We start from the raw sequence: 44,081 nt of genomic DNA, 5'->3' as shown, positions 1-44,081 counted from the left end.
CGGGCACTACATCAGCGTCGTCGGTTACCGGGACAACGGCACCACCGTCACGATCGCCGACTCCGCCGACCCCAACACCGCCTCCTACCAGATCAGCATCGACCACCTCGCCGACTGGATCGCCACCCGCGGCTACGCCACCAGCTGACCCCCGCACCCCCGCACCCGCACCGCACCGAAGGGCCGGACCCCACCACGGGGCCCGGCCCTTTCGGCCTGCCCGGGTCAGGTCCGACAGCCCCTCGCCGGCACAGCCCAGCCACTACACCCAGGTCACGTTCGGCGGCCCCTCGCCGGCCCCCGGCCCAGCCACTACGCCCAGGTCACGTTCGGCGGCCCCTCGCCGGCCCCCGGCCCAGCCACTACGCCCAGGTCACGTTCGGAGGCCCCTCGCCGGCCCCGGCCCAGCCTGGCCGCGTCCGGAGGCCCATCGCCGGCGCAGCCCAGCCTCCACCCCCAGGCCACGTTCGGAGTGATGCTCGCAGGGCAGCTCCGGCCGGCCAGCGGCTCAGCCAGCCCGCAAGCCCACGGAGTCCACCGGCTCAACGTCCACCGCCGGCTCGGCAGCCTCCATGCGGTGCGCGCGTCGGCGCAGCCACCAGGTGCTGCCGAGCCCGGCGAGCACCGCGAGGACCAGGCCGGCCCACGAGATGTCCTTCAGCCAGTGTTCGGCAGCCCGACCAACCGAGTAGAGCAGGTACGTCGTGCCGAAGGCCCAGACCAGCCCACCGGCGGCGTTGGCCACCAGGAACCGGCGGTACGGCACGCGCAGCGCCCCGGCGAGCGGGCCGGCCAGGATTCGCAGCAGCGCCACGAAGCGGCCGAAGAACACCGCCCAGACGCCGTGGCGGGCGAAGCTCTGCTCGGCGCGGACGAGTTGGGCGGGACCGAGATGACGGGGGAAGCGCCGGCCCAGTCGGACCAGCAGTGGTCGACCACCGCGCCGGCCTACCGCGTACCCGATGGAGTCGCCGACGATCGCACCGGTGGCCGCGGCGGTGGCCACCCACCCCGGTTCGACCACGCCGGTGGCGGCGAGCAGTGCGGAACTGACCAGGACGATCTCACCTGGCAGGGGGATGCCCATGCTCTCCACGCCGATAACCCCGCTGACCAGCAGGTACACCGCGATCGGTGGCAGCGACACGAGCCAGTGCTGGACGTCGAACACGTTGACCCCTTCTCCGATCGGGGCTCGAACCCTACCCGTGGCCGTTCGGCGCGTCGGGTCCCCCGACCCTGAGGTCAACGGCGAAGGCGACACCGTGAGTGCGCCACCGCACCACCCGCAAGGCGTCCTAGGAGGCTAGGGGTAAGGGTGGCGCCCGGGTTGCGCAACTAGCAAGACGGACGTACGGTTTTGTTGAGAGCGGAATCGGCGGTAAGTGTCACCTAACCTCGGCGGCGCCCCGACCGGTGCGACAGACTGCTCAGGACTACTCACGGTCGCTGGTGTGAAGGAGTACGACGTGGCGAGCCTCGACACCTTCGGTGCGAAGACCCAGCTACGCGTCGGAGACGCGAGCTACGAGATTTTCAAGATTGACAAGGTGGACGGCCACGCGCGGCTGCCGTACAGCCTGAAGATCCTGCTGGAGAACCTGCTGCGGACCGAGGACGGCGCGAACATCACCGCCGACCACATTCGCCAGCTCGGCGGGTGGGACTCCACCGCCGCCCCGAGCGTCGAAATCCAGTTCACCCCGGCGCGGGTGCTCATGCAGGACTTCACCGGCGTGCCCTGCGTGGTCGACCTGGCCACCATGCGCGAGGCCGTGCGTGACCTGGGCGGCGACGCCAGCAAGGTCAACCCCCTCGCGCCGGCCGAGTTGGTCATCGACCACTCGGTGATCGCCGACCTGTTCGGCCGCGAGGACGCGTTCGCCCGCAACGTCGAGCTGGAGTACGAGCGCAACAAGGAGCGCTACCAGTTCCTGCGCTGGGGCCAGACCGCGTTCAACGAGTTCAAGGTCGTCCCGCCGGGCACCGGCATCGTGCACCAGGTCAACATCGAGTACCTGGCCCGCACCATCATGGAGCGCGGCGGCCAGGCGTACCCGGACACCGTGGTCGGCACCGACTCGCACACCACGATGGTCAACGGCCTGGGCGTGCTGGGCTGGGGCGTCGGCGGCATCGAGGCCGAGGCCGCGATGCTCGGCCAGCCGGTCAGCATGCTGATCCCCCGGGTGGTGGGCTTCAAGCTCTCCGGCGAGATGCCGGCCGGCACCACCGCCACCGACCTGGTGCTGACCATCACCGAGATGCTGCGCAAGCACGGCGTGGTCGGCAAGTTCGTCGAGTTCTACGGCCCCGGCGTGAGCGCCGTGCCGCTTGCCAACCGGGCCACCATCGGCAACATGTCCCCGGAGTACGGCTCCACCGTGGCGATCTTCCCGATCGACGCGGAGACGATCCGCTACCTGGAGCTGACCGGCCGCGACGCCGCGCAGGTCGCGCTCGTCGAGGCGTACGCCAAGGAGCAGGGCCTCTGGCACGACCCGAACCACGAGCCGGAGTACTCGGAGCGCCTGGAGCTGGACCTCGGCACCATCGAGCCGTCGCTCGCCGGCCCGAAGCGCCCGCAGGACCGGGTGCCGCTGGGCAGCGCCAAGACGCTGTTCCGCTCCGCGCTTACCGACTACGTGGCCGACGACTCGGTCGGTGAGCGCGACCTCAAGCCGAGCGTGGCGCGCGAGGAGTTGCCGCGCGGCGCCAACGGCCCGGCCGACGAGGCCAGCGCCGAGTCCTTCCCGGCCAGCGACCCGCCCGCCAACGAGTTCAGTGACCCGGCCGACGAGCCGCGCGACCTGGACACCGCGGCGGCCGGCTCCGGCGGTCGGGCCAGCAACCCGGTCCGGGTCACCGGTGCCGACGGCGTCGAGTACGAGCTGGACCACGGCGCCGTGGTGATCGCCGCGATCACCTCCTGCACCAACACGTCCAACCCGCAGGTGATGATCGGTGCCGCGCTGCTGGCCCGGAACGCCGTCGACAAGGGCCTGAGCCGCAAGCCGTGGGTGAAGACCACCCTGGCGCCCGGCTCGAAGGTCGTCATGGACTACTACGAGCGGGCCGGCCTCACGCCGTATCTGGACAAGCTCGGCTTCAACCTGGTCGGCTACGGCTGCACCACCTGCATCGGCAACTCGGGCCCGCTGCCCGAGGAGGTGTCCGCCGCGGTCAACGAGCACGACCTGTCGGTCGTCTCGGTGCTGTCGGGCAACCGGAACTTCGAAGGCCGGATCAACCCGGACGTCAAGATGAACTACCTGGCGTCCCCGCCGCTGGTGGTCGCGTACGCACTCGCCGGCACGATGGACATCGACCTGGCCAACGAGCCGATCGGTGAGGACACCGAGGGCAACCCGGTCTACCTGCGCGAGATCTGGCCGAACAGCGCCGAGATCCAGGACGTCATCGCTCAGGCGATCGGCGCGACCGGGTTCAGTGCCGCGTACGCCGATGTCTTCACCGGCGACGAGCGGTGGCAGTCCCTGCCCACCCCGACCGGCGACACCTTCGCCTGGGAGAGCGACTCCACCTACGTGCGCAAGCCCCCGTACTTCGAGGGCATGCAGCAGGAGCCGAGCCCGGTCGTGGACATCGCCGGCGCCCGGGTGCTGGCCAAGCTGGGTGACTCGGTGACCACCGACCACATCTCGCCGGCCGGCGCGATCAAGGTCGACTCCCCGGCCGGCACGTACCTCGCCGAGCACGGCGTGCCGCGCCACGAGTTCAACTCGTACGGTTCCCGGCGGGGCAACCACGAGGTGATGATCCGGGGCACGTTCGCCAACATCCGGCTGCGCAACCAGCTGGTTCCCGGGGTGGAGGGTGGCTTCACCGTCAACCACCTCACCGGTGAGCAGACCTCGATCTACGACGCCTCCGTGGCCTACCAGGAGGCGGGCATTCCGCTGGTCGTGCTGGCCGGCAAGGAGTACGGTTCGGGCTCGTCGCGGGACTGGGCGGCCAAGGGCACGATGCTGCTGGGTGTGCGGGCGGTCATCGCCGAGTCGTACGAGCGGATCCACCGCTCCAACCTGATCGGCATGGGCGTGCTGCCGTTGCAGTTCCCGGTGGATGTCACCGCCGAGTCGCTCGGTCTCACCGGCACGGAGACGTTCACCGTCACCGGGGTGACCGCCCTCAACGACGGGGACACCCCGCGCACCGTGCGGGTCAGCACCGACACCGGCGTGGAGTTCGACGCGGTGGTGCGGATCGACACCCCGGGTGAGGCGGACTACTACCGGCACGGCGGCATCCTGCAGTACGTGCTGCGCCGCATGATCGCCAACTGACGTACCGACGTCACCAGGCTCCTTCCCGCCTCGGCGGGAGGGAGCCTGCGTCGTTTCCGGGTCGATTTCCCTGCCACGCCCCGGCCGAGATACAAGAACCGCGCCCCGGGGCGCCCATGCATCCACGGTCCGCCGACATCCAGCACTGCAAAAAAAACTGGGGCGAGCTGTCGAAGTGGGGTCCGGTCGTTCGAGGGAGTGGTGAAGGGCCGGACAAGCCGACCCACCGCGAAGGGCAACGACGATGACCAAGCAGATGACCACCACCACGTCGGCCGCGACGACCTGCGACCCGGCGGTCCGGGTCACGAAATCCCTGCTGGCCTACGGCGTCATCGCCGGCCCACTGTATGTCGCGGTGTCTCTGATCGAGGTGTTCACCCGGGCTGGTTTCGACCCGACGCGGCACGCGTGGAGCATGCTCAGCAACGGCGACCGCGGTTGGATTCACATCACGAACTTCCTGGTGAGCGGCCTGATGACCATCGCGTTCGCGGCCGGGCTGCGTCGGGTGCTGGGGACCGGGGCCGGGGCGCGCTGGGCACCGAGGCTCATCGGCGGGTACGGCGTGAGCCTGATCGCCGCCGGTCTGCTGCGCGCGGACCCGGGGTTGGGTTTCCCGGTCGGCACCCCGGACGGCCCTGGCACGATCAGCTGGCACGGCTACGGTCACTTCGCTGCCGGTGCCATCGGGTTCAGTTGCCTGATCGCTGCGTGTTTCGTGCTGGCCCGCCGCTTCACGGCCGAAGGCGCTGCCGGTTGCGCCTGGTCCTCGCGGGTCGTCGGCGTGGTGTTCGCCGCCAGCTTCCTGGGTTTGACCGCCGGTGCTGGCGCGTCCTGGAGCCTGCTCGCCTTCACTGGCGCGGTGCTGCTGGTTTCCGGTTGGCAGGCGGCCGTCGCGGTCAATCGCTACCGGCGCGCGTCGCACTGATTCAGCTCATCCGATGGACACTCGTTCCGATCCCACCCGCACTGAATACGACCAAGAGGAGAAGGCAATGCGTTATCTGGTGATTCTCAAGGCAGCCCAGCCCGACAGCCCGCCGCCCGCAGAGCTGATGGAGGCCATCGCGAAGCTCGGCATGGACGCGACGAACGCCGGCGTGATGCTCGACATGGGCGGTCTGGCTCCCACCGTGAACAGCGCCCGGATCGACGTCACCGCCGGCGGGCTCAGCGTCGTTGACGGTCCTTTCGCCGAAGCCAAGGAGCTGATCAGCTACGTGGTGTACGACGTCCGCTCCAAGGCGGAGGCTGTCGAGTGGGCCGGCCGGTTCATGCGCCTGCACCGGGACCTGTGGCAGGGCTGGGAAGGCGAGGCTGAAGTCTCCCGGGTCTTCGGGCCGGAGGACTTCGCACCCCAGGGATGAGCAGGCGAGGACCTCGATGGTGGTTGGATCGGTAGCCATGGCGGCTACCGATCCACATCGCGTTGTCGAGGCGGTCTGGCGGATCGAGGCGGCTCAACTCATCGCGAGTCTGACCCGGATCGTGCGCGACGTCGGCCTGGCCGAGGAGATCGCCCAGGACACCCTCGTCATCGCGCTGGAGCAGTGGCCGACGCAGGGCGTACCGCGAGATCCAGGGCCGTGGCTGATGGCCACCGCCAAGCATCGGGCGATCGACCTGGTCCGGCGCAGAGTCCGGTACGGCGAGAAGCTCGCGGAGATCGGCCGGGACCTGGAGATCGCCCCGGTCGACGAGCAGGAGGCCGTGGACGACGCGTTGGACGATCACGTCGGCGACGACCTGCTGCGGCTGATCTTCATTTCCTGCCACCCGGTGCTGTCGACGGAGGCGCGTACCGCGCTCGCCCTGCGGGTGCTCGGTGGCCTGACCACCGAGGAGATCGCCAGGGCCTTCCTCGTCGCCGAGCCGACTGTTGGGCAACGGATCGTGCGGGCCAAACGCACCCTGGCCGCCAAACGGGTGCCGTTCGAGCTCCCGCCACCGGGTCAGCTCGCCCAGCGGCTGACCTCGGTCCTGGAAGTTCTCTACCTGGTCTTCAACGAGGGATACTCGGCGACCGCCGGCGAGGACTGGATGCGACCGGACCTCTGCCGGGAGGCGTTGCGGCTGGGCCGAGTCCTGGCCGGGCTGATGCCGGATCAGGCCGAGGTGCACGGGCTGGTGGCGCTGATGGAAATCCAGTCGTCGCGAACGTGGGCGCGCACCGACGAGGCCGGAGCGGCAATTCTGCTCGGCGACCAGGACCGGGCCCGCTGGGACCGACTGCTGATCCGGCGTGGCCTCGCGGCACTGGCCCGGGCCCAGGAGATCGGCGGCGCGCTCGGACCGTTCGTGTTGCAGGCCGAGATCGCCGCCTGTCACGCTCGGGCCCGGTCGGCACAGGAGACCGACTGGTCGCGAATCGCGGCGCTCTACCTGGTGCTGTCCTACGTCTGGCCGTCGCCGGTCGCCGAGTTGAATCGGGCGGTCGCGGTGGGAATGGCCCAGGGAGCGGCCGAGGGTTTGGACATTGCCGACAAGGTGCAGACGAGTGGCGCGCTGGATCAGTACCCGCTGCTCCCCGCCGTACGAGCTGATCTCCTGGCGAGGCTCGGCCGGACTGCCGAGTCCCGGCAGGAGTACGCGCGGGCCGCCGCGCTGACCCGCAACGCCAAAGAACGGGAGATCTTCCGGGCGAAGTCGGAGGGCTAACGAGTGCCGTTTTGCGGGCCGCGTCGTGCGCGGCGATGACGCTCGGCGGCAGTGACTTCTGGTGTTTGCGCGGCTTGGGCTTCGGTGTGATCACCACGCCGGCGGTGTCGGCGCCCAAGCCCTGGTAGCCGGCGTCGGCGAGGACCTGAACTAACGCAGCCGGAGTGCGACAGCGCGGGCCTCCTCGTCGGTCAGCGGCAGGAACCAGAGGAAGCGGCGGACGATGGCGACCGGATCGGGTCCGCCCGGCTGGCCGCGCAGGTCGCGGATCGCCCGCCGGGTGATCCGCGAGAACTCGGGAATCATGGTGGCGCGGCGGGCGGCGTCCGTCGGTGTCGCTCGCAGCACCGGGCAGGGCCAGTCCCGCCCGCAGGCGTCGCACGTCCACAGAGGTCCGGCGGCGGTGTGCGCGACCGGCGGGCCGCACCGGGGACGCCAGCGTGTTTCGGGTACGACGTTCGCCGCGCGACCGGGACCATGGTGTGGAGGAGCAGGTGGCGCGTTCGGGCGGCGCGCGCTCGGACGCGGCAGGTTCGGCCTGACCGGCGACGGGCCGACGGTCGGCTTCGGACGTTTCCGGGGCTTGTCCTCGCACATTCTGCGCTCCTCCTCGACGCTGCCCATCCCGCAGCCTGCCGAGGGTTGCCAAGCAATTACACCGCGTAGAAGTATTGCCTTCTGACGTCTGGAACGTTTTGGGAGGGCCGGAGATGAATCGAGCCGTACAGGCGGCGATGGTCGAGCGAGGCTACACAGCCGACACTCTCGCTGCTCAGATTGGTGTCGATCCGAAGACGGCGGCGAAGTGGGCGAGCCGGGATCGGATTCCCCAGACGCGGCATCGCGCGCGGGTCGCCGAACTGCTGGGCCGGGACGTCGACGAGCTGTGGCCGGAAGCGCTGAAGCGCCGGACGCCGGCCTGGTTCCGGCCCTGGGCCGAGATCGAGCGCGAGGCAGTCTCGCTGCGGTGGTTCGAGCTGGCGTGGATCCCTGGTCTCTTTCAGACCAAGGCGTACGCTCTGGCAACGCTGGTCGGTGAGGCGTTGACACCGGCCGAGGCCGACAATCTCGCCGAGGCGCGGCTGAGCCGGCAGGCCATCCTGCGGCGCGAACGCCCGCCGCTCATCGTCGCGGTCCTCGACGAGGGAATCCTCCGGCGGACCCTCGACGGCGACCGGGCCATGATGCGTGAGCAGTGCGAGCGGCTGGCCGAGCAGGCCGCGCTGCCCAACGTGTCAGTGTTCGTGGTGCCCGCCGACGTCGGCATGTACACGGGCCTGGGTGGGCCGTTCACCGTGGCGGAAATGCCGGACGGGGCGCGGGTCGCCCACGTCGACAGCCAGGCACAAGCGCAGCTCATCGACAAGACCGCCGGCCTTGCTACCCTGGACCGACGGTGGGAACGCATTCGCGACGGAGCCCTGTCCCGTGCGCAGTCCCTCAATCTCATCAGAGAAGCGGCAGCATCATGGACCTGACCGGCGCTCGGTGGCGCAAGAGCAGCAAGAGTGGCAACAATGGCGGAAACTGCGTCGAGGTGGCCGACAACCTTGCCGGCGTCATCGGCGTACGTGACTCCAAGGACCCGGCCGGTCCGGCGCTCGCCTTCGACCCGGCGGCCTGGACCCGATTCCTGGCGTCGGTCAAGCGCGGCTGAGTCTCTGAGAGGTTTCCGGCGCGGCCCAGGCCGCGTCACGCTCCGAAGTTGAAATCTTGGACACTTTCCGTTTTCAGCTAACGGAAAGTGTCCAAGATTCACCCTGCCAGCTCTCCGACCGGCGTCGCCGGCACGGCCGGACCATGACGCACAAGAGCCACCCCTACCTGGCGAGTTCGGCCGCCCGGTCGAGTAACGCGCGACGTTCCGCGGCCGAGCCGACCGCCGCCGCAGCCTCCCGGAACAGGGTGGCGGCTCGCAGCCGGTCGCCCTGGCGGGCAACCAGATCGGCCCGCACGGCCACGGCGAGCGGGTTACCGGCCAACCCTCCCCCGGCGTGTGCCGCGTCGAGCAGGCCCAACCCGGCGGCCGGGCCGTACGCGTAGCCGTGCGCGACAGCGCGGTTGAGCGCGACCACCGGTGAGGGTCGGATGCCGACCAGCGCGTCGTAGGCCCGCGCGATCGCCAGCCAGTCGGTCGATTCGGCAGACGTCGCGGTGGCGTGGCAGGCGGCGATCCGGGCCTGCCAGGCGTACGGCCCGTCGTGGCGTACCCGGTCGAGGGCGGCCAGGCCCTCGGCGATGCCGGCGCGGTCCCACCGGCGGCGGTCCTGCCGCTCCAGGGTGAGCAGGTTGCCGGCGGCGTCGCGGCGGGCGTCGCGACGGGAGTGCTGGAACAGGAACAGCGCGAGCAGCGCTGTCACCTCGGACTGCCCCGGCATCAGCCGGTCGAGCAACCCAGCCAGCCGGACCGCCTCGTCGGCGAAGGCCGGCTCACCGTCGGCGACGTAGCCCCTGGTGAACAGCAGGTACAGCACGGCGAGGACGCCGGGTAGCCGCTCGGTCAGCGCCGGCCCGGCCGGCACCCGGTACGGGATGCCGGCCTGCGCGATGCGGGTCCGGGCCCGGGTCAGCCGTCGGGTCATCGTCGACTCGCTGACCAGCAGGAGTCGGGCGATGTCTGCGGTCGGCACACCGCAGACGGTTCGCAACGTCAACGCCACCCGGGCGTCGAGAGCCAGCGCCGGGTGGCAGCAGGTGAAAATCAGGCGCAGTCGGTCGTCCACCACGTCCTGCCGCACCTCGGGCTGCGCCGGGGCCGGCGTGAGGACCGCCAGGTCGTGCAGCTTACGGCGCTCCACTGTGGCCCGACGCAGCACGTCGAGCGCCCGGTTACGGGCCACTGTCATCAGCCAGCCACCCGGGTTGACCGGCACACCGTCACCGGGCCAGCGCTCCAGAGCGACGGCCAACGCCTCCTGAGCGCAGTCCTCGGCCAACGCCCAGTCCCCGGTCACCCGGATCAGGGTCGCGACGATCCGGGGGTACGCCTCGACGCTGGCGGCGGCGACGGCCTCCGCCGCCGCCGCGCCGGCCGGTGCCGGGGTACGCATCGGCCGGCGCCGCGGTGTGGGCAACTCCGTCAGTCGGGCAGGTTCGCGAACGGGCGCAGTTCCAGTCGCCCTTCGCGGGCCATCGGGTGGGCACGCGCCACCTCGATCGCCTCGTCCAGGTCGGCGCAGTCGAGCAGGTCGAAGCCCACGATCACCTCGGTGGTTTCCGCGAACGGGCCCTCGGAGACGAGCAGCTCACCCTCGCGGACACGGACGGTGGTGGCCGCGCTGGTCGGCCCCAGCACGTTGCCGGTCAGGCGGCGGCCATGGGAGTCGTTCTCCGCCACCCACTTGTGGATGTCGGGTAGCTCGGTGGGGTCGGTGTCCGGCTCGGTGTCGCTGCACACGAACATCATGTACTTCATCTGGTCGCTCCCTGGTCTCTCGGGGTGTCGCCAGCATGACGATCGGCCGACAGCGTTCCGGACACCCTCCCCCGAAAAAACCCGATCAGTTTCCGTTGGCGGCGCGGCGGCGGGCCTCGCGGGTCTTCATAGCGTGCTCCATCAACGTGACGAGCACCTCCTTGCTCGACTCGCGCTGCCGGGCGTCGCAGAGCAGCACCGGCACCCCCGGGTCCAGGTTCAACGCGGCCTGCACCTCGTCGAGCCGGTAGTTTCGGGAACCCTCGAAACAGTTCACCGCGACCACGAAGGGCGTGCCCCGGCCCTCGAAGTAGTCGATCGACGGGAAGCAGTCGGCGAGGCGGCGGGTGTCGGCCAGCACGACCGCGCCGATGGCGCCCAACGCCAGCTCGTCCCAGACGAACCAGAACCGGTCCTGGCCGGGCGTACCGAACAGGTACAGCACCAGGTCGTCGCTGATGGTGATCCGGCCGAAGTCCATGGCCACGGTGGTGGTGGTCTTACCCTCCACCCCGGACAGGTCGTCGATGCCGACCCCCGACTCCGTCAGCACCTCCTCGGTGCGCAACGGCCGGGTCTCGCTGACCGCACCGACCATGGTCGTCTTGCCCACGCCGAAGCCGCCAGCGACCAGGATCTTGATCGCGGTGGGCAGTGGGGTCGCTCCCGCCGGCCGGTCAGAGTGCCCGTAGTCCATTGATTACCGCCTCGAAGATGCTGTTGTCGGGAAGGCCGGCCGTGGTCTGCGGCTCGCGTACCTGCACCAGGCTGCGAGCCGCCAAGTCACCGAGGAGCACCCGGATGGTGCCCACCGGCAGGTCGAGATGAGCGGCGATCTCGGCGACGGACTGTATGCGTTGGCACAGCCCGACGATCGCCAGGTGCTCCGGACCGAGACCAACCTCGGGCGTTACCTCGGCTCGGGTCGCGGTGACCAGGGAGATCAGGTCGAAGGTGCCGGTGATCGGTCGGGCCCGCCCGCGCGTCATCGCGTACGGGCGCACCACCGGACCCGCATGGTCATCCACCCACTGATGGTCTGCGGACTCCCCCTGGACCGTCATCACCGCTACCTCTCGCCGGCCGGCTGCTCGGTGCGGGACGGCGACGCGACGTACTTGCCGACGCGGGTGACAAGCATCGCCATCTCGTAGGCGATCAGCCCGACGTCGGCGTCCTCGCTGGCCAGCACCGCCAGGCAGGCGTTACGGCCGGCCGCGGTGACGAACAGGAACGACGACTGCATCTCGATGATGGTCTGCTGCACCTGCCCGCCACCGAAGCGCTTACCAGCGCCCCGGGCCAGGCTCTGGATGCCGGCCGCCATCGCGGCGAGATGCTCGCCGTCGTCCCGGCTCAACCCCTGGGAGGAAGCCATCAACAGACCGTCGGTGGAGAGCGCGACCGCGTGCTCGGCCTGCTTCACCCGGCCCACCAGGTCATCCAGCAACCACGTCAGGTCGGCACTCGAAGCCGTCTTCTGCGCCACTTCGTCGTCCTCTTCTCGCCCGGCTCATGCGCCGTACTCGTCTCGGGCTGACCGTCACTTCGTGCGAAGACCGCGTCCGCGGCGGCCGGTCAGGTAGCGGTGGGGTCCTCGTCAGTAGGCTCGGACGCTCCCGTCGGCGGAGCACCGGGCGCGCCGCCGAGCAGTCGCGCCGCGTCGGTACGACCTCGCCGGGTGCCGGTCTGGTACGAACTCATCATGCGGCGCACCTGCTCCGGCGGACGTACCACGTCGTCGTCGTCGTCGGTCTCGCTGGCCGCCGGGTCGTCGCGCAACTCGGGGACGATGTTCGCCTGCCGAACCCGGACCGGCAGGCCCGAGTCGGTCCGGTCGGCCTCGGCCCCGGCGGGCACCGGCCCGCCGTGGACAACGGGCTCGACGGCGCTGTCTGCTCGCTGGGAACGGTCGGTGGCGGGCTCGACGGCGCTGTCCGCCCGCCGGGAAGCGTCGACCGCGGGTAGGCCGGTGGGCACCGTGGGGGCCTCCAGGGCGGGTTGTCCCAGACCACGCCGGGCACGGATCGGCAACTCCGGCGTGTCGGTGGCCGGCGTCGTTCGCTGTCGGGTGGGCAGGCTGGCCTCCGCGAGGCTCCCGTCGCCCTGCTGCGTCGAGGTGCTGTCCGCGGCCAGCGGCGCCTGCTCCACCGGATCCATGCCCGGTGCCGACGAGCCCGGTACGTGCGGCGCGGTGGCCAGCGCGACCGGCGCGAGGATGGCCGGACGGCTGCTGTTGTCGGCGTCGAAGGCAGCAGTGCCGCTCGCCGTCGACGGCAGCGCGATGGCCGAGGATCCGGCCCGCATCTCGCCGGAGTTCTCCGAGCCCGCGCCCGTCTCGGCGACCAGCTCCCGCGGAATCAGCACGACCGCTGTCGTGCCGCCGTACGCCGATTCCTTGAGCCGGACCCGTACGCCGTGCCGCTCGGTCAGTCGGCTCACCACGTAGAGCCCGAGCCGGGCGGCGTTGGCGAGGTTCAGCTCGGACTGGTCGACGATGCGGTGGTTGGCCGCGGCCAGGTCCTCGTCGCTCATGCCGAGGCCCCGGTCCTCGATCTCCAGGGCGAACCCGTTGGCCACCAACTGACCGCGGATTTCCACAGTGGTGTGCGGTGGTGAGAACGACAGGCCGTTCTCGATCAGCTCGGCGAGCAGGTGGATGATGTCGCCGACCGCGCGACCGGCGAGCGAGACCGGCCCGAGTGGCAACACGTTGACCCGCGTGTAGTCCTCCACCTCGGCGACCGCGCCGCGCACCACGTCGACCATCGGCACGCTGCGCCGCCACGCCCGGCCCGGGGTGGAGCCGGAGAGCACGATCAGGTTCTCCGCGTTGCGCCGCATCCGGGTGGCCAGGTGGTCGACCCGGAACAGGTCCTCAAGTTCTTCCGCGTCGTGCTCGCGCCGCTCCATCGCGTCGAGCAGGGTGAGCTGGCGGTGCACCAACGCCTGGGTACGTCGGGCCAGGCTGAGGAAGACCTCGCGGACGTTGCGCCGCAGTTCGGCCTGCTCGACGGCGGTGCGGATCGCGGTCTCCTGGACCACGTTGAAGGCCTTGCCGACCTGGCCGATCTCGTCGGTGCCGAATTCCAGAGGTGGCGCCTCGGCGGCCACGTCGACCTCTTCGCCGCGACCGAGCCGCTCGACCACGCCGGGCAGCCGCTCGTTGGCGAGCAGGAAGGCGGCCCCGCGCAGCCGTTCCAGTTGCCGTACCAGGGCGCGGGCCGTGGTGATGGACACGATGATCGACGCGATGACGGCGAGCAGACCGAGGCCGGTGGCCAGCGCCAACCGGACGACGACGCCGACGGCGACCGGGGTGGCCCGGTCGACGACGCCGTCACCACCGGCGAGTACGACCGCACTGATCTCGGTCAGCGCCGGGCCGGTGGTGTCGCTCCACTCCGTCGGGGTGACCGAGGGGCGGCCGGCGCCGGCGCCCTGCATGACCTGGGTCTCCAGGACGCCCAGCCGGCTGAAGGTGGCGCCCGTCGACATCGTCTCGTAGCGGCCCTGGTCGCTGGCGGGGAGCCGGACCAGCGCCGAGGAGGCGGCGAACTGTCGGGCGCCGATGATCCGGGTGAACTCCGCCCGCTCGGGCGCGGTGATCCGCCCGGCGGCCAGCACACCGGCCAGCAGCGCGTCCTCCTGGGACAGCAGTTCCCGGGACCGGTTCAGGCCGATCAGCGCGGCGGTGTCCTCGGCGACCTGATCGTCGTCGAGGTTGCCGAGCGCGTCGTACACCCGGTAGATCGACTCGATCACCCCGGTGAAGGTCGCGATGGCCCCGGCTCGGTCGATGCTCCGCTCGTCGACAGCGGTGCGGGTCTTGTCCAGCTCGTCCAGGCCGGTGACGAGGGCCGTGATCCGCTGTTCGAGGGCGTCGCTGCCCAGCGTGCCGACCTGCCAGTCCTCTGTGGAGGCGGTGAACTTCGCGGCCAACTCGTCGGTGCGCTGCCGCAGTTGGGCCAGCGTGGCGCGCTGCGCCTCGTCGGGCCGCCCGAGGTAGGTCAGCGACGCCCGGCGCTCCGACTGCAACTGCAACAGCAGCGGCTCGGTGGGATCGAAGACCTTGCTGTCCAGCGTCTGCACACCGAGCAGGTTGACCCCGTCCCGGACGGTGACCCAGGCGGTGAAGCCCCAGAGCGCGACGAGCGAGACGAGTAGAGCAACGACCTTGGTACGCAGATTCGTACTGCGGGAACCCATTACACCGTCCCTGGCGCGGCCTGTGTGATTGATCAGTCAGAAATGCGTCGTGCACGCATCGACCCCGGCGCACGCTAGCAGCGTCCGGGGCCAATGCTCAAGCGCCGCGGATCATGTGACCGCCGTACGGGGTCGCAATTGTGGCCGGTCCAGGTCGCTGACCAGGTCGGATCTGGCAATTGCCAATTGCCGGACGGCGAGTATGGCCGCCCGGACGATCAGCAGGGGCGCGTAGAGATCCTTGTCGTGCCACAATGGAGGGTGCTCGTGCTGATCGTCCACTTCGGTGAGATGACGCAATCCCCTACCGATCGCCTCCGCCACCCCCGGTCGCGCCGGTCGACGCACCCCGAGCAGCACGTGCAGGGCGTACGCGGTCTCCTCCGCGGTGCCTGCCCAGCGCCCCCAGGCCCCGTCCGCCCGTTGGGTCGCGACCAACCAGTCGAAGGCGCGGTCCACCGCCGGTTCGGCGATGTCGGCCGGCGCGTACCGGTCGAGGGCTGTCACCGCGCACGAGGTGGCGTAGTACGGCGACGCGTGCCAGCGGTCGGCCCAGGATCCGTCGGGCTGTTGCTCGTCGCCCAGCCACCCGGCCAACGCGGCCACCCGGCCGGCGTAGCGGTTCGCCCCCGCCGACGTGTGCCGGGCATGCCAGCCGAGTGCCTCCAGCACGTGCGCGTTCGTGGTGACCGACCGACCGTCCTCCCCCCGCCAGGTGCAGAAGTGGGTGCCGAGGTCGTAGTGGAGCAGGCTCGCCGGGTCCACCGGGTGACCGAGGCGGGCGAGAACGTAGAGGGTGACCGAGGTGGTGTCCGCGTCGGCCGGCAGCCCCGGCCCGGTCGGCGCGCCCTGCGGCCCGAGCGCGGCGACCAGCTCGGCGATGAGCTTCGGCGCGGGCCGGACCGGCACCCCCGCTCGGGCCAGATTGCTCAGCGTCCAGGCCCGCTCGAAGACGGTGATCGGCGTACAGCAGGGCACCGGCCCGTCGAGCGGGCCGACAGCCGCCCGCAGGTAGGCCAGCGCCTCCGGGTCGGCGCCGGGCGCCGCCGGGTCACCGACCCAGGCGGCGGTGGCTGCCGGCGACGCGCCGATGGCCCCGGCGACCGGGGACACGCCGCCGTGCCGGTACGCGACCGGCCCGAGCACCTCGAAGGCGTGCACGAGTTTCTGCGGCACCGGACGTCCGCTGGCCATCAGTGCGTGTACCGCGTCGAGCCGTCGCGGGTCCACGCCGGGCAGGGCAGCGAGCCCGTCGGCGAACCGCCGATCGCCGCGTGCGGCGAAGAACGTGAGGTGGTCGTTGATCCGCCGCACCAGGGCCGGCACGATGAGGTCGGCCGCCGGTGTGTCCGGCAGCGGCGTGCCCCGGCCGAGCCAGTCGGTGAGCACACCCAACCCGCGGCCGGCCGCGGTGGCCAGCCCGTTCGGGCCGACGGCCGGACTGCCGCGCAGCGTGCCGAGCAGCGCCTCCACCGCGCTCACCGTCGGCACCACGGCATACCCGCCGGCGCCACCCCAACCGCCGTCGGAGCGCTGGGCGTCCAGCAGATACCGCAGCCGTCGGTCATGACCGGTGAGCCACGGGGCGTCGGCGACGACCCGGCCGGTCTCGTACACCGACGGGGTGACCCGGCCTGCCGGTTCGAGCACCATGGCGGCGAGCAGTTCCCGGGCCGACGCGGCCACCGCCGACTCGTTGCGGGCACTGGCGGCGGCCGGTACGGCGCTCACGACACGCCCCAGAAGTCGGTCGACCGGTAGAAGCCCGAGCTGAAGCCGATCTGACGGGCGAGGTAGTCGGCCTGCACCGGGCAGGTGGCGCGCAGCGGGTCGAGCAGCTCGCGGGCGTACGCCACCAGGTCGGTGATCCGGCGCTCCACGACGGCCCGCTCCGGCACCAACATCAACGCGTTGAGGTCCCCCCACCGCTTGTCGCGTTCGTAGCTGGCCAGGTCGTTGACGAGTCGGAGGATCCGCTGCACCTGGTCACTGGCCGCGACGAGCGCGTCGAGGTGGGCCAACGTGGCGGCGTCGTCGGAGTTGATCCAGTGCACGACGTTGACGACCGTGCAGGCGAGGTTCGCCGCATTGGCCAGGTACTCGTCGAGGGTGGGCAGCACGCCGGCGTCGGCGGCCTGCTTCCAGTCCCACTCCCGCGCCATGGCGTCGAACATCGTCCGCAACTCGGTGCGCCACACCACCCCGTGGGTCGCGTACGCCGGCACGGCGGCCAGTTCGTCCCGCAACTCGGCGAGGAAACGGCCCAGCGAGTCGTCGGCCGCCGGCCGCCCGCCCTCGGCCACCGCGAGGCAGCCCGCCGTCAACCCGTCGATCTCGGCACGGGTGCGCGCCTCGTGGTCGACGAGCCAGTCGACCGCGAAGCCCCAGAGCACGGCCCGGTTCGTGACGCGCAACTGGTCGAGGTCACACCAGGGCGCCCCGAACGCGATCGCCATCGCGACGTTGCCGAACAGCGCCGGGTCGAACGGTCGCGCCGGGAAGAGATCGGGGTACGCCGCCGCACGCTCGGCCAGGTCACGCTGGCCCTTCGCGGCGAGGGCACAGATCCGGCCCTGCTCGGCGGCCAGCGCCATCTGGTCGCCACCGGTTTCCGGCGGCGACGCGAGCCCGGTGGTCATGCGGAGACGCTCCGCACCGGCCGCAGGGTCACCTCGACACGCTCAAGGGGGCGCAGCGCGGCAGCCACCTTGATTCCGGGCAGAGCCTGCCGTTGCAGGCTGAACCGGAAGCGGCTCAGCACGGTGGCCACGATCAGCATCGCTTCCAGGTAGAACAGGTGCATGCCGATGCACTGGTGCGGGCCACCGCCGAAGGGGAAGTGCGCGTACCGGTGCCGGTCTCGAACCTGCTCCGGGTCGAAGCGGTCGGGGTCGAAGACCTCGGGCCGGTCCCAGAACGCGGACATCCGGTGGGTGATCAGCGGGCTGACCACCAGCGTGGCGCCGGCCTCGATCCGTACCCCGCCGATCACGTCGGCCTCCACCGCGCGGCGCGGGAAGAGCCAGCCGATGGGATAGAGCCGCAGCAGTTCGTCGAGCACCTGCCGGGTGTAGCGCAGCTCGCGCAGGTGCTCGCGTCGCACCGGCGCGTCACCGACCACCCGATCGATCTCCTCGTACAGTCGCTCGGCGATCTGCTCGTCCTGGGCGATGTGCGGCCAGAGCCAGGTCAGTACGCTGATCGTGGTCTCGGTCGTGGTGGCGACCATGGAGACGGTGTCGTTGCGGACCTGTCGCTCGTCGAGCCGCCCACCTGCCTCGGTGCGCCCCCGCCACAACGTGGAGATGATGTCGTCGCCGTCGGTCTCGGCCGTCTCCCGGGCTGCTCGGACGATCGGGAGCAGGGTGTCGTCGATGAGTTGGACGGCGTTACGGAACGCTTTGTCGCCGGGCATCGGCATGGCCAACGGCGCCCACGGCACCATCAGCCGCGGCATCACCGACCAGGCGATGGCGTCCTGCGCCTCCATGATGCGCATCGCCTGCGGCACCGAGATCTTGTCGGCGAAGAAGACCCGCATGATCGCCGAGCAGACGATCTGGGCCTGCACGGTGCCCATGTCGACGGGCTGGCCGGCGCGGGCCGGCTCGTCCAGGTCGTCGACGGCGTCTTCGATCGCCTCGGCCAGCCGGTCCACCAGGGAGTCGACCCGTCGAGCGGTGAACAGCGGCTGGAGGACGTGGCGGCTGTTCTTCCAGTAGTCGCCGTCGCTGAGGATGCCGTCGCCGAACAACCGCTTCAGGGGACGCCACTGGAGACCGTCGCCGGCGCGGACGTAGTTGTCGGACTTCTCGCGCAGAACCCGCTGCAGGTGCTCCGGCCGGGTGACCAGGTAGGGCCGAAACGCACCGAGGCTGAGTTTCACCACCTCGCCCTGCGACCGCTCGCCCATCTCGACCAGGGTGCGGGCCGGATCGCGGAACAGGTTGGGCACCACGTGGCGTAGCGGGATCGAGCCCGCTCGTCGTGGCTGAACCGGCACTGTGTGAGGCGCTACCACGGGAACCGACCCTCCCTTGTGAATACTCGGTGTCGCCGAACGATTATGCGGAGTTAGATATTCGTGGAGCATGCCACCGCTCGGCCGTCTTCATCTAGGCGCAGTACGTGAAATTTTCACGCGCAAGGATTACGCCACCGCAGGATCGAGGCGCTGGGAAGTGCGCATACCACGGATCCCGCAGGTGGCGGCAGTCTTGACCACCAGTCGGCATCTGGGATCTTCGATAGTGATGAACATCACTCATTGGCGACCCGTCGGTCCGCCCGACCGGTGGCCGGCTCCGCTTCGCCTGAGCGGCGCACTGCCGCGCCGACCCGGCGGAACGACCGAATCCGGGCGATGCCCGGCCCCCTGTGCCAGGCTCTTGTCATGGACGACAAGACCATCCTGAACCGGATCACCGAGCTGGTCGACGAGGAACACAAGCTGCGGGGGGATGCCCAGGCCCACGAGGCGGGCACCGAGGGTGAGGCCAGCGAGCGGCTACGCGCCCTGGAGGAGTCCCTCGACCAGTGTTGGGACCTGCTGCGCCGCAGGCGGGCCGCCCGGGACACCCACGGCGACCCGGACGCGCAGGGCGAACGACCCAAGCCCGAGGTGGAGCGCTACCTCCAGTAACCGCGGCGGGTCGGGCGGCCCGGCCGCCCGACCCGCTCCGATCAGCGCAGCCCCGCCTCGCGCAGCAGCTCTCCGGTCAACGTGCCGGGGTCGACCCGCTCGGCGGGCAGACCGCGGGCCGCGAACCAGCTGCCGACCACCCGCACGTCACGGGCCAGGAACTCCGGCCCCTGCGGGTTCGCCACCACGTCGACCACCTGCGGCAGGTCGATCACCACAAGTCGACCCTGGTGCACGAGCAGGTTGTACGGCGACAGGTCGCCGTGCGCGTAGCCGGCCCGGGCCAGCACCCGCAGCGCCTCCACCAGCTGGGACCACAGGTCGCGCAGCTCGGCCGGACCGGGTCGCAGCTGGGCCAGCCGCGGCGCCGCCTCCCCCGACTCGGCGTCACCGACGAACTCCAGCATCAGCTCGGTGCCCCGCAGCTGCACCGGGTACGGCACGGCGATCCGGTCGTGCCCGGCGCTGATCTCCCAGAGCCGGGCCAGGGCGGCGAACTCGGCCGCGGCCCACTGCCCGGCGATCATCTGCCGGCCGAACGCCGTCCGGCCCGCCATGGCCCGGTTCTCCCGGGAGCGGCGCACCCGGCGACCCTCCAGATAGCCGGCGTCCCGGTGGAAAAGGCGGTGCTCGGGGTCGCGGTAGCGCTTGACCGCCAGCAGACAGGACCGGTCGGTGTCGGGCACGGCCCGGCGGACCAGGTGGACGTCCGCCTCCTTGCCGGTCTTCAGCACACCCAACTCGGTGTCCTTGGCGGCCAACTCGGTGATCAGCCAGCCCGGGTGCGGCTGGGGACCGTGGACGGCGTCATCCCAGGACGACCAGCGTTCGCCGGTGTCCGGGTCACTGTCGCGGTCCGGGTCTGCGGGCGGCTCGGTGTGCCGCCCGCGCTTCAGAAACTGCGGTTCGTCGTCGTCGAAGCGACTCTTGCCGCGGCTCCGGTGCTCAAGCGCCGGAAGGTCGTGATCGCGCACTGTGGTGAGGTTCCCTTGGTCGAGGCTGAGAAGGGCAGCTGGAAGCGACCTGCGAAGACGGCCATGACCGACCCCCTTTTCCCTCGACCGGGCACACGCCCGGGATGCACCATGCGCCGACAATGCTCGCCGCAACGCGTCAGCCGGTCAACCGAATTACCGCAGCCCCACGCCGGCGCAGCGCAGGCGGCGCGGCGCGAAGGTCAGCGGGCGGCCCGGCGCGAAGGTCAGCGGGGTCTCGCGGCGCGAAGGTCAGCGGGCGAGGATGGTGGCGACGGCGGCGATCAGGCCGTCCGCGGTGCGGCTGGGCGCGAACCGGACGTCCGACCAGGTGCGCCCCCGGTGCAGCCAGACGCTGGGCAGCCCGACCGCGGCGGCGCCACCGATGTCCGCCTCCGGGCTGTCGCCGACCACCCAGGCGCCGCGCAGCGGCATCCGTACCCGCTGGGCGGCGAGCGCGAAGATCCTCGGGTTGGGCTTGCTGACCCCGGCTTCCTCGGAGATCACCCAGTCCGCGACGTAGCGGTCCAGGCCGGTCCTGCGAATCTTGGCGTCGTCGACCCGTACCGTGCCGTTGCAGACCACCACCGGCACCCAGCCGGCGTCGTCGGCGATCCGCAGCGCGCAGGCCGTCAGCGGGTCGAGCCGGGTCTGCGCCACCACCCCGTCGTGCAGCTCCTCCACCAGATCGATCGAGGGGATGCGCAGCTCGTAGCGGTCCCGGATGGCGTCGGCGAGATCCCAACGGTCGGTCAACCCGTCGGCGTCGATCGAGATCAGCCAGTCGATGTCGGTGGGGGGCGCGCCGATGCCGTCCAGGAAGCGCTCACCCCAGCGGCGGAACGGCCCGGCCCGGTCCAGCAGGGTGTTGTCCAGGTCCAGCAGGAGCAGTGGCACTCGGGCACCCTACGGGACCGACGTGTCCGCCAACAGGTGCAGCGGGTACCGACCTGACGATGTGCTCAGCCGGACATCGACGACCGAGGGCCGCCCTGGTCCGCAAGCCGATCGGCGAGCATCGAATGGGCCGACCGGGTGGCCGCGAGCACGCTCGGGTCCAGCGTCGCCACCAGCACCGCCGTGCCGTCGTCGGCACCCCGGTCCAGCACCCGTCCCTGCGGGTCGTAGATGGCCGCGCCGCCGTTGAACCGCCACGGGTCGACGCCGCCGACCGCGTTGGCGAAGACCACGAACATCGTGTTGTCCAGGGCTCGCGCGGCGTAGTAGAGGTCCCGGCGGTGCTCGGAGCCGGCCAGGTAACCGCTGGGGCACAGGTAACCGTGTGCGCCGTCGAGGGCGGCGGCCCGGCCGTGCTCGGGGAAACAACCGTCGTAGCAGATGCCGAGGCCGAGCCGCCAGTCGTCGACGAGCAGCGTGGCGCCCCGGTCGCCGGCGCTGAACAGCTCGCGCTCGTCGCCCCACAGCTGCTGCTTGTCGTAGCCGACCCGGACCGCGCCGGCCCGGTCGACCACCAGCGCGGCGATGGTCCGCCGGCCGTCCGGGTGCCGGACGGCGGCGCCGACCAGCACTGTGACGCCGGCCTCGCGCGCCGCGGCGCGCAGCGGGTCGAGCCGGGGATCCGCGACGCCACCGGCCGGATCGGCCGTGACGTCCGTGCCGGCCGGGTCGGCGGCGAGGGTCGGCGGGTGGTACGCGCAGAGGAACAGCTCCGGCAGGACGGCCACCCGCGCGCCCAGGTCGGCGGCCCGGCGAACCAGGTCGGCGGCGGCGACCGCGTTTCCGGCGACGTCTCCCGGCGTGGGCGTGGCCTGGATGGCGGCCACGGTCAGCGGGGCGGTGGGCACGGTGCGGGGCAGGGTCACCGGGCGATGGTAGTCGGCGACATTCCAAGCCGTACGTACGGTTTGCATGCCCCGAGGTGACCTGCGACGATCGTCGCGTGCCCAGAGTAAGCCAGGACCAGCTCGACGCGCGCCGGCAGGAGATCCTCACCGCCGCACGGGCGTGTTTCGCCCGGCTCGGCTACGAGGGAGCGACAGTACGCCGCCTTGAGGAGGCCACCGGCCTGTCCCGTGGTGCGATCTTCCACCACTTCCGCGACAAGGACTCACTCTTCCTGGCCGTCGCCGAGGACGATGCCGCGGCCATGGTGGAGACGGTGGCCCGAAACGGGCTGGTGCAGGTGATGCGCGACCTGCTCGCCCGCGCCGTCTCCCCCGACACCACCGGCTGGCTGGGCAGTCAGCTGGAGGTCTCCCGCCGGCTGCGCACGGACCCGGCGTTCGCCAAGCGCTGGGCCGAGCGGTCGGCCGCGATCGCCGAGGCGACCCGCGACCGGTTGGCCCGCCAGCGCGACGCCGGGGTGCTGCGCGAGGACGTCCCGATCGACGTGCTGGCCCAGTTCCTGGAGCTGGCCTACGACGGCCTGGTGCTGCACCTGGCGATGGGCCGACCGGCCGGAGACCTGGGCCCGGTGCTCGACCTGGTCGAGGAGGCCGTTCGCCGCCGTTGACCACCGGAGGCACCGGCTCGCCGACCGTGGCGAGGCTGCTCCACAATGGGGCCGCCGATCCCTCCGGCGACAGGAGCAGTCGATGATCGTCAACGCCGCGTCGGGCGACACCTGGGGCATCCCCGGCCCGACCTTCCTCCGGTTCTACCTGGTGGCGACAGCCGTGGTGGTGGCTGTCGCGGTGTACCACCGGGTCCGTCTGGCGGCCGGGTCGAGCGCTGCCATGACCATCGACCCCCTCGGGTCACAGCAGGTCGCGTACCTCAACGGCGGCCCCCAGCTCGCGGTGCACGCCGCGCTCGGCGGGCTGCGGGGCAGCGGCGCGGTCGGCGTACGACCGGACCGTCGGCTGACCACCGTCGGCGCCGCCCCGACCGGGCTCACCCCGCTGGACCAGGCCATCCACTGGGCCGCGCACCAGCACGCCCGGGTCGGGGACCTGGCGCAGGACGAGCGCGTACGCGTCGCGCTGCACCAGATCCGCAACGGCCTGGAGCAGCGCGGGCTGCTGACGAACGACGCGCAGCGAGCGCGTGCCCGCTTCTGGGCCACGATCCTGATCGCCCTGCTGGGCCTCGGCGTGCTCCGGTTGGTCTCCGGCCTGTTCAGCGGTCACCCGGTCGGTTACCTGCTGCTGACCCTGGTGGCGCTCCTGGTCGTCACGCTGGTGCTGCGCCGGGCGCCCGTGCTCACCCGGGCCGGTCGATCCGCGTTGCGCGACGTCCGCCGTCAGCACACCCACCTCGCCCCGGGCTCCGCGCCGGCCTACGCCACCTACGGAGCGGCCGGCGCGGCGATGGGCGTGGCCCTGTACGGCACCGCCACGCTCTGGGCGCTCGACCCGGGCTTCGCCGAGCAGGCCGAGATCCAGCGCCAGGCCGCCTCCGGCAGCGGCGGCTGGACGGGCGGCTCCGACGGATCGAGCGGCGGGGGCGGCGACAGCTCCGGCGGGGGCAGCTCCTGCGGCGGCGGTGGGGGCGGAGGGTGCGGAGGCGGCGGCGGGTGCGGCGGATGACCGGGCCGTCCGGGGTGGGCATCGGCTGGCGGCCGGAGATCGCCGGCTTCGTGGCCGACCTGCCCGGGCTGCGCTTCGTCGAGGTGGTGGCCGAGGCGGTGTCCGCGTCCGGGCCGCTCCCACCCGGCCTGGCACAGCTGCGGGAGCGCGCGGTCACCGTCGTACCGCACGGGGTGCGGCTCTCCCTCGGCGGCGCCGAGCCGGTCGACCCGGCCCGGGTCGCCCACCTGGCCGCGGTCGCGCACCGTGTCGACGCGCCGCTGGTCAGCGAGCACATCGCGTTCGTCCGAGCGGGCGGCCTGGAGGCCGGGCACCTGCTGCCGCTGCCGCGTAGCCGGGAGGCGGTCGCCGCGGTCTGCGCCAACGTGGCACGGGCACAGGCCGAGCTGCCGGTGCCGATCGCGCTGGAACCGATCGCCGCGCTTGTCGACTGGCCCGACGACGAGTTGGACGAGGCGGACTTCCTCACCGAGATCCTCGACCGGACGGGGGCGCTGTTGCTGCTGGACGTGGCGAACGTGTACGCCAACGCCCGTAACCGGGGCACCGACCCGCTGGCGTTGCTGGATCGGCTGCCGTTGGAGCGGGTCGCGTACGCCCACGTGGCCGGCGGCGCGGAGCACGGCGGGTTCTACCACGACACCCACACCGACCCGGTGCCGGCGGCGGTGCTGGAGCTGGTCGAGGCGCTCTGCGCCCGACGACGACCACCGGCGCTGCTGTTGGAACGCGACGGCCACTACCCGCCGGCCGCCGAGCTGCGCGCCGAACTGGACGCCCTGGCCGCGACCGCGGGCTTCCCGGTCGTGACGTGACGGGCACCGATCCCCGCGCCGGACTCGCCGAGCGACAGGCGGAGCTGGTCGCGACGCTGGTCGCCGGCGGACCCACACCACTGGGGTTCGCACCGGCCCCACTGGCCGCCGCCCGGGCGGCCCTGCTGCGCAAACGTGCCGGCGAGGTGGCCCGACACTGGCCGCTGCTCGCCGCCGGCCTCGGTGCCAGGTGGACGACGACCTTCGCCGACTGGGCCGCACGGCGACCGACCGCCGGGTCACTGCGCGACGGCTGGGACCTGGCCCGTGCGCTACACGGAGAACGGGCGCTGCCCCCGGTGGCCGCCGAGGAGTTGGCCGTCCGGGAGGCGCGCCTGCGCTACGACGGGCTGCGGGCGCCGCGTCCACGCCGGTTGCCGGCGGTGGGCCGCGCCGGCGGCGCCGTCGCGGTGCAGATCGCCGGTCGGGTACGCCTGCTGCGCCCCGCCCCGCGCCCACCCACCCTGGGTGTCGACGGGGTGCCGGATGCGGCAGGATCGGCGTTATGGATCTCGGACTGACCGACCGCGTGTACGTCCTCACCGGCGCCTCCCGGGGCCTGGGTTACGCGACCGCGCAGTGCCTGGTCGCGGACGGGGCGCGGGTGGTGCTCTCAGCCCGGGACCCGGATGCCGTGGCCGCCGCCGCGGAGCGGCTGGGTGGTCCCGCGCATGCCGTCGGGCTGACCGCCGACCTGGCCGACCCGGAGACCCCGGGGCAGCTCGTCGCCGCCGCCCAGGAGCACTTCGGTCGGCTCGACGGCGCGCTGATCTCGGTTGGCGGGCCACCGCCGGGCAACGCCGCGGCGATCACCGACGAGCAGTGGCGGCTCTCCTTCGAGACGGTCTTCCTGGGCACCATCCGCGCGGTCCGCACGGTGGCCGACGCGCTGCCCGAGGGCGGCGCGATCGGGCTGGTGCTCTCCACCTCGGCGCGTGGCCCGGTGCCCGGTCTCGGCATCTCCAACGGTCTACGGCCCGGCCTGGTCGGCGCCGCGAAGGACATCGCCGACGACTACGGCCCGCGCGGGGTCCGGGTCGTCGGCCTGTTGCCCGGCCGGATCATGACCGATCGCAACCGGGAACTCTTCGGGGCGACCGGCGACCCGGAGCGGGCCCGCGCCGAGGCGGAGGCCGTAATCCCGCTGCGTCGCGTCGGCGACCCCGCCGAGTTCGGCCGGGTGGCCGCGTTCGTGCTCTCCCCCGCCGCGAGCTACCTGACCGGGATCACCCTGCCGGTCGACGGCGGCGCGCTCCGCGGGCTGTGACGCCCGACCCGGTCCGCCCCTCCGGCTCGGTGACGCCGGCCCGGCCGACCCGAGCAGCGACGCCCAAGACGGCCCGGCCGACCCGCGCGGACCTGGCGGCGGCCGCGGACCGGACCATCCCCGACGTGCTCGCGCCGGGGCTGGCGGTGCTCTTCGTCGGGATCAACCCGGGCCTCTGGTCGGCCGCCACGGGCTGGCACTTCGCCCGCCCCGGCAACCGGTTCTGGCCGGCGCTGCACCGGGGCGGGTTCACCCCTCGGCTGCTGCACCCGAGCGAGCAGGACGAGCTGCCCGCCCTCGGCCTCGGCATCACCAACATGGCCGCCCGGGCCAGCGCCCGCGCGGACGAGCTGAGCAGCGCGGAACTCCTCGACGGGGCCGCGATCCTGACCGACAAGGTGGCCCGGTACCGGCCGCGCTGGGTGGCGGTGGTGGGCGTGACCGCGTACCGGATCGGTTTTCAACGGCCCAAGGCCGCCTTCGGGCCGCAACCGGAGTCGTTGGCCGGGGCGCGGCTGTGGGTGCTGCCCAACCCGAGCGGCCTGAACGCGCACTTCACGCCGGTCACGCTGGGCGCCGCGTTCGCCGAGTTGCGGGTGGCGACCCACCTACCGGCACGGCCCTGATCACCTCCGGCTCACGAAAGTCGGGCTGTCGACGCGACCCGGACACCCCGGCTTCCAGGAACCCGAGTCGATCAACGCGCGGCACAACTGACGGCCGGGACCCGGGGGTCGGACCGACGGTCAGTTGGCGGCGGCGGGCGGCATGGCCTCGTCGGCGATGTAGGTGCCCAGTGGCATGACCACCGGCTCGGGGCCGGTCGCGTCGACGAACGGGGTGGGCGAGTCGGCGACCGCGAACTGGGTGCGGTACAGCTCGGCGTAGAGCCCACCGACCGCGACCAGCTCGTCGTGGCGTCCACGCTCGACGATCCGCCCGCCGTCGAGCACGAGGATCTGGTCGGCGTCGCGGACGGTGGACAGCCGGTGCGCGATCACCAGGGCGGTACGCCCCGCCAGCGCCACCGACAGCGCCCGCTGCACCGCCGCCTCGCTCTCCGAATCCAGGTGTGCGGTCGCCTCGTCGAGGATCACGATCGACGGGGCCTTGAGCAGCAGTCGGGCGATGGCGATGCGCTGCTTCTCGCCACCGGAGAAGCGGTAGCCGCGCTCCCCCACAGTGGTGTCCAGCCCGTCGGGCAGCGACCGGACGAGGTCGGCGACCTGGGCGCCGGCGAGCGCCGCCCAGATGTCGTCGTCGGTGGCGTCCGGTTTGGCGTAGCGCAGGTTCTCGGCAATCGACTCGTGGAACAGGTGCGAATCCTGGGTGACGACGCCGATCTCGTCGCGCAGGGAGGCGAGGGTCGCGTCACGCACGTCGACCCCACCGACAAGCACCTGCCCGTCGCTGACGTCGTAGATCCGGGAGATGAGCATGGACAGCGTCGACTTGCCGGCGCCGGACGGGCCGACCAGGGCGACCATCTGCCCCGGCTCGACGCTGAACGAGACGCCCTTGAGCACCGGCTCGTTGACTGTGCGGTCCAGCGTGGCGACCTCCTCCAGGGAGGCGAGGGAGACCTCGGCGGCACTCGGGTAGCGGAACCGGACGTCGCGGAAGTCGACCCGGCCGGTGCCCCGGGGCACCGGCACCGCGTCCGGCTTCTCGACGATGCCGGGCTTGAGGTCGAGCACCTCGAAGACCCGGTCGAACGAGACAAGCGCGCTCATCACGTCCACGCGCACATTGGAGAGCGCGGTGAGCGGCCCGTACAGCCGCGTGAGCAGCAGCGCGAGGGTCACCACTGTGCCCGCGCTGACGCCGCCGGTGACGGCGAGCCAACCGCCGAGGCCGTAGGTGAGCGCCTGCGCCAGTGAGGCGACAAGCAGCATCGCCACGAAGAACGTGCGGGAGTACATGGCGGACTGGATGCCGATGTCGCGGACCCGCTCGGCCCGGCCGGCGAACCGGCTGGCCTCGATCTCGGGCTGGCCGAAGAGCTTCACCAGCAGCGCGCCGGCCACCCCGAACCGCTCGGTCATTGTCGCGTTCATCTTGGCGTCGAGGTTGTACGACTCGCGGGTGATGTCGGCCAGCCGCCGACCGACCCGGCGGGCCGGGATGATGAAGATCGGTAGCAGCACCAGCGAGAGCGCGGTGATCTGCCAGGAGAGGGTGAACATCACCGCCGCGGTGAGCACGAGTTGGATGACGTTGCTGACCACACCGGACAACGTCGAGGTGAACGCCCGCTGGGCGCCGAGCACGTCGTTGTTGAGCCGGCTGACCAGGGCGCCCGTCTGGGTGCGTGTGAAGAACTGCAACGGCATCCGCTGCACGTGGTCGTAGACCCGGGTGCGCAGGTTGAAGATGATGCCCTCGCCGATCCGGGCCGAATACCACCGTTGGGCCAGCGAGAGGAGCGCGTCGACGACCGCCAGCACGGCGATGAACAGGGCCAGCCGCACCACGAGTCGGCCGGCCTCGGTGCCGCCCCGGTTGATCGCGTTGATGACGTCGCCGGCGAGCACCGGTGTGGCCACGCCGATGACGGCGGCCAGGACCACGGTGACCAGGAAGACGACGATGTCGCGCCGGTAGGGCTGGGCGAAGGCCACGATGCGTCGGGCGACCCCGCGCTTGAGCCGGTGGGTGGACACCTCGTCGCTGTTGCGCATCGACCGGAGCATGCTCCACCCGACCATGCCACCGCCGGACATCGGGTTGGACATCGCTCACCTCCGGGTCGTCGGGCGGACTGCACCGTCAGGCCAATTCTCCCGACGACTGTGACAACCTCGGTCGTAACCCGGATCTTCCCGTCCGGTCCTTACCTATTCTCCCCGGCCAGCCAGATCGCGCAGTCGGCGGGTCTGTGCCTCCCGCTCGGCGCGCTGCTGGTCGGCGTGCGACCGGCCCGCCGCACCCGCCAGCAGGGCCTTGATCTCCACCACCGCGTCGCGGGCGCCGGCGAGCAGCCCCGCGGTCAGGTCCTGGACCGCGCCGTCCAGCTCGCCCGGTGGCACCACCAGGGTGGCCAGCCCGATCCGGTCCGCCTCGGCGGCGTCCAACCGGCGGCCGGTCGCGCAGATCTCCAGCGCCCGCGCGTAGCCGACCAACTCCACGAGGCGCTTCGTGCCGGCCAGGTCGGGCACCAGGCCGAGGGTCACCTCAGCCATCGACAGCTTCGCATCCGCGGCCAGCACTCGCAGATCGCAGGCGAGCGCGAGCTGAAAGCCGGCACCGATCGCGTGGCCCTGCACGGCCGCGATGGAGATGACGTCCGGCCGGTGCAGCCAGGTGAAGCCCGCCTGGAACTCCGCGATGTGCGCGGCGCACTCCTGCTCGGGCAGCGTGGCCAGCTCCGCGAAGGAGCCGGGGCCGGAAGCGCCAGCCACCGCGAGGTCGAGGCCGGCGGAGAACGCACGCCCCTCGCCCCGGACCACCACCACCCGCACGTCGCCGGGCAGCTCGCGGGAGAAGTCGCTCATCGCCCGCCACATGGCGGGCGTCTGAGCATTGAGCACGTCGGGCCGGCACAACGTCACCGTGGCGACCGGCCCGTCGCAGGTCAACCGAACCCCGGTCGCCTCGGTGGTCACCGGGCGGTCCGGGGCGTGGCGCTTGTCGACGACGCTGGGAGGCGGGTCACGCCTTCTTGCGGCGCCGGGCACCGCCGCGCTGACGCAGCTGCACCCCTGACTCGGTGAGCACTCGGTGGATGAACCCGTAGGAACGGCCGGTCGAGGCCGCCAACGCGCGGATGCTCTCCCCCGACGTGTACCGCTTTACCAGGTCCTTGGCGAGCGTCTGACGCTCGGCTCCGATGATCCGGCGACCCTTCTCAGTGCTGGTGGCTGTGCCAGTGGCTGCCATGCTGTGTCCTCACGTCCCAGACTGTGCGGTTCGGATACGGTCCCACCTATTAGACCGCCTCGAACGATCATGCGCCAGATATCAACTCTTCGCCAACCGACACGCTATGCAATGTCAGCTTCCCGATAGAGTGATCCTGGCAATCGACCCCGGCGTGGTGTCCAGGCGTACCACCGCCGCGTGCTGGCGGCTGGCGGCGACCCGTAGCCTTCGGTCGTGATCGACCTGTTGGGCACCGCGGCCGGAGCGGCAGTGGTCTTCGCCGCCACCGACATCGACGACATCGTCATCCTGACTCTGTTCTTCGTCGCGGCCCGCACCACCGGGCGGCCCCGACCCTGGCACATTGTCGCCGGCCAATACCTCGGCATCGGCGCGCTCGCGCTGGCCAGCACTGTGGTCGCGGCCGGCCTGCTGGTGGTGCCGGACCCGTGGACGGGGTTGCTCGGGCTGCTGCCGATCGCGCTGGGCGTACGCGCGCTACGGGGTACCGACGACGACGAGACCCCCACTGTCGTCACCGGCCTGCTCGGGGTGGCCGGGGTGACGATCGCCAACGGCGCCGACAACGTGGCCGTCTACGTACCCGTCTTCCGCGCCCTCGGCGCCGCCGACAGCGCGGTCTTCCTGCTGGTGTTCGTGCTGCTGATCGCCCTGTGGTGCGCCGCCGGCGCCTGGCTGGGCGGGCACCCCCGCGTGGTCCGGCTGGTCGAGCGCGCGGGCCACTGGCTGGTGCCGGCGATCTTCGTCGGCGTCGGGGTGGTGATCCTGGTCAGCTCCGGTGTGCTGGGTCGGCTCGTCGACCTGCTCGGCTGAGGACGGCCCGCCGGAGACGCCGGTCAGGCCAGCTCGACCAGCTCGAGCAGGTCGTCGCTCCAGGCGTCCTCGTCACCGTCGGGCAGCAGGATCGCGCGGTCCGGCTTGAGCGCGAGCACCGCCCCCGGGTCGTGGGTGACCAGGACGATCGCGCCCGGATAGTTGGCGATGGCGTCGAGCACCTGCTCCCGGCTGACCGGGTCGAGGTTGTTCGTCGGCTCGTCGAGCAGCAGCACGTTGGCACCGGAACAGACCAGGGTGGACAGGGCCAGCCGGGTCTTCTCACCACCGGAGAGCACCCCGGCCGGCTTGTTCACGTCGTCCCCGGAGAAGAGGAACGCGCCGAGGATCTTGCGCAGGTCGGTGTCGGACTGCTCGACGGCGGCGGCGCGCATGTTCTCCAGTACGGTCCGCTCCACGTCCAGCGTCTCGTGCTCCTGGGCGTAGTAGCCCAGCCGCAGGCCGTGACCCGCGTGCACCTCGCCGGTGTCCGGGGTGAGCAGCCCGCCGAGCATCCGCAGCAGGGTGGTCTTGCCGGCGCCGTTGAGCCCGAGGATGGCCACCCGAGAGCCCCGGTCCACCGCGACGTTGACGTCGGTGAAGATCTCCAGCGAGCCGTACGACTTGGACAGGCCGGTCGCGGTGAGCGGGGTCTTGCCGCACGACGCGGGGTTGGGGAAACGCACCTTGGCCACCCGGTCGGCGACCCGCACATCCTCCAGGCCCGAGATCAGCTTCTCGGCGCGGCGGGCCATGTTCTGGGCGGCCACGGTCTTGGTGGCCTTGGCCCGCATCTTGTCGGCCTGCGCCATCAACGCGCCGGCCTTCTTCTCCGCGTTGGCCCGCTCCCGACGGCGACGCCGCTCGTCGGTCTCGCGCGCCTCCAGGTACGCCTTCCAGCCCAGGTTGTACACGTCGACAACGGATCGGGTGGCGTCGAGGAACCAGACCTTGTTGACCACCGACTCCAGCAACGCGCCGTCGTGGGAGATCACGATCAGGCCGCCCTTGTGGTTGGCGAGGAAGCCGCGCAACCAGGTGATCGAGTCGGCGTCGAGGTGGTTTGTCGGCTCGTCGAGCAGCAGGATGCCGCCGCCGTTCTCGCCCGCGTCGCGGAACAGGATCCGGGCCAGCTCGATGCGCCGGCGCTGACCGCCGGAGAGGGTGCCGATGGTCTGCGCGAGCGCCCGGTCCGGCAGACCGAGGTTGGCGCAGATCCGGGCGGCCTCGGCCTCGGCCGCGTACCCGCCGAGCGCGGCGAACTGGTCCTCCAGCGCGCCGTAGCGGCGGACCAGCTTGTCGCTGGTGTCCTCGGCGAGGCGGGCCTCGATCTCCTGCATCTGGGACATCAGCACGTCCAGGCCGCGCGCCGAGAGCACCCGGTCGCGGCCGGTCACCTCCAGGTCGCCGGTGCGCGGGTCCTGCGGGAGGTAGCCGATGGCACTGCGCTTGTCGATCTGGCCGGCGTACGGCTGTCCCTCACCGGCGAGCACCTTCAGGGTGGTGGTCTTGCCGGCGCCGTTGCGACCGACCAGGCCGATCCGGTCACCCGGCTGCACGCGCAGGGTGGTGTCGGACAGCAGGATCCGGGAACCGGCACGCAGTTCCAGGCCGGTGGCTGTGATCATGTTTTCGGGCTCGCTCTCGGGGTCTGGAAGGCTGACTCGGGGCACGCGAAACGGCCGGCGGGCTCAAGGGGCCCGACGGCGCGGGGCGGTTCAGCCTTCGCAGCGCAGCACCCGACAAGTGTACCGGGCGCTCCCCAGCGCCCCGCTCGGATTACCAATCAAGATCATCGGGTACCGGAACGCCTGTCCGGACCCCGTCCGGCACCGAAGCGACGAACCGACACATAAAAGACATTCACTGGCATACGGCGATCGGGGTCAGCATGGAACTCAACGAGCGGGCCGAGCTCGACACCTCACAGGCCAACGACCTGGGTCGGGGTGGCGGCGGGTCGGGCGGCGGCCTCGGCATCCCCATCCCGGGCGGCGGCGGTCGGGGCGGCATCATCGGCATCGTGGTGGCCGTACTCGTCGCCCTGCTCGGCGGCGGGTTCGGTCTCAACGCCATGACCAACGGCGACGAGGGCGGCCAGGCCGGAGGTGGCGACCTGGAGCAGGCGTGCTCCACCGCGAACCCCGACCGTCTCGACGACGCGCGCTGCCGCAACCTGCTCTTCGTCAACAGCGTCCAGGACTACTGGCAGAAGGCGTACCCGGAGTTGGGCAACGGCAAGTACGAGCCCACCACCACCAACTTCTTCCAGGCCGCCGTGAACACCGGCTGTGGGCAGGCCGACTCGGGCGTCGGCCCGTTCTACTGCCCCGCCGACCGGAAGGTGTACATCGACCTGAGCTTCTACGACGAGCTGGCGTCCCGGTTCGGGGCGAAGGGTGAGTTCGCCCAGCCGTACGTGCTCGCCCACGAGTACGGCCACCACATCCAGAACCTGCTCGGCACCAACGCCAAGGCCGGCCAGGGCGACCAGAGCGGCCCCCGCTCCGCCTCCGTGCGACTGGAGTTGCAGGCCGACTGCTACGCCGGCGCCTGGGCCAAGCACGCCACCGAGAGCAAGGACAAGACCGGGCGGGAGCCGCTGTTCACGTCAATCACCGAGGCCGACATCAGCCAGGCCGTCGACACCGCCGAGGCGATCGGCGACGACAGCATCCAGGAGCGCTCCGGCGGGCGGGTCAACCCGGACCAGTTCACCCACGGCACGTCCGAGCAGCGCAAGCGCTGGTTCACCCGGGGCTACGACGGCGGCGACCCGAAGAACTGCGACACCTTCGGCACCGACCAGCTCTGATCCGACCTGCCCCGCCCCGTCAGCGCCGACCACGCTGGCGGGGCGGTTGTCGCTCTAGTCGAGCCTGGAGACCTGGTAGTGCTCGATCAGCCAGTCGTCGTCGATCCGCCGCACGACCACGCCGAGGTGCACGGTCAGGGTGGGGCGGTCGGTGAAGCCGAACCGCACCTCCAGATAGCCGAGGACCAGGTCGTCGGCGAGTCGGCGGGCCTCCCGGATGTCGTACGCGGCGGTCAGCCCGAGCGGCTGGGCGGCGTAGTACGCGGCGACCCCGGCCCGGCCGACGGTGTACGGGTGCAACCCCTGGAAGATCGCGTCCCCGGTGAAGTACGACGCGACACGCTCCGGCTCGTGGGCGTCGACAGCGGACTTCCACCGGTCGAGGACGGTACGCAGGATCTGGGCGTCGGACATGGTGATCTCCCTGCTGGCGGCGCGCCTCCACCTGCCCATACTCCGGCCGTCGGCACGGCGGCAGGTCAGGAACCCCGTTTTGCGTGGCGGTCGTCTCCTCAGCCGACCGGTGCCGGGTCGCGCAGTCGGATGTGCACCGCACGGGCTGCGGTCGCCGCCGCGACGAGCACGGCGTGCCGAGGCTCCGGCACGTCGAGCAGCCGCTCCGCGCGCAGCGGCACGAGCGGGGCCAACCGCCGGTCGGCCAGCACCGTGTCCACCGCCCGCCGGTCCCCGCCGCAGACCACAGCGGTCAGCGTCGCCACGGCCGGCAGGAGCAGGCGTACGGCCAGGTCCGCCGCATCACCCATCGCCGCCTTGGCCTGGTTGTCACGCCGCCGGGCGAACCGCTGCTGTGACCATCCGCCCGCGGCGGTGCGCCCCTGCACGTAGCGGCTGTCCACCTTGGAGACGACCAGGTCGCCGCCCTCGGCCACGCCGACGGCCACCGCGCCCTTGCGGGCCAGCAGCAGGCCGATCCGGCGGGGCGCGACGGCGGCGGCCACGAACCCGGCGACGTCGTCGCTGGCCGGCGCCCCGGGTGGGGCGTACAGCTCGGCGGTTGCCCCGTCGTCGGCGGTGAGCAGCAGCCCGTACTCCCGGGCGGTGGTGGTGTGCGGGCCGTGCCGGTCGGCGAAGCCCTCGACCCAGCGGCCGACGCGGGCCGGATCGACCTCCACCCACCGGCCGCCCCCGGCTGCGGGTCGACTGGTCACCGCCCGACCGTACGGCACGCCGGGCCCGGCCGGGCCCTCGGGCGGGGACCGCTCAGCCCGGCAGCAGCGCGGCCACCGCCAGCGCGGCGATCAGCGCGCTGGAGACCAGACCGGTGACCAGCCGCCCGCGCGGACTGCCCAACGCCCGACCGACCACTGTGCCGCCGCCGGCGATGAGCAGCTGCCAACTCGCCGACGCCAGGAACACGCCCGCCACGAAGAGCACCGCCGCGCCCGCGCCCGCGCTGGCGGTGTCCCGACGGCCGAGCACCAGCGCGGTGAAGTAGAGAACCGTCGCCGGGTTGAGCAGGGTCAGCCCGAGCAACGCCGCGTAGGCCCGCCCCGGAGTGCTCAGACCCCCACCGACGGGTGCCGCCGGCGTCTGCCGCGACCGGTGCGCGGACCAGGTCCGCCACAGGCCGTGCGCGGCCAGACCCAGCAGGACGACTGCCGCGACCACCCGCAGCGGCCCGGCGACCGGCGCGACGACCCCGGCCAGGCTGGCGCCACCGAGCGCGGCGATCGCCGCGTAGAGCCCGTCGGCCGTCGCCACCGCGAGCGCCGCCGCGGCACCGACCCGGAACGAGGTACGAGCACTCAGGCCCAGGATCAGGATCGCGATCGCGCCGACCGGGATGGCGACGCCGTACCCGGCCACCAGACCGGCGAGCAGCGCCTCGGTCACGGGAGTCGGTGGCGGGTCGAGGCTCGCCCCCGGACCGGCCGCTGTCGACGCACGGCAGTCGCCGCGCGGACAGGGACCTGCATCGGGTACGCCTCAATCACACAGGCATCCTGCGCGCCGACGCCACGCCCGCGCCACCGCATTTCCCCGCCGCCGCATCCCGCGCCCCGCGCCCCGCGCCCCACGCCCCGCGCCCCGCGCCCCGCGCCAAGATCTACGCAACTTCCCCGATGTTGCTGCCTCCGCCGCGCCAGAGACAGCAACATCCCTGATATCGCGCGGATCTTGCGACGAGCAGCGTGCTCGGCCGGTCGGGAGCGGGGGTTCGGGACGCCAGCGGCAAGGTCTGCTCGAACCAGGATGGAGTGGCCACGAAGCGCCAGGACGCCACTACATCCTGGACAACGCCCTTGCGTTAGGGCAGAGGGTTCCCTGGCAACTCAGGTGGCGCCCCCTGTCGTCGACCTGCCGCCGGTCGGGGCGGCGCCGCCGCGGTCAGCGATATACCTCTGAGGTATGAATATGACTCCTTGCTATACGGCTAACCAGCAGTTTCCCGTCCGAAAGCAGCACGCGACGCCCCCGCGCGCCGACCTAGCCGTCACGGTTGTCGACATGAGCGCGATGCCCCTGCGGTCGGACAAGCGCAAGATCCCACAGCGGAGACAGTCCGGCCCAGCCTTGTCACCCCCACAGCTCGCTGATCGACGAGGCGGGGTGGGCTGACGAACAACCGCTCCGCCAAACGCAACGGCGTTGACAGGAAGTAGTGGCCTCCCGGCTCGCCGACACCACTCGATCCTGGGTCTAACTAGCACGATCTTGGATCGAGGGGGCACGGTCCGCAGGGCGCGAGAGGCGGGAAAAGGGTCGAGCGCGACGCCCCCGGTCGGGGGTGTCGCGCTCGACGGGCAGAACCGACCAGGTCGGCTCAGACGTTGAAGCCGAGGGATCGGAGCTGGTCCCGGCCCTCGTCGGTGATCTTGTCCGGGCCCCACGGCGGGAGCCACACCCAGTTGATCCGGATGTCGTTGACCAGGCCGCCGCCGGGGCCGGTGGTCAGCGCCTGCCGGGTCTGGTCCTCGATCACGTCGGTCAGCGGACAGGCCGCCGAGGTGAGCGTCATGTCGAGAGTGGCGACGTTCTCGTCGTCGACGTGCACGCCGTACACCAGGCCCAGGTCGACCACGTTGATGCCCAGCTCCGGGTCGACGACGTCCTTCATCGCCTCCTCAATGTCGGCGATCATGGCCTTACTGACGCCGCCCGCCGGGGCGACGGAGTCGCCGGCACCATCTGTCGTGACGGCACCATCGGTCGTGACGGCACCATCGGTCGTCACGGCACCATCGGTCGTCACGGCGCCATCGGTCGTGACGGCGTCGGTTTGCGACGCCGCAACGGCGTCACCGGCCTCCGGCGTCGCTGCGGTAGCGGTGTTCTCGCTGCTCATGCCTTCACCTCCGGGCTCACGCCCACACCGGCGCGTGCCGCGGCGTCCTTGAACGCCATCCACGGCAGCAGCGCGCACTTGACCCGGGCGGGGTAGCGGGCCACACCCGCGAAAGCAACCCCGTCACCGAGCACGTCCTCGTCCGGCGTGACCTGACCACGCCCGGACATCAACTCCACGAACGCCTCGTGCACCTCGAAAGCTTCCCCGGCGCCCCGACCGCGCAGCAACTCGTGCAGCACGCTCGCCGACGCCTGGCTGATCGAGCAGCCCATGCCGTCGTACGAGATGTCGTGCAGCACGTCGCCGTCGGTGGCCACCCGCACGGTGACCTCGTCGCCGCAGGTGGGGTTGACGTGGTGGGCTTCCGCGACCTGGTCACTCGGGTCGTCGGCGTCCCGCAGGCCACGCCCGTGCGGGCGCTTGTAGTGGTCCAGGATGATCTCCTGGTAGAGCTGGTCGAGTTGCATCAGTCGAACACCTTCCGCACCTGCTCCAGACCGGCCACCAGAGCGTCGATCTCCTCGGTGGTGGTGTAGAGGTAGAACGAGGCCCGGGTCATCGCCGGGACACCGAACCGGCTGCACACCGGCTTGGCGCAGTGGTGGCCCACCCGCACCTGCACGCCGAGCGAGTCCAGCACCTGACCCACGTCGTGCGGGTGCACGTCACCCAGCGCGAACGAGATGGTGCCGCCCCGGCCGACCGGCACGGTCGGACCGAAGATCCGCAGGTCGGGCACCGCGCCGAGGGCGTCCAGCGCGTACGCCGTCAGCTCCTTCTCGTGCCACTGGATGGCCGGCATGCCGATCCCGGTGAGGTAGTCCACCGCCGCGCCGAGCGCGACCGCCTCGGCGATCGGCGGCGTGCCCGCCTCGAACCGGGTCGGCGGCGCGGCGAACGTCGAGCGGGCCATGGTGACCGTCTCGATCATCGAACCACCACCGAACACCGGCGGCATGGCCGCCAGCAGCTCGGCCCGGCCCCAGAGCACGCCGATACCGGTCGGGCCGAGCATCTTGTGGCCGGTGAAGACGATGTAGTCGGCGTCCAGGTCGACCACGTCGATCGGCAGGTGCGGCACCGACTGCGAGCAGTCCAGCAGCAGCAGCGCGCCCACCTCACGGACCCGCGCGGTGATGCGGGAGGTGGCGTTGACAGTGCCCAGGATGTTCGACATGTGCACCAACGAGACGATCTTCGTCCGTTCGGTGACCAGGTCCTCCAGGCCGGACTCGTCCAGTCGGCCCTGGTCGGTGACGGGGAACCAGCGCAGGGTCGCGCCGGTGCGTTCGCAGAGCAGCTGCCACGGGACGATGTTCGAGTGGTGCTCCATCTCGGAGATCACCACCTCGTCGCCCGGCCCCAGCCGGAACCGCGGGTCGCCGTCCGCGCGCAGTGAGGCGTTCGAGAAGGCGTACGCCACGATGTTGATCGCCTCGGTGGAGTTCTTTGTGAACACCACCTCGTCGGTGCTCGGCGCGGAAATGAACGCGGCGACCTTGGCCCGCGCCCCCTCGTACGCCTCGGTGGCCTCGGTGCCCAGCGTGTGCACCGAACGCGACACGTTGGCGTTGTGCCGCGCGTAGTGCTCGTCGAGCACGTCGAGCACCTGGCGGGGCTTGTGCGAGGTGTTGGCGCTGTCGAGGTAGACCAGCGGGTGCCCGTTGATCTCCCGGCTCAGGATCGGGAAGTCGGCGCGCACCCGGGCCACGTCGAAACGTGGCACGTCGTCGTACTGCGGCATCCCCGCGGGGATCGCGATGCTGGTCATCTCGGCAGCGCCTCTCTCGCTCAGGCCTTGGCCGTGCCGGCCCCGGCGGCGTACCGCTCGTAGCCCTCGGCCTCGAGCTTGTCGGCCAGCTCCGGGCCGCCCTGCTCGACGATCCGGCCGGCCACGAAGACGTGCACGAAGTCCGGCTTGATGTAGCGCAGGATCCGCGTGTAGTGGGTGATCAGCAGCACGCCGGTGTCGCCGGTGTCGCGGACCCGGTTGACGCCCTCGCTGACCACACGCAGCGCGTCCACGTCGAGGCCCGAGTCGGTCTCGTCGAGGATGGCGATCTTCGGCTTGAGCAGCTCCAGCTGGACGATCTCGTGCCGCTTCTTCTCACCGCCGGAGAAGCCCTCGTTGACGTTGCGCTGGGCGAACGCCGGGTCCATCTGGAGGCGCTCCATCGCGCCGCGCAGCTCGCCGCCCCAGGTCCGCAGCTTCGGGGCCTCGCCGTCGATGGCGGTCTTGGCGGTCCGCAGGAAGTTGGCCACCGAGACGCCGGGCACCTCGACCGGGTACTGCATGGCCAGGAAGAGGCCGGCGCGGGCGCGCTCGTCGACCGTCATGGCGAGGACGTCCTCGCCGTCGAGGGTCACCGTGCCGCTGGTGATCTCGTACTTGGGGTGACCGGCGATCGAGTACGCCAGGGTGGACTTGCCGGAGCCGTTAGGCCCCATGATCGCGTGGGTCTCACCGGACCTCACGGTCAGGTCGACGCCGGCCAGGATCGGCTTGAGCTCACCCTCGGGCAGCTTGACCGACACCTTCAGGTCGCGGATCTCCAGGGTGCTCATTATCGGGTCACTCCATTACTCGGCGTCAGGCTGAGGTAGATGTCGCCGTCGCGGACTTCGACGGGGTAGACGGGGACGGGTTCGGTGGCCGGCAGACCGGAAGGCTGCCCGGTGCGCAGGTCGAAGCGCGAGCCGTGCAGCCAGCACTCCAGCGTGCAGCCGTCGACCTCGCCCTCGGAGAGGGCGACCGAGGCGTGCGAGCACTCGTCGTAGGCGGCGTAGAACCCGCCGTCCTCGCCGTGCACAAGCGCGATCGGGGTGCCGTCGACGTCCGCGCTGATCGCGGTGCCCTTTGGCACGTCCTCGGCGGAGCAGATCCGGATCATCAGGCGCCCGCCTTGGTGAGCCGGGCCTCGATCGCGTCGCCGAGGCGCTCGCGCAGCGACTCCACCGGGATCTTGTTGATCAGCTCGGCGAAGAAGCCGCGGACCACGAGGCGGCGGGCCTCGCTCTCCGGGATACCCCGGGCCATCAGGTAGAAAAGCTGCTCGTCGTCGAAGCGGCCGGTCGCGCTGGCGTGGCCGGCGCCGGCGATCTCGCCGGTCTCGATCTCCAGATTGGGTACGGAGTCCGCCCGCGCGCCGTCGGTGAGCAGCAGGTTCCGGTTGATCTCGTACGTGTCGGTGCCGGTCGCCTCGGCCCGGATCAGCACGTCGCCGACCCAGACGGTGTGCGCGTCCGCGCCCTGCAGAGCGCCCCGGTAGCCGACGTAGCTGCGGCAGTCCGACACGCTGTGGTCGACCAGTTGCCGGTGCTCCAGGTGCTGGCCGGAGTCGGCGAAGTAGACGCCGTACAGCTCTGCCTCGCCACCCCGGCCGGTGTATTCCACGCTGGTGAACTGCCGGACCAGGTCGCCGCCGAGGGTGACCTGGACGTGCACCACCCGGGCGTCCCGACCCAACGTGATGGTGACGTGCTGCGCCTGGACCGCGTCCTGGGCCCAGTCGGCGACAGTGACCAGGGTCAGCTTCGCGCCGTCGGCGACAAGCACCTCGACGTTGTCGGCCAGCGTGGCCGAACCCTCCTGGGAGAACACGACAGTGGCCTCCGCGAACCGACCCACCTGGACCTGGGTCCGGGCGAAGGCCAACTCCTCGGGGTACGCGCCCAGCAGGCGGACGACCACCGGCTCGGACACGACGGCCTCGGCCGCCACCTCGACCAGCGCGACGCGCGCCGCCCCGCCGTGGGCCAGCGCGCTGATCCGGTCGGTCGGCACCGACGCGGACGCGACGCTGGCGTCGGTCGGCTCGACGAGCCGCACCGACACCCCGGCCGGCAGGTCCGGGTGCTCGACGGTGACGCCCCGGCCGGTAGCGGCCGAGGTGTCCGCCGTGGCCAGACCGCGCAGGCGCTTGAGCGGGGTGAAACGCCACTCCTCCTCCAGGCCGGTGAGGGCCGGGAAGTCAGCGACGTCGTACGAGCGCAGCGCCTGCGACTTGGTGCTGGGCGGCGGCGCGGAAGCCTGGGTAGTCATTTCTTCCTTGGTCTGTTCTGTTCTGCGACGACGATGTCAGGTCGACGATGTCAGGTCGGCCGGCAGGGGGAACGGACGGCGTCAGCCGACCGCGCCCTCCATCTGAAGCTCGATCAGGCGGTTGAGCTCCAGCGCGTACTCCATCGGAAGCTCCTTGGCGATCGGCTCGATGAAGCCGCGCACGATCATGGCCATCGCCTCGTCCTCGCTCAGGCCCCGGCTCATCAGGTAGAAGAGCTGGTCGTCACTGATCTTGGAGACGGTCGCCTCGTGCCCCATCGACACGTCGTCCTCGCGGATGTCGACGTACGGGTAGGTGTCCGAGCGGGAGATGGTGTCGACCAGCAGCGCGTCGCACTTGACAGTGCTCCGGCTGTGGTGCGAACCCTCCAGCACCTGCACCAGACCCCGGTACGAGGTGCGGCCGCCGCCACGGGCGATCGACTTGGAAATGATGGTCGAGGAGGTGTGCGGGGCGGCGTGCACCATCTTGGCGCCGGCGTCCTGGTGCTGACCCTCGCCGGCCATCGCCACCGAGAGCACCTCGCCCTTGGCGTGCTCGCCGGTCATGTAGACCGCCGGGTACTTCATTGTCACCTTGGAGCCGATGTTGCCGTCGACCCACTCCATGGTCGCGCCCTCGTGGCAGACGGCGCGCTTGGTGACCAGGTTGTAGACGTTGTTCGACCAGTTCTGGATGGTCGTGTAACGGCAGCGCGCGTTCTTCTTGACGATGATCTCCACGACCGCGCTGTGCAGCGAGTCGGAGGAGTAGAGCGGCGCGGTGCAGCCCTCGACGTAGTGCACGTACGCACCCTCGTCGACGATGATCAGCGTCCGCTCGAACTGGCCCATGTTCTCCGTGTTGATCCGGAAGTAGGCCTGCAGCGGGATCTCCACCTGCACACCCTTCGGCACGTAGATGAACGAGCCACCGGACCACACGGAGGTGTTCAGAGCGGCGAACTTGTTGTCGCCGACCGGGATCACCGAGCCGAAGTACTCCTTGAAGACGTCCTCGTGCTCGCGCAGCGCCGTGTCGGTGTCCAGGAAGAGGACGCCCTGCTCCTCAAGGTCCTCACGGATCTTGTGGTAGACGACCTCGGACTCGTACTGCGCGGCGACACCGGCGACCAGGCGCTGCTTCTCCGCCTCCGGGATGCCCAGCCGGTCGTAGGTGTTCTTGATGTCCTCGGGCAGGTCCTCCCAGCTGGTGGCCTGCTTCTCGGTCGACCGCACGAAGTACTTGATGTTGTCGAAGTCGATCCCGCTGAGGTCCGCGCCCCAGGCCGGCATCGGCTTACGGCCGAACAGCCGCAGACCCTTCAGCCGCAGGTCGAGCATCCACTGCGGCTCGCTCTTCTTGGCCGAGATGTCCCGCACCACCGCCTCGTTGATGCCGCGCTGGGCGACCGCCCCGGCGGCGTCCGGGTCGGACCAGCCGTACTCGTACCGACCCAGGGCGGCAAGCTGCTCTTCCTGGGTCAGGGGCTGGACAATCTGCTCGGTCATCTATCTGTCCTCACAGTGGTGACGGGATTACCGGATTGAGCACGCCCCGGCTGGGTCGGAATGTGCGTGGTGCACACCCCGTCGCCGTGCGCGATGGTGGCAAGGCGCTGCACGTGGGTGCCGACCAGACGGGAGATCACCGCGGTCTCGGCCTCGCACAGCTGAGGGAACTCGGCGGCCACGTGCGCCACCGGGCAATGGTGCTGGCAGAGCTGACCGCCGGAGGCGATCGTGGTCGCGTTGGCAGCGTAACCCTCGGCGGTGAGCGCCGCGGCGAGTGCCTCGGCCCGCGCGAGAGGGTCGTTGCCGGCGTCCTCCATGGCCGTCCGACAGCGCGACTCCAGGGCGGACACCTGCTCGGTGGCGAACGCCTCGACCGCGTCCGACCCGCCGCTGCGGGCGATCCACCGCAGCGCGGCGGTGGCCATGTTGTCGTAGTGATGGGTGCCACAGCGGACCCGGCCGGCCTCGGTCAGCATGAACACCTTGGCCGGACGCCCCCGACCGCGGCTGCCCTGCACGACCTGCTCGCGGGCGTACACATCACCGTCGGCGAACATCGCGTCGAGGTGCCGGCGGATCGCCGCCGGGCTGAGCCCGAGGGCGACGCCGAGCTGCGCCGCGGTGGTGGCCCCCCGCTCCAGCAGCAGTTGGGTGACCCGGTCGCGGGTGGAGATCTCCGCCGCCGTGGCCGCACCGGGCGCCGCCGACGTGGTCACGACCGGGGCGGACGCGGACGCGCCGACAGCCGGGTCAGCCGTCGGCCGATGCCCAGGAAGCGCCGCCACGTTTTTCACAACGCCAACGTTACGTAATTACCCGGAGGGTCGCAAACCCGGGCCCCGGTGATCCGAACCACCGAGCCGACGGAGTCGGACGCACCTCGATCACTACGGTGCGTAGGATTTGCGCCGTGAACCGAATCGCCCGTCCGGTCCCCGGCATCCTGCTGCGCCGCCTCGCGCTCACCTCGATCATCGCGAACGTGGGCATCGTCGTCACCGGCGGGGCCGTCCGGTTGACCTCCTCGGGCCTCGGCTGCCCCACCTGGCCCCGGTGCACCGACGATTCGTACGTCACCACCCCCGAGATGGGTGTCTACGGGGTGATCGAGTTCAGCAACCGGATGCTGACCTTCGCGGTGGGCCTGATCGCGCTGGCCACCCTGCTGGCCGTACTGACGCTCCGGCAGCGCCGACCCGGGCTGCTGGCCCTCGCGGTCGCCGTGTTCCTGGGCATCCCCGCCCAGGCGGTGGTCGGTGGCATCACCGTGCTCACCAACCTCAACCCGTGGGTGGTCGGCCTACACTTCCTCGCCTCGATGGCGGTGATCGCCGCCGCGTACGCCCTCTGGCGGCGCATCGGCGACCCGGACGGCCCGACCGTGGCCGTGGTGCCCACGCCGCTGCGCGTACTGGCCCGGGTCACCACCGGCGTAGCGGTAGCGGTGCTGGTCATCGGCACCTGGGTCACCGGCAGCGGCCCGCACGCCGGCGACCACGGCGCCGCCCGCAACGGGCTCGACCCGGAGTCGATCTCGCAGGTGCACGCGGACGCGGTCTTCCTGCTGATCGGCCTCTCGGTGGCGCTGATCTTCGCGTTCCGCGCCGTCGGTGCGCGGCAGGCCACCCGTGCCGCGATCGTCCTGGTCGCCGTGGAGCTGGGTCAGGGCTTGATCGGCTTCGTGCAGTACTTCACCCACGTGCCGGCGCTGCTGGTCGGCGCGCACATGCTCGGCTCCTGCGTGGTGCTGCTGGCCACCCTGTCGGTGCAGTGGTCGACCCGCGAGCGCCGCCCGGTCACCCCGGCAGCCGAGACCACCCCGGCCGACACCGCCACCGCCGTCCCGGTCACCGCCTGACGCCCGGCGCGCCCCGCGCCCTACCGGCTGGCCCCGGCGCTGCGCACGGCTGGCCTGGACCGGGTGAA

At 71.4% G+C, this 44,081-nt stretch carries 45 protein-coding genes and 1 pseudogene; 17 read left to right on the top strand and 29 right to left on the bottom strand.

Going from position 1 to position 44,081, the window contains the following annotated elements:
- Positions 1-148: pseudogene (locus tag ABZU25_RS30570) on the top strand (phytochelatin synthase); the annotation flags it as partial.
- A gap of 360 nt (positions 149-508) precedes the next feature.
- On the opposite strand, the gene ABZU25_RS30565 reads toward ABZU25_RS30570, so the two are convergent.
- Complete coding sequence (locus ABZU25_RS30565; RefSeq protein ID WP_355032805.1) at positions 509-1,171, bottom strand: DedA family protein; 663 nt, start codon at positions 1,169-1,171, stop codon at positions 509-511.
- Between the two features lie 283 nt (positions 1,172-1,454).
- Between ABZU25_RS30565 and ABZU25_RS30560 the strand changes: the two genes are divergently transcribed.
- From ABZU25_RS30560 to ABZU25_RS30545, 4 genes are all read left to right on the top strand, one after another.
- A complete protein-coding gene (locus tag ABZU25_RS30560) occupies positions 1,455-4,307 on the top strand; it encodes an aconitate hydratase (RefSeq protein ID WP_355032804.1) in 2,853 nt (950 codons plus the stop codon).
- A 244-nt stretch (positions 4,308-4,551) separates the two neighbouring features.
- Positions 4,552-5,238 (top strand): DUF998 domain-containing protein, encoded by a 687-nt coding sequence (locus ABZU25_RS30555; protein WP_355032803.1) that lies wholly within the window; start codon positions 4,552-4,554, stop codon positions 5,236-5,238.
- Between the two features lie 67 nt (positions 5,239-5,305).
- Positions 5,306-5,677 (top strand): YciI family protein, encoded by a 372-nt coding sequence (locus ABZU25_RS30550; protein WP_355032802.1) that lies wholly within the window; start codon positions 5,306-5,308, stop codon positions 5,675-5,677.
- A 37-nt stretch (positions 5,678-5,714) separates the two neighbouring features.
- Entirely contained in the window at positions 5,715-6,968 is a 1,254-nt protein-coding gene (locus ABZU25_RS30545; protein ID WP_355032801.1) for an RNA polymerase sigma factor, read from the top strand.
- Positions 6,969-7,118: 150 nt separating this feature from the next.
- Here the strand turns inward: ABZU25_RS30545 and ABZU25_RS30540 are convergent, their stop codons facing one another.
- The gene (locus ABZU25_RS30540; RefSeq protein ID WP_355032800.1) at positions 7,119-7,316 is read right to left on the bottom strand and encodes a hypothetical protein; all 198 of its coding nucleotides are present in this window, start codon (positions 7,314-7,316) and stop codon (positions 7,119-7,121) included.
- Between the two features lie 362 nt (positions 7,317-7,678).
- Between ABZU25_RS30540 and ABZU25_RS30535 the strand changes: the two genes are divergently transcribed.
- Both ABZU25_RS30535 and ABZU25_RS30530 read left to right on the top strand, forming a co-directional pair.
- Positions 7,679-8,446: a helix-turn-helix transcriptional regulator gene (locus tag ABZU25_RS30535; RefSeq protein ID WP_355032799.1), complete on the top strand. Its 768-nt coding sequence runs from the start codon at positions 7,679-7,681 to the stop codon at positions 8,444-8,446.
- Entirely contained in the window at positions 8,437-8,625 is a 189-nt protein-coding gene (locus tag ABZU25_RS30530) for a DUF397 domain-containing protein (RefSeq protein ID WP_355032798.1), read from the top strand. Before ABZU25_RS30535 ends, ABZU25_RS30530 begins: the two co-directional genes overlap by 10 nt.
- 163 nt (positions 8,626-8,788) lie before the next feature.
- Here the strand turns inward: ABZU25_RS30530 and ABZU25_RS30525 are convergent, their stop codons facing one another.
- The 9 genes from ABZU25_RS30525 to ABZU25_RS30485 all read right to left on the bottom strand — a co-directional run bounded on the left by ABZU25_RS30525 (position 8,789) and on the right by ABZU25_RS30485 (position 18,505).
- Positions 8,789-10,018, bottom strand: a complete 1,230-nt coding sequence (locus ABZU25_RS30525) for a sigma-70 family RNA polymerase sigma factor (RefSeq protein WP_355032797.1) — start codon at positions 10,016-10,018, stop codon at positions 8,789-8,791.
- Positions 10,019-10,047: 29 nt separating this feature from the next.
- Positions 10,048-10,383: a YciI family protein gene (locus tag ABZU25_RS30520; RefSeq protein WP_355032796.1), complete on the bottom strand. Its 336-nt coding sequence runs from the start codon at positions 10,381-10,383 to the stop codon at positions 10,048-10,050.
- Between the two features lie 85 nt (positions 10,384-10,468).
- Complete coding sequence (locus ABZU25_RS30515) at positions 10,469-11,080, bottom strand: ATP/GTP-binding protein (RefSeq protein ID WP_355032795.1); 612 nt, start codon at positions 11,078-11,080, stop codon at positions 10,469-10,471.
- On the bottom strand, positions 11,061-11,447 hold the full coding sequence (locus ABZU25_RS30510; protein ID WP_355032794.1) for a DUF742 domain-containing protein: 387 nt from the start codon (positions 11,445-11,447) through the stop codon (positions 11,061-11,063). The genes ABZU25_RS30515 and ABZU25_RS30510 overlap by 20 nt, the downstream gene beginning before the upstream one ends.
- Before the next feature lie 5 nt (positions 11,448-11,452).
- Positions 11,453-11,872: a roadblock/LC7 domain-containing protein gene (locus ABZU25_RS30505; protein WP_355032793.1), complete on the bottom strand. Its 420-nt coding sequence runs from the start codon at positions 11,870-11,872 to the stop codon at positions 11,453-11,455.
- Between the two features lie 89 nt (positions 11,873-11,961).
- The gene (locus ABZU25_RS30500) at positions 11,962-14,592 is read right to left on the bottom strand and encodes a nitrate- and nitrite sensing domain-containing protein (protein ID WP_355032792.1); all 2,631 of its coding nucleotides are present in this window, start codon (positions 14,590-14,592) and stop codon (positions 11,962-11,964) included.
- A 111-nt stretch (positions 14,593-14,703) separates the two neighbouring features.
- Positions 14,704-16,323: a prenyltransferase/squalene oxidase repeat-containing protein gene (locus tag ABZU25_RS30495; RefSeq protein ID WP_355032791.1), complete on the bottom strand. Its 1,620-nt coding sequence runs from the start codon at positions 16,321-16,323 to the stop codon at positions 14,704-14,706.
- Positions 16,320-17,231: a terpene synthase family protein gene (locus ABZU25_RS30490; protein WP_355032790.1), complete on the bottom strand. Its 912-nt coding sequence runs from the start codon at positions 17,229-17,231 to the stop codon at positions 16,320-16,322. The genes ABZU25_RS30495 and ABZU25_RS30490 overlap by 4 nt, the downstream gene beginning before the upstream one ends.
- The gene (locus tag ABZU25_RS30485; protein ID WP_355032809.1) at positions 17,228-18,505 is read right to left on the bottom strand and encodes a cytochrome P450; all 1,278 of its coding nucleotides are present in this window, start codon (positions 18,503-18,505) and stop codon (positions 17,228-17,230) included. The genes ABZU25_RS30490 and ABZU25_RS30485 overlap by 4 nt, the downstream gene beginning before the upstream one ends.
- A gap of 480 nt (positions 18,506-18,985) precedes the next feature.
- Between ABZU25_RS30485 and ABZU25_RS30480 the strand changes: the two genes are divergently transcribed.
- A complete protein-coding gene (locus ABZU25_RS30480; protein ID WP_355032789.1) occupies positions 18,986-19,234 on the top strand; it encodes a DUF2630 family protein in 249 nt (82 codons plus the stop codon).
- Between the two features lie 41 nt (positions 19,235-19,275).
- Here ABZU25_RS30480 and ABZU25_RS30475 read toward each other — a convergent pair whose 3' ends face one another.
- The 3 genes from ABZU25_RS30475 to ABZU25_RS30465 all read right to left on the bottom strand — a co-directional run bounded on the left by ABZU25_RS30475 (position 19,276) and on the right by ABZU25_RS30465 (position 22,031).
- On the bottom strand, positions 19,276-20,208 hold the full coding sequence (locus ABZU25_RS30475; protein ID WP_355032788.1) for an RIO1 family regulatory kinase/ATPase: 933 nt from the start codon (positions 20,206-20,208) through the stop codon (positions 19,276-19,278).
- 252 nt (positions 20,209-20,460) lie between these two features.
- Entirely contained in the window at positions 20,461-21,105 is a 645-nt protein-coding gene (locus ABZU25_RS30470; RefSeq protein WP_355032787.1) for an HAD family hydrolase, read from the bottom strand.
- 65 nt (positions 21,106-21,170) lie between these two features.
- Complete coding sequence (locus ABZU25_RS30465) at positions 21,171-22,031, bottom strand: carbon-nitrogen hydrolase family protein (RefSeq protein ID WP_355032786.1); 861 nt, start codon at positions 22,029-22,031, stop codon at positions 21,171-21,173.
- Positions 22,032-22,108: 77 nt separating this feature from the next.
- Here ABZU25_RS30465 and ABZU25_RS30460 point away from each other — a divergent pair, with 77 nt between their 5' ends.
- The 6 genes from ABZU25_RS30460 (at position 22,109) to mug (ending at position 26,404) form a co-directional block, all read left to right on the top strand.
- Positions 22,109-22,681 (top strand): helix-turn-helix domain-containing protein, encoded by a 573-nt coding sequence (locus ABZU25_RS30460; RefSeq protein WP_355032785.1) that lies wholly within the window; start codon positions 22,109-22,111, stop codon positions 22,679-22,681.
- Positions 22,682-22,763: 82 nt separating this feature from the next.
- Positions 22,764-23,696 (top strand): TIGR04222 domain-containing membrane protein, encoded by a 933-nt coding sequence (locus ABZU25_RS30455; RefSeq protein ID WP_355032784.1) that lies wholly within the window; start codon positions 22,764-22,766, stop codon positions 23,694-23,696.
- Positions 23,693-24,511 carry a DUF692 domain-containing protein gene (locus ABZU25_RS30450; protein ID WP_355032783.1) on the top strand — a complete coding sequence of 273 codons (819 nt, stop codon included), beginning with the start codon at positions 23,693-23,695 and terminating at the stop codon, positions 24,509-24,511. Before ABZU25_RS30455 ends, ABZU25_RS30450 begins: the two co-directional genes overlap by 4 nt.
- Positions 24,508-25,032: a hypothetical protein gene (locus tag ABZU25_RS30445; RefSeq protein ID WP_355032782.1), complete on the top strand. Its 525-nt coding sequence runs from the start codon at positions 24,508-24,510 to the stop codon at positions 25,030-25,032. The genes ABZU25_RS30450 and ABZU25_RS30445 overlap by 4 nt, the downstream gene beginning before the upstream one ends.
- Complete coding sequence (locus ABZU25_RS30440; RefSeq protein ID WP_355032781.1) at positions 25,017-25,778, top strand: SDR family oxidoreductase; 762 nt, start codon at positions 25,017-25,019, stop codon at positions 25,776-25,778. Before ABZU25_RS30445 ends, ABZU25_RS30440 begins: the two co-directional genes overlap by 16 nt.
- Positions 25,779-25,807: 29 nt before the next feature.
- Positions 25,808-26,404, top strand: a complete 597-nt coding sequence (gene mug / locus ABZU25_RS30435; protein WP_355032808.1) for a G/U mismatch-specific DNA glycosylase — start codon at positions 25,808-25,810, stop codon at positions 26,402-26,404.
- Positions 26,405-26,524: 120 nt separating this feature from the next.
- Here mug and ABZU25_RS30430 read toward each other — a convergent pair whose 3' ends face one another.
- The 3 genes from ABZU25_RS30430 to ABZU25_RS30420 form a co-directional block, all read right to left on the bottom strand.
- The gene (locus ABZU25_RS30430; RefSeq protein ID WP_355032807.1) at positions 26,525-28,501 is read right to left on the bottom strand and encodes an ABC transporter ATP-binding protein; all 1,977 of its coding nucleotides are present in this window, start codon (positions 28,499-28,501) and stop codon (positions 26,525-26,527) included.
- Positions 28,502-28,615: 114 nt separating this feature from the next.
- Entirely contained in the window at positions 28,616-29,383 is a 768-nt protein-coding gene (locus ABZU25_RS30425) for an enoyl-CoA hydratase/isomerase family protein (protein ID WP_355032780.1), read from the bottom strand.
- A 46-nt stretch (positions 29,384-29,429) separates the two neighbouring features.
- Positions 29,430-29,657 (bottom strand): helix-turn-helix domain-containing protein, encoded by a 228-nt coding sequence (locus ABZU25_RS30420; RefSeq protein ID WP_074312753.1) that lies wholly within the window; start codon positions 29,655-29,657, stop codon positions 29,430-29,432.
- Between the two features lie 216 nt (positions 29,658-29,873).
- On the opposite strand from ABZU25_RS30420, the gene ABZU25_RS30415 reads away from it, so the two are divergent.
- Positions 29,874-30,473: a cadmium resistance transporter gene (locus tag ABZU25_RS30415; protein WP_355032779.1), complete on the top strand. Its 600-nt coding sequence runs from the start codon at positions 29,874-29,876 to the stop codon at positions 30,471-30,473.
- 23 nt (positions 30,474-30,496) lie between these two features.
- Here ABZU25_RS30415 and ABZU25_RS30410 read toward each other — a convergent pair whose 3' ends face one another.
- Entirely contained in the window at positions 30,497-32,101 is a 1,605-nt protein-coding gene (locus ABZU25_RS30410; RefSeq protein ID WP_355032778.1) for an ABC-F family ATP-binding cassette domain-containing protein, read from the bottom strand.
- A gap of 263 nt (positions 32,102-32,364) precedes the next feature.
- Between ABZU25_RS30410 and ABZU25_RS30405 the strand changes: the two genes are divergently transcribed.
- Positions 32,365-33,288, top strand: a complete 924-nt coding sequence (locus tag ABZU25_RS30405) for a neutral zinc metallopeptidase (protein WP_355032777.1) — start codon at positions 32,365-32,367, stop codon at positions 33,286-33,288.
- A gap of 54 nt (positions 33,289-33,342) precedes the next feature.
- Here ABZU25_RS30405 and ABZU25_RS30400 read toward each other — a convergent pair whose 3' ends face one another.
- From ABZU25_RS30400 to ABZU25_RS30350, 11 genes are all read right to left on the bottom strand, one after another.
- Positions 33,343-33,702, bottom strand: a complete 360-nt coding sequence (locus ABZU25_RS30400; RefSeq protein WP_355032776.1) for an SgcJ/EcaC family oxidoreductase — start codon at positions 33,700-33,702, stop codon at positions 33,343-33,345.
- Between the two features lie 98 nt (positions 33,703-33,800).
- Positions 33,801-34,457, bottom strand: coding sequence for an acVLRF1 family peptidyl-tRNA hydrolase (locus ABZU25_RS30395; RefSeq protein ID WP_355032775.1), 657 nt, complete (start codon positions 34,455-34,457; stop codon positions 33,801-33,803).
- Positions 34,458-34,509: 52 nt separating this feature from the next.
- Positions 34,510-35,142, bottom strand: a complete 633-nt coding sequence (locus tag ABZU25_RS30390; protein WP_355032774.1) for a LysE family transporter — start codon at positions 35,140-35,142, stop codon at positions 34,510-34,512.
- A gap of 931 nt (positions 35,143-36,073) precedes the next feature.
- Positions 36,074-36,595, bottom strand: coding sequence for a metal-sulfur cluster assembly factor (locus tag ABZU25_RS30385; RefSeq protein WP_355032773.1), 522 nt, complete (start codon positions 36,593-36,595; stop codon positions 36,074-36,076).
- Positions 36,592-37,065, bottom strand: coding sequence for a Fe-S cluster assembly sulfur transfer protein SufU (sufU, locus tag ABZU25_RS30380; protein WP_355032772.1), 474 nt, complete (start codon positions 37,063-37,065; stop codon positions 36,592-36,594). Before sufU ends, ABZU25_RS30385 begins: the two co-directional genes overlap by 4 nt.
- Complete coding sequence (locus ABZU25_RS30375) at positions 37,065-38,369, bottom strand: cysteine desulfurase (protein ID WP_355032771.1); 1,305 nt, start codon at positions 38,367-38,369, stop codon at positions 37,065-37,067. Before ABZU25_RS30375 ends, sufU begins: the two co-directional genes overlap by 1 nt.
- 20 nt (positions 38,370-38,389) lie before the next feature.
- A complete protein-coding gene (gene sufC, locus ABZU25_RS30370) occupies positions 38,390-39,163 on the bottom strand; it encodes a Fe-S cluster assembly ATPase SufC (RefSeq protein ID WP_355032770.1) in 774 nt (257 codons plus the stop codon).
- Positions 39,163-39,489, bottom strand: coding sequence for a non-heme iron oxygenase ferredoxin subunit (locus ABZU25_RS30365; protein WP_355032769.1), 327 nt, complete (start codon positions 39,487-39,489; stop codon positions 39,163-39,165). Before ABZU25_RS30365 ends, sufC begins: the two co-directional genes overlap by 1 nt.
- Positions 39,489-40,640, bottom strand: coding sequence for a Fe-S cluster assembly protein SufD (sufD, locus tag ABZU25_RS30360; RefSeq protein ID WP_355032768.1), 1,152 nt, complete (start codon positions 40,638-40,640; stop codon positions 39,489-39,491). The genes ABZU25_RS30365 and sufD overlap by 1 nt, the downstream gene beginning before the upstream one ends.
- Positions 40,641-40,721: 81 nt before the next feature.
- Complete coding sequence (gene sufB / locus ABZU25_RS30355) at positions 40,722-42,152, bottom strand: Fe-S cluster assembly protein SufB (protein ID WP_355032767.1); 1,431 nt, start codon at positions 42,150-42,152, stop codon at positions 40,722-40,724.
- Positions 42,149-42,871, bottom strand: a complete 723-nt coding sequence (locus ABZU25_RS30350; RefSeq protein ID WP_355032806.1) for a transcriptional regulator — start codon at positions 42,869-42,871, stop codon at positions 42,149-42,151. The genes sufB and ABZU25_RS30350 overlap by 4 nt, the downstream gene beginning before the upstream one ends.
- 176 nt (positions 42,872-43,047) lie before the next feature.
- On the opposite strand from ABZU25_RS30350, the gene ABZU25_RS30345 reads away from it, so the two are divergent.
- Positions 43,048-44,013: a COX15/CtaA family protein gene (locus ABZU25_RS30345; RefSeq protein ID WP_355032766.1), complete on the top strand. Its 966-nt coding sequence runs from the start codon at positions 43,048-43,050 to the stop codon at positions 44,011-44,013.
- The last annotated feature ends 68 nt before the right edge of the window (positions 44,014-44,081 follow it).

It is taken from the genome of Micromonospora sp. NPDC005215, from assembly GCF_040607915.1.
GTDB lineage: Bacteria > Actinomycetota > Actinomycetes > Mycobacteriales > Micromonosporaceae > Micromonospora.
Note: the sequence above shows the minus strand (reverse complement) of the source record. Positions and strands in the feature narration are given on the sequence as shown.

Bases quoted from the DNA above. Each gene is read 5' to 3' on its own strand.
- sufB (WP_355032767.1), bottom strand. From the start codon at position 42,152: ATGACCGAGCAGATTGTCCAGCCCCTGACCCAGGAAGAGCAGCTTGCC.
- ABZU25_RS30385 (WP_355032773.1), bottom strand. From the start codon at position 36,595: ATGAGCAGCGAGAACACCGCTACCGCAGCGACGCCGGAGGCCGGTGAC.
- ABZU25_RS30430 (WP_355032807.1), bottom strand. From the start codon at position 28,501: ATGTCCGGCGGTGGCATGGTCGGGTGGAGCATGCTCCGGTCGATGCGC.
- ABZU25_RS30555 (WP_355032803.1), top strand. From the start codon at position 4,552: ATGACCAAGCAGATGACCACCACCACGTCGGCCGCGACGACCTGCGAC.
- sufC (WP_355032770.1), bottom strand. From the start codon at position 39,163: ATGAGCACCCTGGAGATCCGCGACCTGAAGGTGTCGGTCAAGCTGCCC.
- ABZU25_RS30545 (WP_355032801.1), top strand. From the start codon at position 5,715: ATGGCGGCTACCGATCCACATCGCGTTGTCGAGGCGGTCTGGCGGATC.
- ABZU25_RS30520 (WP_355032796.1), bottom strand. From the start codon at position 10,383: ATGAAGTACATGATGTTCGTGTGCAGCGACACCGAGCCGGACACCGAC.
- ABZU25_RS30550 (WP_355032802.1), top strand. From the start codon at position 5,306: ATGCGTTATCTGGTGATTCTCAAGGCAGCCCAGCCCGACAGCCCGCCG.
- ABZU25_RS30405 (WP_355032777.1), top strand. From the start codon at position 32,365: ATGGAACTCAACGAGCGGGCCGAGCTCGACACCTCACAGGCCAACGAC.
- ABZU25_RS30420 (WP_074312753.1), bottom strand. From the start codon at position 29,657: ATGGCAGCCACTGGCACAGCCACCAGCACTGAGAAGGGTCGCCGGATC.
- ABZU25_RS30515 (WP_355032795.1), bottom strand. From the start codon at position 11,080: ATGGACTACGGGCACTCTGACCGGCCGGCGGGAGCGACCCCACTGCCC.
- ABZU25_RS30485 (WP_355032809.1), bottom strand. From the start codon at position 18,505: ATGGGCGAGCGGTCGCAGGGCGAGGTGGTGAAACTCAGCCTCGGTGCG.
- sufU (WP_355032772.1), bottom strand. From the start codon at position 37,065: ATGCAACTCGACCAGCTCTACCAGGAGATCATCCTGGACCACTACAAG.
- ABZU25_RS30410 (WP_355032778.1), bottom strand. From the start codon at position 32,101: ATGATCACAGCCACCGGCCTGGAACTGCGTGCCGGTTCCCGGATCCTG.
- ABZU25_RS30510 (WP_355032794.1), bottom strand. From the start codon at position 11,447: ATGACGGTCCAGGGGGAGTCCGCAGACCATCAGTGGGTGGATGACCAT.
- ABZU25_RS30365 (WP_355032769.1), bottom strand. From the start codon at position 39,489: ATGATCCGGATCTGCTCCGCCGAGGACGTGCCAAAGGGCACCGCGATC.
- ABZU25_RS30535 (WP_355032799.1), top strand. From the start codon at position 7,679: ATGAATCGAGCCGTACAGGCGGCGATGGTCGAGCGAGGCTACACAGCC.
- ABZU25_RS30525 (WP_355032797.1), bottom strand. From the start codon at position 10,018: ATGCGTACCCCGGCACCGGCCGGCGCGGCGGCGGCGGAGGCCGTCGCC.
- ABZU25_RS30375 (WP_355032771.1), bottom strand. From the start codon at position 38,369: ATGACCAGCATCGCGATCCCCGCGGGGATGCCGCAGTACGACGACGTG.
- ABZU25_RS30480 (WP_355032789.1), top strand. From the start codon at position 18,986: ATGGACGACAAGACCATCCTGAACCGGATCACCGAGCTGGTCGACGAG.
- ABZU25_RS30455 (WP_355032784.1), top strand. From the start codon at position 22,764: ATGATCGTCAACGCCGCGTCGGGCGACACCTGGGGCATCCCCGGCCCG.
- ABZU25_RS30400 (WP_355032776.1), bottom strand. From the start codon at position 33,702: ATGTCCGACGCCCAGATCCTGCGTACCGTCCTCGACCGGTGGAAGTCC.
- ABZU25_RS30440 (WP_355032781.1), top strand. From the start codon at position 25,017: ATGGATCTCGGACTGACCGACCGCGTGTACGTCCTCACCGGCGCCTCC.
- sufD (WP_355032768.1), bottom strand. From the start codon at position 40,640: ATGACTACCCAGGCTTCCGCGCCGCCGCCCAGCACCAAGTCGCAGGCG.
- ABZU25_RS30530 (WP_355032798.1), top strand. From the start codon at position 8,437: ATGGACCTGACCGGCGCTCGGTGGCGCAAGAGCAGCAAGAGTGGCAAC.
- ABZU25_RS30490 (WP_355032790.1), bottom strand. From the start codon at position 17,231: ATGACCACCGGGCTCGCGTCGCCGCCGGAAACCGGTGGCGACCAGATG.
- ABZU25_RS30500 (WP_355032792.1), bottom strand. From the start codon at position 14,592: ATGGGTTCCCGCAGTACGAATCTGCGTACCAAGGTCGTTGCTCTACTC.
- ABZU25_RS30450 (WP_355032783.1), top strand. From the start codon at position 23,693: ATGACCGGGCCGTCCGGGGTGGGCATCGGCTGGCGGCCGGAGATCGCC.